Source organism: Rhodococcus sp. WS3 (assembly GCF_003797085.1).
Taxonomy (GTDB): Bacteria; Actinomycetota; Actinomycetes; order Mycobacteriales; family Mycobacteriaceae; genus Rhodococcus_F; species Rhodococcus_F globerula.
In genome coordinates this window covers 1382684-1440354 of record NZ_RKMA01000002.1, presented here as the reverse complement: position 1 = coordinate 1440354, position 57671 = coordinate 1382684, and the positions used below count along the sequence as shown (strand labels likewise).

The following is a 57671-nucleotide window of genomic DNA, read 5'->3' as shown; positions in this document are numbered from 1 at the left end:
TGGTTGAACCACTCCTTCGCACTCGTGTTCTTTCGACATTACTGGTGAGAGAAGGTGGTTCGGGAGTATGTGGGAAGGATTGGTGGGGGATGATTGTTGCCATGGCGGGGTACGCAATTTTTCGTTCCCGCTAGGATCGTGACCGATAGGGAGTTGTTTACGTGAGTGCAGTCGAGAACAAGAGTGCCGACCGAGCTGATTTCTGGTTCGATCCTCTGTGCCCGTGGTGCTGGATCACCTCGCGATGGATCCTCGAAGCGCAGCAGGTGCGCAACATCGACGCGAAATTCCACGTCATGAGCCTGGCCGTCCTCAACGAAGGACGTGACCTGCCCGAGGAGTACCGCGAGATGATGACCAAGGCATGGGGACCGGTGCGCGTCGCAATCGCCGCTGCGAAGCTGAAGGGCGACGACATCCTGCTGCCGCTGTACACGGCCATGGGAACCAAGATCCACAACGAAGGCAACAAGGACTTTGCCGACGTCATCAAGCGTTCACTCGACGAGGTCGGACTCCCGGCTGAACTTGCCGACGCAGCCGAGTCGACCGAGTACGACGAAGCCCTGCGTGAGAGCCATCATCACGGCATGGACGCGGTTGGCCCCGACGTCGGAACTCCCACCATCCACGTCAACGGCGTTGCCTTCTTCGGCCCGGTTCTCTCGCGCATCCCGCGCGGCGAGGACGCAGGACGAGTGTGGGACGGCGCAGTTGCGCTGGCGAGCTACCCGCACTTCTTCGAACTCAAGCGCACGCGCAACGAAGACCCCCAGTTCGACTGAGTCCAGCAGTGTGAGGGCCGGGTGCGCGCCGGGGGATGAGCCTGAGAGAATTGTCCCCATGCGCGTATACCTGGGTGCCGACCATGCCGGATTCGAACGTAAGAACGAGATCATCGAACATCTCACAGCCAATGGCCACGAGGCCATCGACTGTGGTGCTCACGAGTACGACGCCGTGGACGACTACCCTGCATTCTGCATCGAGGCAGCCAAGCGGGTAGTCGCCGACGAGGGAAGCCTGGGCATCGTCCTCGGCGGAAGCGGCAACGGCGAGCAGATCGCCGCGAACAAGGTTCCCGGCGCCAGGTGCGCTCTGGCGTGGAGCGTCGAAACCGCCAAGCTGGCCCGCGAGCACAACAAGGCACAGCTCATCGGCATCGGTGGACGCATGCATTCCCTCGAGGAATCGCTTGCCATCGTCGACGCCTTCCTTGCCACCGAGTGGTCAGGCGAAGAGCGTCACCAGCGCCGCATCGACATCCTCTCGGAGTACGAGAAGACCGGCGTCGCACCGGCATTGCCGCAGGCCTGATCGAGAAGTAGTCCCGTGCCAGAAGGTCATACCCTGCATCGACTGGCACGGTTGCATGCAAAGAAGTTTGTCGGTTCACCAGTGCGCGTACTCAGCCCGCAGGGGCGATTTGCCACGGACGCGGCTCTGGTGGACGGGCATGTACTCACGTCGTCGGATGCCTGGGGCAAACACCTGTGGCACACGTACGACAACGGTCTGATCGTCCACGTACACCTCGGTTTGTACGGAAAGTTCACCGACAGTGCCCTCCCGATGGAAGAACCGGTGGGGCAGGTCCGGATGCGAATGGTCGGTGCCGGCTTCGGCACCGACCTTCGTGGTCCCACCGCCTGTGAAGTCTTGCTGCCGCCGCAAGTAGCCGCTGTCGAAGCCAGGCTCGGCCCCGATCCACTGCGCCGCGACGCGGACCCGCAGCAGGCGTGGGCGCGAATCTCGAAGTCCAAGAAGGCAATCGGCGCACTGCTCATGGACCAGGCAGTGCTGGCCGGGGTCGGCAACGTCTACCGCGCCGAATTGCTGTTTCGTCACGGCATCAACCCCGAACGCCCCGGCAACCTCGTCAGCTACGACGAATGGACTGCCATGTGGGCGGACCTCGTCGAACTCATGAAGGTCGGCGTGCGACGCGGAAAAATGCACGTCGTGCGGGCCGAACACGACAACGGCGATCCGGCCTACGCCAAGGATCGTCCGCGCACCTACGTCTACCGGCGCGCGGGATCACCCTGCCGGGTCTGCGGGTCACCGGTCCTTCATTCCGTCATGAAGGCACGAAACCTGTTCTGGTGCCCGGTGTGTCAGGCTGTGTAGACGACCCTGCGGTCTAGAAGTCCATGCCGCCGAAGTCCATCCCGCCGCCGTCGCCGAATCCACTGTCGCCGAATCCGCTGTCACCTGAGTCGTAGCCCTGGTCGCCTTGGTCGTAGCTCTGATCGCCGGCGTCGCCTTGGCTTTGATCACCTGCATCTGCGCCTTGATCTGCGTTAGGATCACCGCCCGCTGCGAAAGCCTCTGCGCCGTAAGGAACTCCGGCCATCCCGGAGAACATGGTCGAGAACAGCATCATCGAACCCAGGCCCCAGGCGCCTGCGACGAGGGCGGGCTTCCACCACGGCTCGGAGTACCAACCGGCCGGAACGGGCCGGCCGGCGACGCGACCGCCGGGGTAGTAGTTGGGGGTACGCGACGACGGGGTAGGCGATGCCGCGACCTTGCGGCCCTCGAACTCGACCTCGCGGGACTCGGTCACCGCGCCGGCGGCTTTCTGGCCGTCGATGGTGGGAACGTCAGGACCTGGATCCATTCCCATGGCGACTCGTGCCGCGCGAATGTAGTAAAGCCCTTCCAGCGCAGTCTGTTTCGCGAGACGCGCTTGAACCGGGGTAGCTGCCTGATCGATCTGCGAGCCCGCCGCTGTGTAGCGCTCGGCTGCGTCGGCGAGTGCTTGCCGTGACGGTTCGTCGGTGCCGGTGAGGTTGTACACCTGGCCACCGAGACGCTCGATTGCCTGCCTGGCATCAGCTTTGGCGTCGTCGAGTTGTGTCGCGCTGTGGGTGGAACCGCGTTGCTGGCTCTTCATGACCAGGAACACGACAACAGCCAGAACGACGAGAATGAGAAGAATCGTGGTCACGGGTGGCCTCCGAGCAGTATCGATCCGGACAACTCCAGGATACGGATCGCTGCAACAAAAAATCCGCACCGGCGAGGCCGATGCGGATCTTTGTGGAAGTTTCCCTCCGATGGAGGGGATGACGGGAATCGAACCCGCGTGATCAGTTTGGAAGACTGAGGCTCTACCATTGAGCTACATCCCCGTGCACACGCGAACTCGGGATCGCCGTGTTCGTCGTCTGCGATTCGAAACTGTACCCAATGCGGGCGCGGATTTCATAATCGGGGGGTCGAAAGCGTTCTCACCAGGGGAATCTCCGGCGAGGGTGTGTGGTCGAGGCTCGGTGGCGCCGGTGCGGCCGGAGTTTCGAGCCGGATGCAGGCTGCACGTGCTTACGGCTATCCGTGTACAAATGGTGGGCGGGTTCGTGAGAGAGTAGTGAGCGCGATAAGGTTTGGCGCAGTCGGCAAGTACGCGGCTGTTTTCGCGAGCGTGTTCGTAAGAAGCATGTTTGTGAGTAACGGGATGTAGCGCAGCTTGGTAGCGCATCCGCTTTGGGAGCGGAGGGTCGCAGGTTCAAATCCTGTCATCCCGACAAGTACGTATACGAGACTCCACTACTGCACACGCAGGAGTGGAGTGTCGTGCAAGACCACACGAGCAAGACCGAAAACCTGCAGTAAGCCAGTTATGAGCAAGACCAGACGAAGGAGCGAAGTTTCGTGAAGAGCACCGTCGAGCAGCTCAGCCCGACGCGAGTCCGTATCAACGTTGAGGTGCCCTTCGCGGAACTCAAGCCTGATTTCGACAAGGCCTACAAGGCCCTCGCGCAGCAGATTCGTCTCCCAGGCTTCCGTCCGGGCAAGGCCCCGGCCCGCCTCCTCGAGGCACGCGTCGGTCGCGCCGCTGTGCTCGAGCAGGTCATCAACGACGCTCTGCCGTCGCGTTACTCCGAGGCTGTCACCAGCGCCGGCGTCAAGGCACTCGGCCAGCCCGAGATCGAGGTCACGAAGCTCGAAGACGGCGACGTCCTCGAATTCGCTGCCGAGGTCGACGTGCGCCCCGAGATCGAACTCCCCGATTTCAGCTCCATCAACGTCACGGTCGATCCGATCGAGATCACCGATGAGGCCATCGAAGAGCAGCTGCTCTCGCTGCGTCAGCGTTTCGGCACCCTCACGGGCGTCGACCGCGCAGTCGAGGACGGCGACTTCGTCTCCATCGACCTGTCGGCCACCGTCGACGGCGAGAACGTTGCCGAGGCTACCGCCAGCGGACTGTCACACGAGGTCGGTTCGGGCCAGCTCATCGAGGGCCTCGACGAAGCCATCATCGGCCTGAAGGCGGGGGAGTCCAAGGACTTCACGTCGACTCTGGTCGCCGGTGAATTCGCAGGCAAGGAAGCCGTTGTCACCGTGACCGTTCAGACGGTCAAGGAGCGCGAGCTTCCGGACGAGGACGACGAGTTCGCTCAGCTCGCCAGCGAGTTCGACACCCTCGACGAACTGAAGGCAGACCTCCGCGAGCGCGTCGGACGCGTCCGCAAGGTCGAGCAGGCCGGCCAGATCCGCGACAAGGTTCTCGAGCAGCTGCTCGAGACGGTCGAGGTTCCGTTGCCCGAGGCCATCGTCAAGGCTGAGGTCGACGCTGCGCTGCACGACGCCGTTCACGGTCTCGATCACGACGAAGAGGCTCTGAACAAGGCTCTCGAAGAGCAGGGCAGCAGCCGCGAAGAGTTCGACAAGGACACGTTGGAGGCCGCTGAGCGCTCCGTCAAGACGCAGCTCCTGCTCGACTCCATCGCGGACGCCAACGACGTCACGGTCGGCCAGGACGAGCTCACCGAGCGCATCCTGTTCCAGGCGCAGCGTTACGGCATGGCTCCTGAGCAGTTCATCCAGCAGATCCAGCAGGCCAACCAGCTTGGTGCGATGTTCGCCGATGTCCGTCGCGGCAAGGCTCTCGCAGCCGTCGTCGAGGCTGCCGGCGTCACCGACAGCAGCGGCGCTGCTGTCGACACCGCTGAGCTTTTCGGTAACGGCAAGGCTGACGAGGACGCAGAGGCGTCTGATTCTGCCGAGAGCGAAGACAAGTAAAAAAGCAGGTTATCGGGTGTTTTCACCGCGATCGGCTGCAATGAGTTTTCCGCTTTGAGCGAAGTAGGGCGGCACCGGGACTCCGGTGCCGCCCTACTTGGTTAGTGTCTGTGTCAGCAATTCGTATTTGGCAAAGAAGATCCACATAGAAGGCAGGTACCGTGACTTCCAATCACCTGGAGACTTTGCAGAGTCCCGCCATGACTTCAGCCACCGCTGGGTTGAACCTCAGCGACTCGGTATACGAGCGCTTGCTCCGTGAGCGCATTATTTTCCTCGGTACCCAGGTCGACGACGACATCGCAAACAAGCTGTGCGCGCAGATCCTGCTTCTCTCGGCCGAGGACCCGACGCGAGACATCTCGCTCTACATCAACTCGCCTGGTGGATCCGTCACCGCCGGTATGGCGATTTTCGACACCATGCAGTTCGCGGAGTGCGACATCGCGACGTTCGGCATGGGTCTCGCCGCGTCGATGGGGCAGTTCCTGCTCTCCGCAGGCACCAAGGGCAAGCGTTACGCCCTACCGCACGCCCGCATCATGATGCACCAGCCGTCCGCCGGTATCGGTGGTAGCGCCAGCGACATCGCCATCATGGCCGAGCAGTTCAAGCACACCAAGCGTGAAATGGCCGAGCTGATCGCTCAGCACACCGGTCAGACGGTCGAGCAGATCACCGCTGACTCGGACCGTGACCGTTGGTTCACGGCGAAGGAAGCCCTCGAGTACGGCTTCGTCGACCATGTCGTCTCTCGTGCGAATCAGGCCGGCGGCACCGGCAACTGAGTCGGTTGATCCGTCCTATTGCTGCCCAATTCATACTTTGGAGAACTGATGACAAACCTTTTCGGAGCTAACTCGCTGGGCGGCCAGGCGCCGTCGGGCCCGCAGTCGCGCTACATCCTGCCCCAGTTCACGGAGCAGACCAGCTACGGCGTCAAGACGTCCGACCCGTACAACAAGCTTTTCGAGGAGCGCATCATCTTCCTCGGCTCGCAGGTCGACGACGTGTCCGCGAACGACCTCATGGCACAGCTGTTGGTTCTGGAATCGCAGGATCCGGACCGCGACATCACGATGTACATCAATTCGCCCGGTGGTTCGTTCACCGCGCTGATGGCGATCTACGACACGATGCAGTACGTGCGTGCAGACATCTCCACCGTCTGCCTCGGCCAGGCCGCGTCGGCTGCTGCTGTTCTGCTCGCCGGCGGTACGCCGGGTAAGCGTTTTGCGCTCCCCAACTCGCGCATCCTGATTCACCAGCCGGCCACCGGCGGTATCCAGGGCCAGGTTTCCGATCTGGAGATCCAGGCAGCCGAGATCGAGCGTATGCGTCGTCTCATGGAGAACACGTTGGCTCTGCACACCGGCAAGGATCCGCAGACGATCCGCGTCGACACCGATCGTGACAAGATCCTCACGGCCGAGCAGGCCAAGGAATACGGCATCATCGACGACGTTCTGGCGTACCGGAAGCTCAGCGCACAGAAGTAGTCGTTTTCCGCCTCGTGTCGACCACCGAAATTCGGTGCGCGATGCGAGGCGGATCGGTCGGGAAGTACCAGGTGGAAGACATGCCTGAACTATTTCCCCGACAATATTCTTGATAATCCGTCGACGAATCGCCGACAACAGGTCGACCGTGGTTCGGAACAACGGGTACCGTCACATCACGGGCTGGTTCTGGATCTGCGTTCTGGCGAGTGCACGTACACGAAGGAAGTAGGGACCTCACGAGATGGCACGCATCGGCGACGGCGGGGATCTGCTCAAGTGTTCTTTCTGCGGTAAGAGCCAGAAGCAGGTCAAGAAACTCATTGCAGGACCCGGGGTGTACATCTGCGACGAGTGCATCGACCTCTGCAACGAGATCATCGAGGAAGAACTGGCCGAGTCGAGTGAGGTCAAACTCGACGAGCTGCCGAAGCCCGCGGAGATCCGCGATTTCCTCGAGAACTACGTCATCGGTCAGGACTCCGCCAAGCGGACGCTCGCAGTGGCTGTGTACAACCACTACAAGCGTATTCAAGCCGGCGACAAGGGCCGCGATGCCCGCGGCGAAACCGTCGAACTCGCAAAATCCAACATCTTGATGCTCGGTCCCACCGGCTGCGGTAAGACGTATCTCGCGCAGACCTTGGCGAAGATGCTCAACGTTCCGTTCGCGATTGCGGACGCAACGGCCCTGACCGAGGCGGGTTACGTCGGTGAAGACGTCGAGAACATTCTGCTCAAGCTGATTCAGGCTGCGGATTACGACGTCAAGCGCGCCGAGACCGGCATCATCTACATCGACGAGGTCGACAAGATCGCTCGCAAGAGCGAGAACCCCTCGATCACCCGGGACGTCTCCGGTGAGGGTGTTCAGCAGGCTCTGCTCAAGATTCTCGAAGGCACGCAGGCCAGCGTTCCGCCGCAGGGTGGACGTAAGCATCCGCATCAGGAATTCATCCAGATCGACACCACGAACGTGCTGTTCATCGTCGCCGGTGCGTTTGCCGGCCTCGAGCGCATCGTGTCCGATCGGGTGGGCAAGCGTGGTATCGGCTTTGGTGCCGAGGTTCGCTCCAAGGCAGAACTCGACACAGTCGATCGTTTTGCCGAGGTCATGCCCGAGGATCTGATCAAGTTCGGTCTGATTCCCGAGTTCATCGGCCGTTTGCCGATGATCGCGTCGGTCACCAATCTCGACAAGGCGTCGCTCGTCCAGATTCTGTCCGAGCCCAAGAATGCTCTGGTGAAGCAGTACCGTCGACTGTTCGACATGGACGGCGTGGAACTCGAGTTCACCGAGGAAGCCCTCGACGCGATTGCCGATCAGGCCATCCTCCGTGGCACCGGTGCCCGTGGACTGCGCGCCATCATGGAAGAAGTTCTTCTCCCCGTGATGTACGACATCCCCAGTCGCGACGACGTCGAGAAGGTTGTGGTGACCGCCGAGACCGTCATCGACAACGTTCTGCCGACTATCGTCCCGCGTAAGCCGGAGCGCGGCGAACGCCGCGATAAGACGGCTTAACGTCAAAACAGGCTTAACGTCAAAACAACTGTGGCCCGGCATCTCTCGCGAGATGCCGGGCCACAGTTGTTTGTGGGGTGTTCGACTAGATCGGGTTGCCGAGTTCCTTGAGTGGGGTACGGAAGGTTTCCTTGGCGGTGAAGGCTGAGATCGCACAGATGACGCAGGCGACCGAGGTAAGAATTGCGACGGGCATCCAGTGTGTCTTGTCGCCGCCCATCAGAGCGTTGCCGATGGCGGGTGCAAAGCCGGCGAGCGCAAATCCGACCTGGGTTCCGATTGCGATACCCGAGTAGCGGACCTTGGTGTTGAACATCTCGGAGTAGAACGACGGCCAGATGGCGTTGGGTGCCGCGTAGAAGACGGACATCAAGCCGATTGCCGCAAGGAAGATGAGCGGAACGTTTCCACTGGCGATCGCACCGAAGTAGACGTAGATGAAGACCGCGCTGCCCAGTGCGCCACCGACGAAGAGCGGTCGACGGCCGATTCGGTCGGACAATATCGCCCAGGCAGGCTGGCTGATCAGTGCGACAGCGTTTGCGGCAATGGCAACCCACAGCATCGTGGACTTGGGGATTCCCACTTCTTCAGTGGTAGCGAAGGCAAGACCGAACACGGAGAAGATGGTCGACACGACGGCGATGAAGGCGCAGCAGATGACGCGGACCAGATTTGCGCTGTGTGTGCGAAGCAGGTCGGCGACGGGGAGCTTCGCAACGGCCTTGGATTCTTGCTGCTCGATGAACTCTTCGGGCTCTTCGAGCTTGAGTCGCATGATGTAGGCGGCAATGAGAACGATCAGGCTGCCCCAGAACGGGATTCGCCAACCCCAGGTGTAGAGAATGTCGTCGGGCAGCGCCGCGATGGGGAGGAATACCAGGCTGGCGAGGATGAATCCGGCTTGAGTGCCGTTGAGCGTCCAGCTGCAGAAGAAGGCGCGTCGGCCTTCCGGTGCGTGTTCGAGAGTGAGTGAGCTCGCGCCACTCTGCTCGCCGGCCGCGGAGATGCCCTGGGCGATGCGCATCAGGACGAGCAGTATCGGCGCGAACACTCCGATCGAGTCGGCGCTCGGGATGCATCCGATGAAGAAGGTGGCCGCGCCCATCATGATGAGTGTCAGCAGCATGATCTTCTTGCGGCCGACGCGGTCGCCGAAGTGTCCGAGAACCACGGCGCCGACGGGACGCGCGATATAGGCAACTCCGAATGTCGCGAGGGAGAGCAGTGCCGCGTGCCCGCTGTCGGGGAAGAACACCGTCGGGAAGATGAGCGCGGCGGCTGATGCGTAGATGTAGAAGTCGTAGTACTCGAGCATGCTGCCGAGGAACGACGACGTAGCGGCGCGTTTGACCTTGGTGGTGTCTGTTGTGGGCAAGTGCCCTGCCTCAGGTCCCGACGGTGTGACCGTGCTAGCTGACATGCTCATCTCCTGGTGGAAGCGAAAGTGGAGGGCTCTACATCCGCGACGTGGTGTTCGGCGTACTTGTTCGTACTTTGAACGTTTGTGCGGAGAGCGATACACAGAATGTAACTGACACCACACCGACTACACAAGATTATTAACCAAATAGTTCATAAAAATCTAGCTACGTTTCGGTTGGTTATCGAAACCCCAGTTCAGAGAGCTATGGCTGAGGCCGCTGTGTGGCCGCAACCAGTTCGGCTACCTGCTCCTGCGTGATGCCGAGGCCGAAGGCCGCGAGTTTGCCGAGCGGCATGGAACCGGCCATGGCCATCAGTTCGGGCGCTATCGGCGGGGAATCTTCGGTGGCGGCAGCGGCCATCGCGGCGCCGAGAACTGGGCCTCCGACCGGATGTGCGAACCACTCGGCGATGGTCGACATGGCGTTCAGCGGGCGAGGTCCGATGTTTCCCGGCAGGGTGATCCTGTCCGTGGTTGCAATGTCGCGCGAGGAGAAGCCGACGCGAACGTCGTAGTCACCGGCTTCGACGGCCCAGTCCTGGTCCTTGGCGGACCAGTAGGAAAATGCGCGCGGGTCGAGTGTGATCGTCGTGGTTGTCGATTGCCCGGCTTCGAGGTGGACTTTGGCAAAGCCCTTCAGCTCTTGGGTAGGGCGGTCGACGGCAGAGCCCGCGTCGTGGACGTATACCTGGACAACCGTGCTGCCGGCTCGATCACCTGTGTTGAGCACGGTCACCGTGATCTCGGCAGAATTTTCTCCAGTGGTGATTGCGGTGTCGGTGACGGCAAAGGTGGTGTAGCTTCGCCCGAAGCCGAAGGGGTAGGCAACGTCGTGGTCGACGGAGTCGTAGTAGCGGTATCCCACATACAAACCTTCCCCGTATCGGACGTGTTGCGCAGATCCCGGGAAATGAAGGTATGACGGGTTGTCTTGCAGCCGAAGGGGAATCGTCTCGGTGAGGTGGCCGGACGGGTTGACCAGACCGAACAGGATGGTGGCGATCGCCGACCCGCCTGCCTGGCCGAGAAGCCATCCTTCGAGGATGGCGGCGGCGTACATGCGCCACGGGTTGATCGAGACGACGCCACCGTTGGACAAGACCACGACGGTGTTCGGATTGGCGCTGTGCACTGCTTTCAGCAGGGCGATCTGGTCGGCGGGCAAGTCGATGTCCGAGCGGTCGAACCCCTCGGATTCGGTGGCTGACGGGAGGCCGAGGAAGAGGACGGCCACGTCGGACCTGCGGGCAGCGTCGACGGCTTCGGTGACTTTGTCGCTGTCCGGGGTGCCGTCGAAGGTGAATCCCGGAGCGAAGGTCACGCGGTCGGAACCCGCGATGGCCAGGATTGCGTCCAGCGCATTGTCGAGGGTGGTCGGTACTACCTGCGAACTGCCGGCGCCCTGGTACCGCGGACTGCAAGCGAACTCGCCGATGACTGCGACGGTCTGCCCTCCCGGGGTCAGGGGGAGGATCTCACCGTCGTTTTCGAGGAGGACCGCGGATTCGGCGGCAGCGGTCCGGGCGAGTTCATGGTGATTCGCAGCGTCGTAGGTGTGGCCCTCGATCCGAGCGCCTGCGGTACGGTCGACCAGCGTCGCCACCCGCTCGGCAGCTGTGGTCACGACGGATTCGTCGAGGTCGCCGCTGTGTACGGCGTCGACGATCTGTCCGTCGGTGCCCGAGGGCGGCATCTCCAAATCCAGGCCGGCGGCAATCGCCGCAACCCGGTCGTTCACGGCTCCCCAATCGGAGACGACAAGGCCGTCGAATCCCCACTGTTGGCGCAGAACTTCGGTGAGCAGCCACTGGTTCTGGCTCGCGTAGACGCCGTTGATCTTGTTGTACGAGCACATCACCGTGGTGGGCGCTGCCGTGGTGACCGCGTACTCGAATCCAGCGAGGTAGATCTCCCGCAGGGTTCGCTCGTCGATATCGGCGCTGACTCGCATGCGGTCGTGTTCTTGGTTGTTGGCGGCAAAATGCTTGAGCGACGTACCGACGCCGCGGGACTGAATACCGATGATCAGTGCGGCAGCCACGCGGCCGGATACGAAGGGATCCTCGGAGACGTACTCGAAGTTCCGCCCGCACAAGGGGGATCGTTTGATGTTGATACCGGGGCCGAGAAGGACCGAGACCTGCTCGGCTTTGGCTTCGTCGCCCAGCGCTTCGCCGACGCGGCGGATGAGGTCGAGATTCCAGGACGAACCGAGTCCGACGGCCGGCGGGAAACACGTGGCCGGGATGCTCTGACCGAGCCCGAGTGCGTCACCGCCCTCCGGTTGTTTGCGAACGCCGTGCGGGCCGTCGGTCAGCAGTATCGACGGAATTCCGGCGACAGCCTGGCTGTGCCAGAAATCCGATCCCGAGGTCAAGGAAGCCTTGTCCTCGAGTGAAAGTCCGTGCGCGCTGTTCTCGGTCACGTGTGTCCTCCCGGTTGCGAGTGCTCCGAAGTCAATTAGTTGGTAGTCGGTCAGGCGGGGGTAGGCGCCGTCAGGAAAGCGACGACCATGTCGCCGAGCATGGTTCGCAGGTGCTCGCGATGCGTCGGGGCGATGAGGTCGCGGTCGAAGAGTGCTTTGAATGTGTAGCGGTTGGCGATGCGGAAGACGCAGAAACTGCTGATCAGCATGTGCACGTCGAGAGCGTCGACGTCGTCTCGGAACGTGCCGGCCTTCTGGCCGTCGAGGAGGATCTGTGACACCAGGTCCGCGGCGGGAGCGCCGAGTCCGCTGAGCACTTCGGACTTCTCGATGTACTCGCCGCGCAGCATGTTCTCGTTGGCCACCAGGCGAATGAAGTTCGGGTGCTGCTCGTGGTGATCGAAGGTGAGTTCTGCAAGTGCGCGAACAGCTGCCGTCGGATCAAGGCCCTCGAGATCGAGTTCACGCTCCTGCGCCCGGATTACGCTGTACGCGTGTTCCAGAACCGACTTGTATAGCCCTTCCTTGTCGGTGAAGTAGTAGTAGATCATGCGCTTTGTGGTGTGAGTCTTGGTGGCGATCTCGTCCACGCGGGCTCCGGCGAAACCCTTGTCGGCAAACTCCTCGGTCGCGACGGCGATGATGTTCACTCGGGTGAGATCGCTGTTTCGACGTCGTTTCTCGGGCTTGGATGCCAGTGCATTCGCGGAGTGCTCGGAGACCATGGACCTCACTCTATCTGCGACGGAGTTGGGTGAGTTCCTTGTCGAGTGCGCGTCGGAGGAGTAGTGTCCGATAAATTAACTCACTAGTTCGTACATTAGCTTCGAGGTGACCCGATGGCAGTATCAAGACCGATCCTGGTTCTCAACGGACCCAATCTCAATCTGTTGGGGCAGCGCCAACCGGAGTTCTACGGTCGGGACACCCTTGATGACGTAGTTGCCCGCTGTGAGGTCGCGGCCGCAAACTTCGGTGCCGTCGTCGAGGCAAAGCAATCGAATCACGAGGGTCAGCTCATCGACTGGATCCACGAAGCACGCGGACGAGTTACCGGCATCGTGATCAACCCCGGCGGCTATTCGCACACGTCGGTCGCCTTGCGGGATGCGCTGGTCACGCTGGAAGCTCCTGTTGTCGAGGTCCATATCAGTAACATTCACAGTCGTGAAGACTTCCGTCAGCACTCGTACGTGTCCGGAATTGCAGACGCCGTCATCTGCGGACTGGGGATCGACGGATACAGCGCCGCAGTCGAGTTCGTGTGCGTCCGAGGAGAAGAGAACTGATGAGCGAGACAATTCTCTGTGGTCTTATCGGCACAGGAATCGGTGCGTCCCTGACGCCGATCATGCACGAGGAGGAGGGACGGGCGCAGTCTTTGCCGTACGTCTACCGCATCCTCGATCTCGACGTGATGGGGCTGGCACCGTCGGATATCGGTGAACTGCTCACCTACGCCAAGCGTTTCGGCTTCCGCGGCCTCAACATCACCCACCCGTGCAAGCAGTTGGTGATCGAGCATCTCGACGAATTGTCCCCTGACGCAGCAAAACTCGGAGCCGTCAATACGGTCCTCTTCGAGGGCGGCAAAGCGATCGGTCATAACACCGACTGGTCCGGCTTCGGACGTAACTTCGACACGGGACTCCCCGGCGCGAAGCTGGACCGGGTGGTCCAGCTCGGTGCCGGCGGCGCGGGTGCTGCCGTTGCGTATGCGGCGCTGACGCGCGGAGCTCGCGTGCTGACATTGGTGGATTCGAGTCTTGCTCGGGCGCAGGAACTTGCGCGGACGTTGGCAGTGCAGTTTCCCACTCAGAGCGTGGTAGCGAAGCACACCGACGACCTGGCCGATGCACTTGCCGACGCCGACGGGTTGATTCATGCCACCCCGATGGGAATGGCCGCGCACCCCGGTATGGCCTTCTCCCCGGATCTTCTGCGCCCGGACCTGTGGGTTGCGGAGATCGTGTACCGCCCCCTCGAAACAGAGCTCCTTCGCCAGGCGCGCTTGATCGGTGCCCCGACGCTCAGTGGCGGCGGGATGACCGTTTTCCAAGCCGTCGACGCCTTCCGGATCTTCACCGGTATCGAGCCGGACAGTGATCGGATGCTCGCCCACATGACCGCCCTTGTTCAGGGTGAGCAGGCGGCGGTAGCACGATGAGCACTCCGGTTCGAACGTCGATAGCAACCGTGTCACTCAGTGGCACCCTCGAAGAAAAGCTGGTTGCGATTGCCGCGGCGGGCTTCGACGGTTTTGAGGTGTTCGAGCCGGATTTTGTCGCCTCGCCGTGGTCGCCGAAGGAACTGCGCACGCGGGCCGCGGATCTGGGGCTGACCCTGGATCTGTATCAACCGTTTCGTGATTTCGATTCCCGGAGCGAAGATCAATTCGCCCGGAATCTTGTTCGGGCGCAGCGCAAGTTCGAGCTCATGGAAGAGCTGGGCTGCGAAACACTGCTTGTGTGTTCCTCGCCGTTGCCGACGGCAAGCCATGACGACGGTCAGTTGGTCGAACAATTCTCGGCGCTGGCAGAGCTGGCGTCCGAGCACGGCAAGAAGGTGGCATACGAGGCGCTGGCCTGGGGCGGACACGTCAATACTTACCGGCATGCGTGGAAGATCGTCGAGGAAGTCGATCACCCGTCACTCGGAACCTGCTTGGACAGCTTCCACATCCTGTCCCGCGGTGACGATCCCGCTGGAATCCGGGATATCCCCGGTGAGAAGATATTCTTCCTGCAGTTGGCGGACGCACCGTTCATGGCGATGGACATCCTTCAGTGGAGCAGGCATCACCGAAACTTCCCGGGGCAGGGCAGCTTCGACCTGAGCACTTTTGCCGGGCACGTCCACGCCGCCGGCTATACGGGACCGTGGTCACTCGAAATCTTCAACGACGTGTTTCGTCGGGCCGACACACAGCGAACGGCAGTCGACGCCCACCGGTCGCTGCTCCACTTGGAGGAGCAGGTGTCCGCCGCCGTGTCGGTCGGGGATGGACCCGAGTTGTTCACGGCACCGGAGCGGACTCCGCTCGAAGGTATCGTCTCGCTGCGCGTCGCGGCCGGACCGGCCAAGCAGGATCAGCTTCACACGATGCTGTCTTCGGTGGGCTTTCACCTGGTCGGACGCCATCGTGATCACGATCTGCAGTTGTGGCGCCACGGCCTTCTGACCATCGCCGTCGACGCGACGGCTGGGACGGTGTGGAGCGCGCCCGGTCTCCCGGCCGACCTGCCGGTTCTCACTCAGATCGGTATCCGCGCAACTGAACCCGAGGTGTGGGGCCGGCGAGCACTCGCGTTGGAGGTGCCGGTCGAACAGGTGCGGTTGCCAGGTTCGGCGGACGAGAATGCCGAAGTTCCGGACGTCGTCCGCCTGAAGGTCACCGACGCGACGTCGATCGACCTACGCGGCCCAGGCAGTGCGGCGGCGTGGGAATCGGCGTTCGATATCTACCCGCTCTCGGCCGCCCGCAACCGCGCGGAGGCGTCGGTGCTCACGGGCATCGACCATGTTGCCCTTGCCGTCCCGGCCGAGAGTTGGGACTCCGTCATGCTGCTCCTGCGTTCTGTCTTCGAGATGCATCCGCACGAGGGGCTGGATGTCACCGATTCTGTGGGACTCATGCGGAGCCAGGCGCTCACCCTCGTTCAGGACGGTTCGGGAAACACTCTGCGCATCTCGCTGAACATGGTGGACGGCAGCCGAAGTGGGTTGCCCACCGTACGCCGCGGCGGCGTCAGCCACGTTGCCTTCTCGTGTGAGAATATTTTTGCCGCGGCAGCCACCATGGCGGACTGGGGCTATGCGCCGCTTCCCATATCGCCGAATTACTACGAAGATCTCGAAGCGCGCTTCGGTCTCAATGCCGAACTGCTCGACCGTATGCGCGGCGCGGGAATCCTCTACGACGCGGATGCTCACGGCGAGTTCTTCCACCTTTTCACCCCGACCGTCGGCGCCGACCTGTTCTTCGAGGTGGTTCAACGCGTGGGTGGGTACGAGGGTTACGGCGAGGTCAACTCCGCTGTGCGACTGTCGGCTCAGCTGCGCGCGGAGTAGCGACGACCTCGATTCGGTGCGGGTGGGAGTAGACGTTCATCGAATCGCCGCGGATGAAACCGGCAAGCGTCAGTCCCGACTCCTTTGCCAGTTCCACGGCCAGTGACGATGGAGCCGAAACGGCACCGAGGATCGGAATGCCGGCCATGACGGCCTTCTGGACGAGTTCGAACGACGCCCTGCCGCTGACGATCAAGATCGTGTCGTACAGGGGTACTCGGCCGTCGGTGATGGCCCAGCCGATCACCTTGTCTACCGCATTGTGACGGCCGACGTCCTCGCGGAGAGCAAGCAGTTCGCCTGTGGTGGTGAACAATCCGGCTGCGTGCAGGCCGCCGGTGGTCTCGAAGATGCGCTGTCGTCGTCGAAGCGTGAGCGGCATTGACGACAGCGTGGTCGAGCGGACGGTGGTGGTGTCGCCGACCAACGGGTGCTTGGTGGTTGTCCGGACGGCGTCGAGTGAGGTCTTGCCACAGACACCGCACGCAGAACTCATGACGGTGTTGCGGTCGGTGGTGTGATCCGGCAACGGCACTCCGGGAGCCAGGGCGATGTCGAGGACGTTGTACGTGTTTGCGCCGGTCTCGTCGACGCCGTCGCAGTAGCGAACGATGCTGACATCGTCACGGGTGGCGATGACGCCCTCGCTGAGAAGAAATCCGTGCACGAGGTCGACGTCGTTGCCCGGTGTTCGCATCGTCACCGCCAGCACCAGGCCGCCGACCCTCATTTCGAGTGGTTCCTCGACGGCCAGCGTGTCGGGGCGCGTGACGACCCGGTCACCCGAGATTCGAACGACCGGTGTTCGTGCGGTGACTCGTCCCATCTCAGGCGCCTGATGCTTCGAGTCGAACCGTGACGGCCTTCGAGACCGGCGTGTTCGATTTGGCTGCAACATGTTCGAGAGGGACGAGGGGATTGGTCTCCGGGTAGTAGGCCGCAGCGTTGCCGCGCGGCGTGTCGTAGGAGACTATGCGGAATTCCGAGACCCGACGCTCTTCCAGTGTGCCGTCAGGTGTTGTCCACTCGGACACGATGTCGACGAGATCGCCGTCGCGGAATCCGAGTGCGGTGATGTCGTCGGCGTTGACGAGAATGACCTTGCGGCCGCCCTTTATCCCGCGGTAACGATCGTCGAGGCCGTAGATCGTGGTGTTGTACTGGTCGTGGCTTCGCATGGTCTGCAGAATCAATCGGCCGCTAGGGGTGGGCAGCCACTTCAGTTCGTTGACGCCGAAGTTGGCTTTGCCGGTGTGCGTGTGGAATTCGCGCGAATCGCGCGGCGGGTGTGGCAATTGGAATCCGTCGGGTTGGCGGACGCGGGTGTTGTAGTTCTCGCAGCCTGGCACGACGCGTGAGATGGAGTCGCGGATCAGGTCGTAGTTTCCCTCGAAGGCGGACCAGCGTACGGAGTGATCACTGCCGAGGAGTTCGCGGGCGAGTTGGCAGATGATGGCGACTTCACTGCGCAGGTACGGGCTGACCGGGTTCAGTCGCCCGCGCGAGAGGTGCACCATCGACATGGAATCCTCCACGGATACCAGCTGTTTGCCGCCGGCTTGGACGTCGAGGTCGGTGCGGCCCAAGGTGGGGAGGATGATCGCGGTTTGCCCGTGGACAACGTGGCTGCGGTTCAGTTTGGTAGAGACCTGAACGGTGAGTTCGCATTGGCGCAGCGCGGTTTCGGTGGCGGCGGTATCGGGACTGGCCTGGATGAAGTTGCCGCCCATCGCCATGAAGAAGCTTGCCTTGCCTGCGTTCATGGCCCGGATCGCGTCGACGGTGTCCCAGCCGTGCTTTCGCGGCGCCGTGATCTTGAACTCGGTGTCGAGAGCGGCCAGGAATTCTTCCGGCATCTTTTCCCAGATGCCCATCGTGCGATCGCCCTGGACATTGGAGTGCCCGCGAACGGGGCAGACACCGGCGCCTGGCTTGCCCATCATTCCGCGCATCAGCAGGAGATTGACGGCTTCCTCGATGGTCGCGACTCCGTGTGCCTGCTGAGTCAGACCCATCGCCCAGCAGATGACGGTGCGTTCGGAACGAGCGAGGGCCGACGCTGTTTCGGTCAGTTGCGCCATCGTCAGCCCGGTTGCTTCGAGAACGGTGTCGAGATCAACAGCGCGAACGTTCTTTTCGTAGTCGTCCCAGCCCGCGCAGTACGTGTCGACAAATGCGCGGTCGACGACCGCGCCCGGGTTGCGGTCCTCTTCCTCGAGGAGAAGTCTGCCGAGTCCCTGGAACAACGCCATGTCGCCACCGAGACGAATCTGCAGGAACTCGTCCGCGATGTCGACACCGTGACCCACCACGCCGGAGACCTTCTGCGGATCCTTGAAGCGTCGCAGTCCGGCCTCGGGAAGCGGGTTGACTGCGATGATCTTGGCGCCGTTGCCTTTTGCCTTCTCGAGTGTCGAGAGCATTCGAGGGTGATTGGTGCCCGGGTTTTGCCCGGCGATGAGTATGAGGTCGGCGTTCTCGAGGTCGGGAACCGTCACGGAGCCCTTGCCGATGCCGATCGACGCGGTGAGGGCGCTGCCCGACGATTCGTGACACATATTCGAGCAGTCCGGCATGTTGTTCGTGCCGTAGCTGCGAATCATCAACTGGTACAGGAACGCGGCCTCGTTGGAGGTGCGACCGGACGTGTAGAAGACGGCTTCGTCAGGGGAGGCCAGACCCGTCAGGTGATCGGCGATCAGGGCGTAGGCGCCTTCCCAATCGATGGGTTGGTAGTGCGTCGCCCCGGGAGTGAGCACCATCGGGTGCGTCAGGCGTCCTTGCTGACCGAGCCAGAAGTCGGTCTTGCCGTCGAGTTCCGCGATCGAGTGCTCGGCGAAGAACTCCGGTGTGACGGTGCGCAAAGTCGCTTCCTCGGCAACGGCCTTTGCGCCGTTCTCGCAGAACTCGGCGGGCTTGCGGTGACCTGGAGTTTCGGGCCACGCGCAACCGGGGCAGTCGAAACCGTGGCGTTGATTGAGCCTGGCCAAGGTGCGCGCGGTCCGGAGAGCGCCCATCTGTTCGACACCACGTTGCAACGAGACGAGGACGGCGGGAACGCCCGCGGCGTAATCCTTCGGGTGCGTGACCTCGAGGTCGGATTCGTCGATGTCCTTGATGGGGCCCTTGCGCGTCATGACTCCATACTCTCCCGAATGCGACGGGTATGCCATGAAAGCGGAAATGTGTGTCGCGTCGCCTTGCCGGTACGCTCGCACGATGGGTGTGAACGTGCGGCCGGCTGAAACCGCAGATATTCCAGCACTTGCAGAAGTCCTCGCAGACGCGTTCGAGGATGACCCGCTGATGGTGTGGATACTGCCCGACGAGGAATCTCGCCGCGCGCGGTTGGCACGTTTGTTTGCCGCCGAAGTTCGCTATCACCACCTGGCCGGAGGTGGGTCGGAAGTAGCGGTCGACGAGAACGGCGTGATCGGGGGAGCGGCACTCTGGGATCCGCCGGGGCGATGGAAGCAGTCGACGTGGGAGTCCGTGATCAGTTTTCCGGCGGTGGTGCGCGCATTGGGAACCCGCATGATGGTGGGTGCCGAAGTGGGTGGGGTCCTCGAGAAGGCTCACCCACAGGCGCCGCACTGGTATCTCGCCACCATTGGTACCGGAGCGCAGGCGCGCGGCGGCGGGTACGGCAAGGCGCTGCTGAACTCGAGACTCGATCGGTGCGATCGCGATCGGATACCGGCTTATCTCGAATCCAGTAAGAAGGAGAACATCCCGTACTACAACCGTTTCGGGTTCGTAGTGACCGACGAAATCGTGATACCTGATGGAGGACCTACCGTTTATCCGATGTTGCGGGAGCAGAAGTGATGTTGCCTGAACTGCACGGCGGTACGCCGTTCGACGAGTTGGACGATTACATCGCCTTGCCGAGACTGTCGGGTCTGGCACTCTCGGTGGACGGATCGAGGCTGATCTGTGGGCGCGCGGTTCTCGACGACACCGGTACCGAATACGTATCGTCGCTGTGGGAATTCGATCCGCAAGGCCGTCGGCAGGCCAGGCGATTGACCTGGGGCACAACCAGCGAGTCCGGTGCCACGTTTGCTTTCGACGGCGACATCCTCTTCACCGCAACACGTTCCGTGCCGGGGGAGGACTCGCCGCAACCGGCACTGTGGCGGTTACCTGCCGACGGTGGTGAGGCGAGCGTGGTGTGCCGTCGCGGCAGCGGCGTTTCGTCGGTGACGGCCGCGCGGTCGGCCCCGACCTTTGTTGCGCACACCCCGGTGATGGCGTCGGCGCGTGGGCTGGAGCACGACGACGAGATCCGCGCGGCCCGCAAGGACGGCAAGGTCACGGCGATGCTCCACACCGGATATCCGGTGCGGCACTGGGATCACGATCTGGGGCCGGATCAACCGCATCTTGTTGTCGGGGAATCCGATTCGGAGGGTGCTGTTGTTCTGCGCGACGTGACACCGAGCGCCGGTGCGGCACTGCGCGAGGGTTCGATGTCGATCAGCGCTGACGGTTTGTTTGTCGTGTCCACGTGGGCCGTGGGAGATTCCGGCGCTGCCCGTCGCTCGACCATCGTGCGGATCGACACGGTGAGTGGGGATCGAGCCACACTGGTGGACGATGCCGAGGCCGACGTGCACAGTCCGTCCGTGTCTCCGGACGGCACTCGCGTCGCGTTCATTCGCGAAACTCTCACAACTCCGGATCATGCGCCACGAGTGTCCTTGGGGCTCTACGATTTCCGGACGGGCGCCGTAACCGCTGTTGCCGACGGCTGGGATCGCTGGCCGACGTCGCTCGCGTGGCTCTCGGACGGATCGGGCTTGGTCGTCACTGCCGACGATGGCGGTCGCGGACCCGTCTTCACCATCGATCTGTGGGGTCAGCCTGTGCGGCTGACCAAGGATGCTGCCGCCTACACCGACATTCGAGTGTCTGCGGAGGGTGAGTTCCTCTACGCGCTGCGCGCATCGTACGAGGCTCCGCCGCACGTGGTGCGTATTGCTCTTCGCTCGGGTGAGGTATTGCCGTTGCGCGGGCCTGACGCGTTGCCGGAACTGCCCGGCACCCTGACGGAGATCAGCGCCAGGGCGCAGGACGGGACACAGGTTCGGAGTTGGTTGGCGTTGCCGACCGGTGCTGCTGCTCATGCGCCGGTGCCGTTGTTGTTGTGGGTGCACGGTGGTCCGTTGAATTCGTGGAACACGTGGTCGTGGCGGTGGAACCCCTGGCTGTTGGTGGCAAAGGGGTACGCGGTGCTGTTGCCGGACCCGGCCTTGTCCACGGGATACGGCCAGGACTTCGTGCAGCGGGGGTGGGGCCAGTGGGGCAAAGCTCCCTTCACCGACTTGATGGCTGTGACCGACGCCGCCGTGGCGCTTCCCGAGATCGATCCGAACCGCACCGGCGCAATGGGCGGTTCATTCGGTGGCTACATGGCGAATTGGATTGCCGGCCATACCGACAGGTTCGACGCGATTGTCACCCACGCGAGCCTGTGGGCGCTGGATCAATTCGGTCCGACGACGGATTCGGCGTGGTATTGGCAACGGGAAATGTCACCGGAAATGGCCGTCGACAACTCACCGCACCTCTACGTGGCGGATATCAACACCCCGATGTTGGTGATTCACGGCGACAAGGACTACCGCGTTCCGATCGGTGAGGGGCTGCGCCTCTGGTACGAACTTCTTGCGGAGTCCGGATTGCCTGCCGACGCTGACGGAAAGACCGATCACCGGTTCCTCTACTTCCCGGACGAGAACCACTGGGTCCTCAAACCGACTCACACCAAGATTTGGTACGAGGTGGTGATCGCTTTCCTGTCCGAGCACATCCTGGGTGAGGACGTCTCCCTGCCGGAGATACTCGGCTGATCAGGACTGTCGGCGCCTCACATCGCGGCAAACGTCGCCGTGAGGAAAGAGTGATTGACCCGCAACGTCGGACACGAAGGCCCGAAACATCGGCATCCGATGATCGATATCGACCTTGATTCTCGGTCGAAGGGATGCAAGGAACGATGGGCGCTCAACTCGGTACTACTCAGCTCGGAACCACTAGTGTCGACACACTCTGCGCATACTGCGGAGTGGGTTGCGGTCTGGTGCTCGACATCATCACCGATCCGGAAACGGGACGTAGGAAAGCGGCAAAATCGTCGGGTCTGAAGACTCACCCCACGAATTTCGGGCGGTTGTGCACCAAGGGCAGCACAACTGCGGACATGTTGGCCGGACCTGGGCGCATGGAGTCCGCATACCTACGGCACAGTCGCGGCGGTGCGATCGAGGCAGCGGACATCGATGCTGTGATCACCGAGACGGCGAACCGTCTGCGCGCGATGGTCGACGAGCACGGCCCGGATGCTGTTGCGTTGTACGTGTCGGGGCAGATGTCCCTCGAAGCCCAGTACCTGTCGAACAAACTGGCCAAGGGATTCATCGGAACCAATCAGATCGAATCCAATTCTCGGCTGTGCATGGCCAGTGCCGGCACCGGTTACAAGCAGTCCCTGGGCGCCGACGGACCGCCCGGTTCCTACCAGGACTTCGAACACGCAGATGTGTTCTTCGTGATCGGCGCGAACATGGCGGACTGCCATCCGATCCTGTTCCTGCGGATGATGGAACGCGTCAAGGCGGGCGCGACGCTGATCGTCGTCGACCCTCGACGCAACGCCACTGCCGACAAGGCAGACCTGTTTCTTCAGATTGCACCCGGGACGGATCTTGCGCTGCTCAACGGACTGCTGCACCTCCTGGTCGAGGACGGTCACACCGATCCCGAGTTCATCGCCGAGTTCACCGAAGGCTGGGAGGTCATGCCCAGCTTCCTCGCGGAGTACACGCCGGACAAGGTCGCTGAGATCACCGGTATTCCCGAGGCGGACATCCGCGCCGCCGCCCGGTTCATCGGTGAGGCCGGCAACTGGATGAGCTGCTGGACAATGGGTTTGAATCAGAGTACCCATGGAACGTGGAACACCAACGCCATCTGCAACCTGCATCTCGCCACCGGCGCGATCTGCAAAACCGGTAGTGGCCCGTTCTCGCTGACCGGTCAGCCGAACGCCATGGGTGGCCGCGAAATGGGATACATGGGGCCAGGTTTGCCTGGTCAGCGTGCGGTGATGTTCGACGGCGACCGTGAATTCGTCGAGGACCGGTGGGGCATCCCGCACGGGTCGCTGCGCACGGACGTCGGCGGTGGGACCATCGACATGTTCACCCGGATGGCGGCCGGAGAGATCAAGGCGTGCTGGATCATCTGCACCAATCCCGTTGCAACGGTGGCCAATCGAAAGACGGTGCTCGCCGGCCTGGAGCAAGCTGAGCTTGTCATCGCACAGGACGCATTCCTCGGCACCGAAACGAACGAATACGCCGACGTTCTGCTCCCGGCGTCGTTGTGGACCGAGTCCGACGGAGTGATGATCAACTCCGAACGCAACCTGACGCTCTTCCAGCAGGCGTTGGACCCGGTCGGCCAAGCATTACCGGATTGGCAGATCATCGCCCGGATCGCGTGCGAGATGGGTTATGCCGACGCATTCACCTATACGTGTGCAGAGGACGTGTTCGAGGAGATCAAGCAGTTCTGGAATCCGAAGACCGGTTACGACCTGCGGGGCGTGACGTACGAGCGCCTCCGCAAGAACTCGATCCAGTGGCCCTGCCCACCTAACAGTGATCAGGACCGCCACCCCATTCGATACCTCAATGACGGTGTCAGTCAGCAATTGCTTGTCCGGGACGACGGCAGTACTCCGCGCCTCGCGTTCCCTACCGCCAGTGGCCGCGCGTCGTTCTTCGCCCGGCCACACATGCTGCCCGCCGAAATGCCCGACGACGACTACCCGTTCCTGCTCAACACCGGACGTCTGGCACATCAGTGGCACACCATGACCAAAACCGGCAAGGTCGCCAAACTCAACAAACTCAACCCCGGCCCATTTGTCGAAATGCATCCCGACGACGCCGCTCGGTTCGGTATCGCCGACAAGGACGCGATCGAGGTTGCCTCACGCCGCGGCCGCGCGGTGCTGCCCGCTCTGGTCACCGACCGGGTGCGCCCGGGGAACTGCTTTGCGCCATTTCACTGGAACGACGCATTCGGTGAATACCTGACCATCAACGCCGTCACCAACGATGCAATCGATCCGGCGTCGCAGCAACCGGAGTTCAAGGCCTGCGCTGTCACCTTGACCAAGGTCGCCGTCAGAGCGCCGGAAGCTACTCCCGTCGAGAGGACAACGCACGTGTCGAGGGTCGACGTTCTCGCTGATGTCTTCGGTCAAACCGATGCGCCTGCACCAGCATTCGATCCACTCGAACAGCAGTATCTCGCCGGACTTCTCGCCGCGCTGCGATCGGATGCCGACCGTACGCCTGGGGTTCCGACCTTGCCACCGACTGCGCCCTTCGATTCGGGCAAGCGGATGTGGGTCGACGGTGTCCTGGCCGGCTTGTACTCACGATCTCTCGTTTCGGGTGGCCCCCCGAAGCCCGACGCGCAGCGGGAACAGATCGTTGTGCTCTGGGCGTCGCAAACCGGCAACGCCGAGGAATTTGCCGCAGCCTGTGCGACTCGGTTGGGGGGAGTCGGCTTGCCGGTGCGGGTATACGGGATGGATGAGTTCTCGGTCGCCGATCTTGCGGACACTCATGAACTGCTGCTGATCACCAGCACGACCGGCGACGGAGATCCGCCGGACAATGGCAGCGGATTGTGGGACGCGTTGACCGGGGACGAAGCGCCTTCGCTAGCGGGGACCCGCTATTCCGTCATCGCTTTCGGTGACTCCAACTACGACGACTTCTGTGGTCACGGGCGCAAACTCGACGCTCGGCTGGCTGAACTCGGCGCAACCCGCATCGTCGATCGTGTCGATTGTGAACCGGACTACGAGGACGATGCTGCCGGTTGGTTGGACGCAGTCGCGGCTGCAGTGGGGGACGCGACTGCAGTAGGAGATCAGCCCAGCCCCGTTGTGGTCGGAACGTCTCGTGTGAGTTCACCGCCGGACAGTTCGCGCCAGTACAGCAAGAAATCTCCACTGATCACCAGCCTGACCCGAAATGTTGTTCTCAATCGCCCGGGTTCGACAAAAGATGTGCGCCAGTTGGGCTTTCATCTGCCGGAGGGCACCGTCAGCTACGAGGCCGGCGACGCCCTGGGTGTCTGGCCCCGCAACAGCACTCCGATCGTGGACGAATGGCTCTCGGTTGCCGGTCTCGACGGCGAGAGCACAGTCGAACTGGGGGAGTACGGCGCGATGACGCTGCGTACCGCGCTCTCCGAACGCCTCGAGATCACGCGCGTCAACAGTGATCTGCTGCGATTCGTGCATCAGCGGACCCGGGACACTGATCTGGCGGAACTGCTGAAGCCGGAGAACAAGGCTGTGCTCAAGGATTGGTCGTGGGGCAGGCAATCCGTCGACGTGTTGGCCCAGTCTCCGGTTCGGGCTTCCGTCGACGACTGGCTAGGTGTGCTCAAACCTCTTCAACCGCGGCTGTATTCGATTTCGTCGAGCCCGAAGGAGAATCCCAACGAGGTGCAGCTGACCGTCTCCGCCGTCCGGTACAACGTTGTGGGCGTCCCGCGGCGCGGGGTGTGCTCGACGTACCTGGCCGATTACGCCGGTAGTGACGACATCGGCATCTACGTGCAAAAATCCAGTCATTTCCGGCCGCCGTCGGATCCTGCGGCGCCCATGATCATGGTGGGGCCGGGCACTGGCATCGCGCCCTTCCGAGCGTTCCTGCACGAACGACGAGCATTGGGGCATACCGGACCGAACTGGCTGTTCTTCGGGGAACAGCACGCCGCTACCGACTTCTACTACCGCGAAGAAATCGAAGAGCTCCGCAGAGACGGATTCCTCACAGAACTCGACGTCGCGTTCTCCCGGGACCAATCGGAGAAGATCTACGTCCAGGACCGAATGCGTGAGCGGGGTGCGCAGCTGTGGGAGTGGCTGCAGAACGGCGCACACTTCTACGTGTGTGGTGACGCCGAGCGGATGGCCAAGGATGTCGACGGCGCCTTGAGCGGTGTGGTCGCACAATACGGAAAGCTTGCACCCCGTAGCGCCGAGGCATACGTCAAGGCACTGGCAGCGGAGAAACGCTACGTGCGTGACGTCTACTGATTTGCGAAGCCTCAGTTGCGGCGGTGAGAGGTGCAAATTCACGCTGGACGGGGGAGTCATTAGGATCAAGGCGTGACCAGTGCAGCTCCAGAGAACCCGCAGACCCCCGCCGACGCCCTCCCCAAAAGCTGGGACCCCAGTGCTGTAGAGGCTGATTTGTATCAGGGCTGGGTGGACGCGGGTTACTTCCGCGCCGACGCCACCAGCGACAAGCCCGGATACTCGATCGTGCTTCCGCCGCCGAACGTGACCGGCAGCCTGCACATGGGCCATGCGCTCGATCACACCCTCATGGATGTTCTGAGCCGCCGCAAGCGGATGCAGGGCTTCGAAGTTCTGTGGCTGCCGGGCATGGACCACGCCGGTATCGCGACGCAGTCCGTCGTCGAGAAGCAGCTGGCAGCAGAGGGCACCAAGAAGGAAGACCTGGGCCGCGAAGCCTTCATCGAAAAGGTCTGGGAGTGGAAGCGCGAATCCGGTGGCACCATCGGCGGCCAGATGCGCCGCATCGGTGACGGTGTCGACTGGAGCCGTGAGCGCTTCACGATGGACGAGAACCTCTCGCGTGCGGTGCAGACCGTGTTCAAGCGCATGTTCGACGAGGGCCTGATCTACCGCGCCGAGCGTCTGGTCAACTGGTCGCCCGTGCTGCAGACCGCGATCTCCGACATCGAGGTCAAGTTCGAGGATGTCGAAGGTGAGCTCGTTTCCCTTCGCTACGGTTCACTCGACGACAGCGAGCCGCACGTGATCGTCGCCACTACCCGTGTGGAGACGATGCTCGGTGATACCGCGGTGGCGGTTCATCCCGACGACGAGCGCTACAAGCACCTGCTCGGAACCACGCTCGAGCACCCGTTCACGGGCCGTCAGATCCCGATCATCGCGGACGACTACGTCGACCCCGAGTTCGGAACCGGCGCAGTCAAGATCACGCCGGCTCACGACCCCAACGACTTCGAGATGGGTGTCCGGCACAACCTGCCCATGCCCACCATCATGGACAAGACCGGCAAGATCGCCGACACCGGAACGCAATTCGACGGCATGGACCGCTTCGAAGCGCGCGTCAAGGTTCGCGAAGCTCTGGCCGAGCAGGGTCGCGTCGTCGCCGAGAAGCGCCCGTACCTGCACAGCGTCGGACACTCCGAGCGCAGTGGTGAAGCCATCGAGCCGCGCCTGTCGCTGCAGTGGTGGGTCAAGGTCGAAAGCCTGGCCAAGGCTGCCGGTGACGCAGTCCGTAACGGCGACACCGTTATTCATCCGGCCAGCCAGGAGCCACGTTGGTTCGACTGGGTCGACAACATGCACGACTGGTGCATCTCGCGTCAGCTGTGGTGGGGTCACCGCATCCCCGTCTGGTACGGCCCCGAGGGTGAAGTTGCCAGCTTCGGTCCTGACGAGACGGCACCAGAAGGCTGGGTCCAGGACCCTGACGTTCTCGACACGTGGTTCTCGTCCGGTCTGTGGCCCTTCTCGACCATGGGATGGCCGGAGAGCACCGCAGAACTCGAAAAGTTCTACCCCACCAGCGTTTTGGTGACGGGTTACGACATCCTGTTCTTCTGGGTTGCTCGCATGATGATGTTCGGCACGTATGTCTCCGAAGACGAGTCGATCACTGCCGGAGCCGGCAAAACGGGTCCGCAAGTTCCGTTCAAGGACGTGTTCCTGCACGGGTTGGTCCGTGACCAGTTCGGCAAGAAGATGTCGAAGTCGCGTGGCAACGGTATCGACCCGCTGGATTGGGTCGAGCGTTTCGGTGCCGACGCCCTGCGGTTCACGCTCGCCCGCGGTGCAAACCCCGGCAGTGACCTCTCCGTCGGTGAGGATTCCGCACAGTCCTCGCGCAACTTCGCTACAAAGTTGTTCAACGCCACCAAGTTTGCACTCATGAACGGCGCTGCACCGGCACCGCTGCCGGCGCGCAGTGAGCTCACCGACGCCGATCGGTGGATTCTCGATCGCCTGGATACCGTTGCAGCCGAGGCCGATTCGGCGTTCGATCGCTACGAGTTCAGCAAGGCTTGCGAAGGCCTGTTCCACTTCGCGTGGGACGAGGTCTGTGACTGGTACCTCGAATTGGCGAAGGTTCAGTTTGCCGCCGACGAAACCGTCGCCGCCAACACCCGCGCGGTGCTCGGCAACGTGCTCGACGCATTGCTGCGCCTGCTGCACCCGGTTATCCCGTTTGTGACGGAGACCCTGTGGAAGGTGCTCACGGGCGGTGAATCCGTTGTTGTTGCCGAGTGGCCGACGCAATCCGGCAATGCTGTCGACGCTGATGCTGCTACTCGCATCGAGGACACCCAGCGTTTGATCACCGAGGTTCGCCGCTTCCGAAATGATCAGGGCCTCAAGCCTTCCCAGAAGGTTCCGGCGCGCGCCTCCGGTCTCTCCGAAGCTGGTCTCGACGGCCAGTTTGCGTATGTGCAGGCTCTCGCCAAGCTCACCGAACCCGAAGAAGGCTTCACCGCCTCCATTTCGGTGGAGGTGCGCCTGAGCAAGGGCACAGTCACGGTCGACATCGACACCTCAGGCACCATCGACCTGGGCGCCGAGAAGAAGCGGCTCGAGAAGGACCTGACGGCAGCACAGAAGGAACTGGTCACCGCAGACAACAAGCTCGCCAACGAAGCCTTCCTCGCGAAGGCTCCCGACGCCGTCGTCGACAAGATCAAGACGCGCCGTCAGATCGCCGTCGAAGAGATCGAGCGCATCACCAACCGTTTGAAGGAGCTGGGCGACAAGTGAGCTCGGTAGAACCTCCGGAATTCGGGGAGTCCGGTTTCCCGCCGATCAGTTCGGTGCCGACTCCGGTCGACATCGCCGAGTTGGCGCTGGTCGAGGCAGAACTCGACAAGCGGTGGCCGGAAACCAAGATGGAGCCGTCACTCACGCGCATCGAGGCCCTCATGGATGTGCTCGGCTCGCCGCAGCACAACTATCCGTCCGTGCACGTCACCGGAACCAACGGCAAGACCTCGGTGACCCGGATGATCGACTCGCTCATGACCGCTCTGCATCGCCGCACTGGCCGGACCACCAGTCCGCACCTGCAGATCGCGACCGAGCGGATCAGCATCGACGGAGCGCCGATCTCGCCGCGTCTGTACGTGGACACGTTCCGCGAGATCGAACCGTACGTGCAGATGATCGATCAGCAGTCCGAAGCCGCCGGGGGACCGGCCATGAGCAAGTTCGAGGTGCTTACCGCGATGGCGTACGCCGCGTTTGCGGAAGCACCCGTCGATGTGGCTGTTGTCGAGGTCGGATTGGGTGGACGATGGGATGCCACCAACGTCATCGACGGCCAGGTTGCGGTCATCACCCCGATCAGCCTCGATCACGCCGAGTACCTGGGCAACGACCTCGCGGGAATCGCGGAGGAAAAGGCCGGGATCATCAAGAAGGGCCGCGAGAGCCTGGTGCCGGTCGACACTGTCGCGATCATTGCCGAGCAGACCCCCGAGGTCATGGAGGTGCTGCTGCGCCGCGCCGTCGAGGTCGACGCTGCGGTGGCCCGCGAAGGTTCCGAGTTCAAGGTGCTTGGCCGCCAGATCGCCGTCGGCGGACAACAGCTCGAACTTCAAGGACTCAGCGGCGTCTACACCGAGATCTTCCTGCCGCTCCACGGTGAGCACCAAGCGCGAAATGCGGCACTAGCCCTGGCAGCCGTCGAAGCCTTCTTCGGGGCGGGGCCCGATCGGCAACTCGATCAGGACGCCATTCGCGCCGGTTTTTCCTCCGTCGTCAATCCTGGTCGCCTCGAACGAGTTCGGAGTGCGCCGACGGTTTTCCTCGACGCGGCACACAATCCGGACGGAGCGCGCGCACTCGCGGCGGCGCTGGCGGCCGAGTTCGACTTCCGCAAGCTCGTCGGAGTTGTCAGCGTCATGAAGGACAAGGACGTCGACGCGATCATGACCGCGTTCGAGTCCGTCTTCGACGAGATCGTGGTGACGCATAACGGTTCCCCGCGCGCGATGGACGTCGAGGAACTCGCGAACATCGCCGTCGCCAAGTTCGGCGACGAGCGGGTGGTCGTCGCTCCGCAGTTGGTGGACGCCTTGGAGACGGCCATCGAAATTGCGGAACAAGTAGCCGAACCAGGCGAAGCAGTATCCGGGGCAGGTGTTGTGGTCACCGGATCCGTCGTGACAGCCGGCGCGGCCCGCACATTGTTCGGAAAGGACCCAGCGTGAGTACCCCGTCAGAATCGAACCCGGAGTCCGGGCGATCTCAGTTCGGCGCGCCGACCAAGGATCCGTGGAAGGGTTTCCGCGGAATTGCGTCGGGAACCCTGATTCTCGAGGTGATCGTTGTCCTGCTGACGATCCCCGTCGTGCAGGTTGTCGGCGACGGACTGAACTGGTTCTCCGGTACGTACATTCTGGGCTTGGCAGTGTTGATGATCCTGGGCTGCGGTATCCAGGGACGTCCGTGGGCGATGAAGTACAACATTGCTCTGCAGGTCCTGCTGATCCTCGGGTTCTTCGTTCACTACTCCATCGGCATCATGGGAATCGTCTTTGCCTTGGTGTGGGCGTACCTGGTCTACCTGCGTAAGGACATCGCGCGACGGATGGATGAGGGCCTGCTTCCGGGCCAGCGCGACTGACCATTTAGGCTGGCCGACGTGACTGAGCGCACCCTCGTACTGATCAAGCCCGACGCCGTTGCCCGTGGATACGTGGGAGAAATCCTGAGTCGTATCGAGCGCAAAGGCCTGACCATCGCAGCACTCGACCTTCGCACCGCTTCCGAAGACGTGGCTGGTAGCCACTATGCGGAGCACGCCGAGCGTCCGTTCTACCCGAGCTTGTTGGAGTTCATCACGTCCGGTCCGTTGGTTGCCGTAGTGCTCGAAGGCCCTCGCGCCATCGCCGCATTCCGTCAGCTCGCCGGCGGTACCGACCCCGTCGAGAAGGCGCTACCGGGCACGATTCGTGGCGACTTCGGTCTCGAATCGCAGCAGAACCTGGTGCACGGAAGCGATTCCGTCGAATCTGCCGAGCGTGAGATCGCGCTGTGGTTCCCGGCTCTGTCGTCCATCTGACTCTTCGACGCGTTTCCCCGAGCAGTACTTGTCCCACATTGGTGCGCCCTTGCAAGTAACGGGCGCATCGGTGTGGGATACTGCTATTGGTTGAAGCGCAATTTTTGTTCTACGTGTGTTCAACCGGATGACACCCAAGTTTCGATGTGACACCAGGTTCGACGTGACATTGCGCTCGATGCCCTTTCATCGCTGCTATCGGTCAACAGGAAATCCCTGGACCTTTGCACGCTGGATGATCAGGCGCTCGGGCCACGAACCTCACGGACAACAGCCATCCAGCCAGGCACTTCATGTGTACGCAGTGAATAACGGGCACTACGGACCATGCGGAGCGAGACCTTACAATCTCGCACTCACTTCTGAGTGCGAGTACACACAGCGCGCCCCTGCGTGGCCGCGTGACAACTCGATTGCAGAGTTGGACGCGCCCGGGGGCTGAGGAGACTTACGTGGCCGATCAAGCCCCAACAGATTCAGAATCGAACGAAACTCCGGTCTTTCCGGACAAGATGCGCGTACATGCGCTGGCTAAGTTGCTGGGAATCACCAGCAAGCAGGTCCTCGCGGAGGCTGCTGCGCTCGGAACCGAGATTCGCAGCGCTCAGTCGAGCGTGCACCGTGATGTCGCCGAGCGCATCCATGCGTCTCTGCATGCTGTTGCCGATGCCATCGAGCCGGTAGCTGCAGAACTCGACGCTCTGATCGACCCCGTTGTCGAGAAGCCTGTCGAGACGCCTGTCGAGACGCCTGAGGCTCCGTCCGTTGCGGAAAAGCCGGCCCGTGCGCGTCGTTCACGCAAGAAGGTTGTCGCAGAAGAGCCGGCAGTGGTTGAGCCCGCTGTGGTTGAGCCCGCTGTGGTTGACCCCGCGGTTGCCGAGATCGCCGCAGATCTTGATGCGGCCGCAGCGTTGCAGGTTAGCGAGCCCGAGCAGTCGGATCTCTTCACGTCCTTCGAAGCAGCGCAGACTCACGCACCCGAAGCGGAGCAGGCACCGGCTCAGGTCCCGCTCTTCCTGCAGCCTGACATGGAAGCGGTCGAGGTTGCGCCGCGTCGTCGCCGGGCTCGTCGTGAACCGGCAGCACCGGTGGTCGAGGAGAAGTCGAGCGCACCGGTCGAGACCGAGAGCGCACCGGCCGAAACAGCTGTCGTCGAGGCGCCGGCAGTCGAAGCGGCAGTCGAAGCAGCTGGAGTCGAAACCAGGCAGACCCCGGAGACCGTCACCGCACCGCAGGCTGAGGGCGAGAACGCCGAGGCTGAATCCGACGAGGAAGACGACGACCAGCCGCGTCGTCGTCGCCGTGGACGCCGTGGCCGTGGCCGTGGGCGCGGTGAGCAGGCAGGCGAACAGAATGAGGACGAGTCCGAATCGGACGAATCGACCTCCGAGTCGGCTCCTGATACCGCCAAGAGCACGTCGACGGACGTCGCGGTCAAGTCCGAAGAAGCCGAGAGCGACGCAGAGTCCGAGAGCAGCGAAGATTCCGACCTCGACGCGGATGGCAACAACCGTCGTCGCCGTCGTCGCCGTCGTCGTAAGACCGGCTCCGACAGCGGAGCCGATGCCACAACGACGTCCGAGGACGACCCGCCCAACACGGTCGTTCACGAGCGCGAGCCGCGCAGCAAGACGCGTGTCGTGCGCGACGAGGTTCAGGGAATCAGTGGCTCCACGCGACTCGAAGCCAAGCGTCAGCGTCGCCGCGACGGGCGTGATGCGGGGCGTCGTCGTCCGCCGATCCTGACCGAGTCCGAGTTCCTGGCCCGCCGCGAGGCCGTTGATCGCGTGATGGTTGTACGCGATCGCGCCGACAGCGGTCAGCCGCACGCAACGACGCAGGTAGCAGTCCTCGAAGACGGCGTCCTCGTCGAGCACTTCGTCACCAACTCGGCCGCCGCGTCGATGGTGGGCAACGTGTACCTGGGCCGCGTCCAGAACGTGCTGCCCAGCATGGAAGCTGCGTTCATCGACATCGGACGTGGACGCAACGGTGTGCTGTACGCCGGTGAGGTCAACTGGGAAGCTGCCGGTCTCGGCGGCAATTCCCGCAAGATCGAGCAGGCTCTCAAGCCGGGCGATCAGGTTCTGGTGCAGGTCAGCAAGGATCCGGTCGGACACAAGGGTGCCCGTCTGACCACGCAGATCTCTCTGGCCGGACGTTTCCTCGTCTACGTGCCCGGTGGTTCGTCCACCGGTATCAGCCGCAAGCTGCCAGACACCGAGCGCAAGCGTCTCAAGGAAATTCTGCGCGACATCGTTCCGGCCGACGCCGGCGTGATCATCCGCACGGCGTCCGAAGGTGTCAGCGAAGAGGAGTTGGCGCGCGACGTCACTCGTCTGCAGGCTCAGTGGGCGGGAATCGAAGAGCAGGCCGCCGCGGCGGACTCCGGAAAGTCGGGCAGCCCGCAGGCGCTGTACGAAGAGCCGGACATGCTGGTCAAGGTTATTCGTGACCTGTTCAACGAGGATTTCTCCAAGCTGGTCATCGAGGGCGACAAGGCTCACGGCACGGTGGAGAACTACATCAACTCCGTCGCTCCGGATCTCCTGCCGCGCCTCGAGAAGTACACGCCGAACAACGGCATCGACATTTTCCAGGCCCGTCGCATCGACGAGCAGTTGGCCAAGGCTCTCGATCGTAAGGTGTGGTTGCCGTCCGGCGGCACGCTGGTGATCGACCGCACCGAGGCCATGACTGTCGTCGACGTCAATACCGGCAAGTTCACCGGCGCCGGCGGCAACCTCGAAGAGACCGTGACGCGCAACAACCTCGAAGCTGCCGAGGAGATCGTTCGTCAGATGCGCTTGCGCGACATCGGCGGAATGATCGTCGTCGACTTCATCGACATGGTGCTCGAATCGAATCGCGATCTTGTCCTGCGTCGACTGACCGAATGCCTGGGCCGTGATCGCACGCGTCACCAGGTATCCGAGGTCACGTCGCTCGGTTTGGTCCAGATGACCCGTAAGAAGCTGGGCACCGGGCTGGTCGAGGCCTTCTCGACAACCTGTGAGCACTGCCACGGTCGCGGCATCATCGTCCATTCCGAACCGGTCGAGATGAAGACCGCTGACGACGGCGGTGCACGGTCATCGCAGCAGCGCAGCGAATCCGGAAGCTCACGCAAGAACAAGCGTGGCCGCTCGGACAAGCCGGCCGCCGCAGAGTCCAACGGACACGAAGCGCCGACGCCGGAGGTTCCGGCCGTCGACGCGACAGTCAAGCGGGCACATCCCGTGGCGTTGGCGATGGCTGCACATCACGACGAGCACAGTCACGACGAGCAGAGCGCTGTGCCGGCGGAGGTAGATGCATCCAAAAGTGCCGAGCCGACGCCGGTGGCCGCGGATTCGTCCGCTGCCGATTCTGGCCGGGCTACTGATGTTGCTGTGGATGGTGTTGCGGCGCAGGCAGATAGCGCTGGTGATGCCGCAGCAGTTGAGACCGCTCCGCGGAGTCGTCGTCGCAGTCGCAGGGCGTCTCGGGCTGCGGCAGCGCCCAGTGTCGAGGCACCGGAGGTCGGCACGGTCTTTGTCCTGCCGACGCCCGAACCTGTGGCGGAAGCCGTAGCGGAGCCTGTTGCTGCCGGCGCAGCGGCGCCGGTCGAAGACGACGTCGTTGTGGTCAAGAGGCCGCGTCGACGCCGAGCAGCAGCACGTCCGGCCGGTCCGCCGGTTGACGGCGAGTAAGAACTACCTCCTTTCGGAAATTGGCTTCGGTGCCCGACCCGCTGTGGCGGGCGCCGAAGCCATGACCCGAAGTTTCTGCTGGTAGACGCAGTAAATGCAGGATCGTTTCACCCCTCGGCGGGGCGGTTTGACCATGACGGTTGCTTTCCCGTAACCTTGCATAGTCGCCACCCGGCGGTAGAGATTCCGTGTGCCTAGAGTGCGGGAATGTCCCGATGCATCAGCATCGAGCCGAGGTGACATAAACCAGACCAGTCGCGATGCATTTGACGCCTCAGGCAGCAGCGCGAGCAAGTTCGAAGAAGCAAGGGGTAGCCCTCCGATGGCAACGTACGCGATCGTCAAGACCGGCGGAAAGCAGTACAAGGTCGCTGTTGGTGACCTCGTCAAGGTCGAGAAGATCGAGGGTGAGCCCGGCACTGCTGTCTCGCTTGCTCCCGTTCTCGTGGTTGACGGATCTGACCTGACCACCGACACGGCCAAGCTGGCCAAGGTCGCAGTCACCAGTGAGATCGTCGAGCACACCAAGGGCCCGAAGATCCGCATCCACAAGTTCAAGAACAAGACCGGTTACCACAAGCGTCAGGGCCACAGGCAGCCGCTTACGGTGCTCAAGGTCACGGGCATCAAGTAACCAGTTCTTTCTAGCTAATTTCACCCGAGGAGGGTCAATAGCATGGCACATAAGAAGGGTGCATCCAGCTCCCGTAACGGTCGCGATTCAAACGCCCAGCGCCTCGGCGTGAAGCGCTTCGGCGGCCAGTCCGTCAGCGCAGGCGAAATCCTGGTTCGCCAGCGCGGCACGCACTTCCACCCCGGCGTCAACGTCGGCCGTGGCGGCGACGACACCCTGTTCGCTCTCGCTGCCGGTGCAGTCGAGTTCGGCCAGAAGCGTGGACGCAAGACCGTGAACATCGTTCCGGCCGTCGTTGCGGCTGAGGTCTAGTCTCTCTCGCTAGTTGTGTGTCACAGGTGCTGCTGTTTTCAGTGAGGCCGTGACGCGTTCCAAGCTCCCAATAGGGGCGGACCAGGGTTGAAATAACCCGGTCCGCCCCTATTGTTTGTTTAAGCAGTACCTATTACCCCCCCGAGCAACCCTGCTCACCAGAAGTTCAGCTCATCGCGTGAGACCCGCAATTGACTGAGGAAGGATCCGGCAGTCATGTCCCGATTCATTGACCGTGTTGTGCTGCACGTCAGCGCTGGAAAAGGCGGCAATGGTTGCGCCTCCGTACACCGCGAGAAGTTCAAACCGCTCGGCGGCCCGGACGGCGCGAACGGCGGACGCGGCGGCGACGTCGTTCTCGTCGTCGACGAGAACATCCACACTCTCCTCGACTTCCACTTCCATCCCAATGCGAAGGCCACCAACGGCAAGCAGGGTGCCGGCAGCAACCGTGAAGGTGCCAACGGCGAAGATCTCATCCTGAAGGTTCCGGACGGCACCGTCGTGCTCGACACAGACGGCAATGTCCTGGCTGACCTCGTCGGCGTTGGTAGCCGCTACGACGCCGCTCAAGGCGGACGTGGTGGACTCGGCAACGCGGCATTGGCCTCGAAGGCCCGCAAGGCCCCCGGCTTCGCGTTGCTCGGTGAAGACGGCGTCGAGCGTGATCTGGTTCTCGAGCTCAAGTCGGTTGCCGACGTGGGTCTGCTCGGATTCCCCTCCGCCGGTAAGTCTTCACTGGTTTCCGTCCTCTCGGCAGCCAAGCCGAAGATCGCGGACTACCCGTTCACGACGCTGGTTCCCAATCTCGGTGTCGTCTCCAGTGGTGAGACCACGTTCACCGTCGCAGACGTTCCCGGACTGATCCCCGGTGCCAGCGAAGGCCGCGGTCTGGGTCTGGACTTCCTGCGCCACATCGAGCGCTGCGCCGTACTCGCGCACGTGATCGACTGCGCAACTCTGGATCCGGGACGCGATCCGATGTCCGACATCGACGCCCTCGAAGCGGAACTGGCTGCATACACGCCCGCGCTGTCCGGCGACTCGGGACTCGGTGACCTCGACAAGCGCCCGCGCGTTGTCATCCTCAACAAGGCGGACGTGCCTGAGGCTGCGGAGTTGGCCGAGATGGTCACACCGGAGATCGAAGCCCGCGGATGGCCGGTATTCACGATTTCGGCCGTGAGCCGTGAAGGTTTGCGCCCGTTGACATTCGCGTTGGCGAAGATGGTGCGCGACTACCAGGAGGCTAACCCCAAGCCGGAGCCGAAGCGTCAGGTCATCAGGCCGATCAAGGTCAAGGATTCCAGCTTCACCATCGAGAAGGACCCCGATATTCCCGGTGGATTTGTCGTCCGCGGTACGCGTCCGGAGCGGTGGATCCGTCAGACGGCCTTCGACAACGACGAAGCCGTTGGCTACCTTGCCGACCGTCTCGCACGGTTGGGCGTCGAAGATGCACTGGTCAAGAAGGGCGCACAGCCCGGGGCATCGGTCACGATCGGTGACGTCAGCTTCGAGTGGGAGCCGATGACTCCGGCCGGCATCGACTTGACCCGTACGGGCCGCGGTACCGATCCGCGACTCGATCAGGTCGAGCGCATCGGCGCCGACGAGCGTAAGCACGCTCGACGCGTTCGCCGCGGTTTGCTCGACGAAGACAGCTAACACACGCGAAACCAGAAGCGAGGGAACGGGACTGTGCTCGGTTCCACCAGGGAGTCGATTGCGTCGGCTCACAGTATTGTCGTGAAGATCGGGTCGTCCGCACTGACCAGTTTGGTTGCGGGCCTCGATACCCATCGGCTGGATCTGCTGGCCGACGCCATCGAAGCTCGCATGCGTGCGGGTTCGGACGTCGTTGTGGTGTCCTCCGGTGCCGTGGGTGCCGGATTGGCTCCACTGGGGCTCACCAAACGACCTCGCGACCTCGCAACAAAGCAGGCGGCAGCCAGCGTCGGGCAGTTGGCGCTGGCTCATGCCTGGGGTACGTCCTTTGCGCGCTACGGGCGAACCGTGGGGCAGGTTCTGCTCACCGCTGACGACATCGCTCGGCGGACACAACACCGCAACGCTCAGCGCACCCTCGATCGACTTCGGGCATTGCACGCGGTGGCGATCGTCAACGAAAACGACACTGTCGCAACAACAGAACTCCGTTTCGGTGACAACGATCGACTGGCCGCATTGGTGGCTCACCTCGTCGGAGCAGACGCGTTGATTCTCCTGTCGGATGTCGACGGTCTGTACGACGGTGATCCCCGGAAGGGTAGTGCCACACTGATTCCCGAGGTCAACAGCCCCGAGGATCTTGACGGCGTCGTGGCCGGTTCGGGTGGCGCGCTGGGTACGGGCGGCATGGCGTCCAAGCTCTCAGCTGCCCGTTTGGCCGCCGATTCCGGTGTGCCCGTTCTGCTTGCGGCTGCGTCCGACGCGGCTGCAGCCTTGAGCGGCGCCGATGTGGGAACCGCGTTTGCCGCGCGGCCCACCAGGCTCTCGGCCCGCAGGTTCTGGGTGCGTCATGCCGCAGATACACAGGGCGACGTGCATCTCGATGAAGGCGCAGTTCGGGCGGTCGTCACAAAGCGCCGTAGCTTGCTGTCTGCCGGAATCGTCGGTGTCTCAGGCGATTTCCATGCCGGCGACGTGGTGTCGTTGATGGGGCCGGGGGAGAAGCCCGTTGCCCGTGGTGTTGTCGCGTTCGATGCCTCGGAGATCGAGGAAATCCTCGGACGCTCCACCGCGGATCTGCCGGCGGATATGCAGCGTCCGGTTGTTCACGCCGATGACTTGGTAGCGCTGTAGCTTTCGCTCGCCGCGAGAGCGGAAAGTGCTTCGGTGCAACCGATGTCGAGTTTGAGGGCGGCTAATTCGTCACCGCGGGTGAGTCCTCGATTGACTATCGCAACGGGCTTTCCCGCTTTCGCGGCGTAGCGGACGAACCGTAGTCCCGACATGACTGTCAATGACGAACCGGCAACGAGTACGGCGTCGGCTTCGTCGACCAGGTTGTACGCGCGGGCAACTCGTTCCTTGGGGACGGACTCACCGAAGTACACGATGTCGGGCTTGAGAATTCCGCCGCACGCGCCGCAGTCGACAACGCGGAAATGCGCGGTCGACTCGATGACCGCATCTGCGTCCGGTGCTATCTCGACTCCCTTTGCCGCAGCAACAGTTTCGGCGAATCCTGGGTTGGCTTCCTCGAGTTGTTCGGCCAGTGTTGTCCGCGAGATCAAACGCTGACAGTTCAGGCAGCGAACCTGTGCGTACGTGCCGTGTAGGTCGATGACATTGCGGGCTCCGGCCTTGGTGTGCAGGAGGTCGACGTTCTGGGTGATGACTCCGACGGCTCGGCCACTGCGCTCCAGCGTCGCCACCGCCCGGTGGCCCTGGTTTGGCCGGGAGCTGTCCATGTACCGCCAGCCGATGTGGTTGCGCGCCCAGTAGTGGCGCCGGAACGCGGAATCGCCGATGAACTGCTGGAAAGTCATCGGATTGCGCGGCGGGGAATCGGGCCCGCGGTAGTCAGGGATTCCGGAGTCGGTGGAGATGCCCGCGCCGGTCAAAATTGCGAGTCGGCGCCCGGACAGGAGCTCGGTAAGGGCGTCGAGGCGACTGTCACTGGTTGGCACCATTCCAGGATAGGCCGTCGGCGTCAGTAGGCGCGCGCTTCCACTTTCAATATATAGCCGACTGGGGGGCTTGCGGCAAGGCCGGGGCAGTGCCGCAGAATGGCTCTTCCGATCCCAGGTGACTGAGGGATCGGAAGAGCCATGGAAGTGGAGGGGCACGTGCCAACCCAGGGGTACGAAGACGAATTGAGCGCCGAGCAGGCTTACGTGGAGGGGCTTTACGCGCGGCTCGATGCCGAGCGTGCGCGAGTGAAGGGGAGGTACACCACAGCATTGCGGGGAGACGGCGGAAACCTCTTGCAACGCGACGACGAGGTGCGCGCCCTTGCCACCGAGGCAAAGCGGCTCGATGTGGCAGACAACGGGCTGTGTTTCGGACGGCTGGACAGTCTCGATGGTGAGCACAGTTACATCGGTCGCATCGGCCTTCTGGACGCGGACAACGAGTACGAACCGGTGCTGCTCGATTGGCGGGCGCCGGCGTCACGGCCGTTCTACGTCGCCACCGCTGCTCACCCGGAAAACATGCGTCGACGCCGCCAGTTCCACACGCGCGGGCGTCGTGTGGTCGATTTCACCGACGAGGTGCTCGGCCGGCCGGGTGGTACCGAGCGGGGCGACGCGGCGTTGCTCGCGGCGGTCAATGCACCGCGTGGCGACGGAATGCGCGACATCGTGGCAACGATCCAGGCGGAGCAGGACGACATCGTCCGACTCGATCACCCCGGGGTACTGGTGATCGAGGGTGGACCAGGAACCGGGAAGACTGTGGTGGCGCTGCACCGCGTCGCGTATCTCCTGTACACCCAGCGGGCGCGGATGGAACGCCACGGCGTACTGGTGGTCGGGCCCAACCCGGCATTCCTCACCCACATCGGCCGGGTACTACCGTCGCTGGGCGAATCCGACGTGGTGTTCATGACGACGGGTGATCTGGTGCCCGGTCGCAGTGTCACGGCTGAGGACCTTCCGGAGGCTGCCCGAATCAAGGGTTCCCTGAAGTTCCTGGACGTGCTCGCGGCTGCTGTTGCCGACCGGCAACAACTGCCCACGGAACCGGTGGTGATCGAACTCGCGGACGCTACGGTGCGGATCGACGCCGAGACTGCGCAGTGGGCCAGAGAAGAGGCACGCGCCAGTGGTCACGCGCACAACGACGCCCGGGCGGTGTTCACCGAGGTACTCACGTGGGCGCTCACCGAGCGCGCGATATCCCGGATCGGCCGGGGCTGGCTGAGCCGGTCGGATCGCGACGCGTGGGAACAATTGCGGGAGGACCTGATCGAGGAGCTCACGGAACATGCCGGGTTCATCGCCGCGCTTGACGATCTGTGGCCGATCCTGACGCCGGAAACGCTTCTTGCAGAGCTGTATACGTCTACCGCGCGACTGCAGGCGGCGGGCGGTGACGACGTGCTGCTGCGCGCGCAGGGTGACGCGTGGACGGTTTCGGATGTGCCGTTGCTCGACGAATTGGTCGACCTGTTGGGCCGGGACAAACCCGTCGATCAGGCCGCCGAACACGAACGCAAGGAGGAAGCCGCCTATGCCGCCGGCGTGCTGGACATGATGATCAGCCGCGAGGACCTCATGGACGACGAGGACCATCTGCTGGCTCAGGACATGCTGTACGCCGAGGATCTGGCCGATCGCTTTGTTGAGCTCGATACCCGCGACCTCGCCGAACGTGCTGCCGCTGACCGGGATTGGACGTACCGGCACGTCGTGGTGGACGAGGCCCAGGAACTATCCGAAATGGACTGGCGGGTGTTGATGCGTCGCTGCCCCGACCGATCCTTCACCGTGGTGGGCGATCTTGCTCAACGACGGTCGGCAGCCGGCGCGATCACGTGGAGCGCGATGATGGAACCGTACGTGCCTGGCCGTTGGGTCTACCGATCACTGTCGGTGAACTACCGCACTCCCGCCGAGATCATGAGCGTCGCTGCGGCCCTGCTCGCGGAGTTTGCGCCGTCGGTCTTGCCGCCGGAGTCGGTCAGGGCGTGTGGCGTCGCCCCGTGGTCGAAGCGAGTCGACCACGGTGAACTCGACTCCGCCATAGCGGAATTCGTACGCGATGAAGCCGGTCGCGAGGGCACCAGCGTTGTCATCGGTCCACACGGTGTGCCGGGCACGGTGCCGGCGTCGGAGACGAAGGGCTTGGAGTTCGACGCCGTTCTGGTGGTGGAACCGGAACGGATCCTGGCCGAGGGTTCCCGAGGTGCAGCCGAACTGTATGTAGCCCTCACCCGTGCCACCCAACGCCTCGGCGTCCTGCATCATGGCCCGTTGCCGGTAGCCCTGGCCGGACTTGACGAAGCCTGAGGATCAGTAGCCCGCGATTGGATCGACCAGTGCTGCGAGGGTCTCTCCGTTCGCAAACCGCGTCACGTTCTTGGACACGTGATCGGCGAACGCGGCCGGCCGCACTCCGGGGGGATTGGAATCGTGGGGAGTGATGATGGCGTTGGTCAGATCCCACAGCGGGTGGCCGTCGGGTAGCGGTTCGGGATCGGTGACGTCGAGTCCGGCGCCGCCGATCCGTTCCGTCGCGATCGCGTCCACCAGCGCATCGGTGTCCACGAGGGAACCGCGGGCGACGTTGATCACCCAGGAGTGTGGCTTCATCGCGGCGAGTTGCGTCGCTCCGATGAGATGGCGGGTTTCGGGCGTTGCCGGGGCCGCGATGACGAAGTGATCTGCGCGAGAAAAGATTTCGTTCATACGCATTGCCGGGTAGGTCGACACGGCGCCGGGCACGGGGCTGCCGCTGCGATTGACTGCGATGCTGTCCGCCCCCTGTGCGGCCAGCATCGGGATCAACGCACGGCCGATCCCACCGGCGCCGATAATGGCCACGGTGGAACCCCGCAGTGTGCCGACCTTCGGGAAGAACTCGAACTGACGCCACGTCTTTGCCTCGATGTGGGCCGGCAGATGTTTGACTCCGGCCAGCAGCAACATCAGGGCGTGCTCTGCCACCGACGACGAGAACGCGCCCGCAGCAGACGTCCACGTGATGTAGGTGTCCTTCGGAATCACCCCGGCCTCGAACCAGTCCTCGATCCCGGCCGAGGGGAGCTGCACCCACCGGATCGACGGCGGCAAATCCCTCGGAAACGAATCCGGTGATCCGGCCCAGATCAGGGCGTCGGCCGACTCGAGCGGACTGATCAAACCGCCACCCCGAAGCACAGCACTGTCGAGCAGTGCATCGGGGGACGGGCCGATCGCTACACGTGGTGAGGTGTCAGTCGTCATGGTTTGACGCTACGCGGGCACCTCGACGAGTGGGTAGATTCCGTTCTCGTCATGTACCTCACGCCCGGTGACCGGCGGATTGAACACACACAGCATCCGCATTTCCGTGTCAGGTTCGACGCGGTGACGCTCGTGCCCGTTGAGCAGGTACATCGATCCGGGAGCGAGGTCGTACTCGGTGTTGTTGTCGAGGTCGATCAGCTTTCCGGTGCCTTCGACGAGCCAGACGGCCTCGACGTGGTTGGCGTAGTGGAAGGTGTTGACCGATCCTGCCTTGATGGTGGTCTCGTGGAACGAGAATCCGACGCGGTCGCCACCCAGGACGATGCGCTTGCTGCGCCAGTTGCCGTCCTCGCTGGTGATGTCGCGATCGGTGTCGGTGATCTCGGTGGTGGTGCGCACGATCATGGGGGAGTTCCTTTCTCTAGCTGCATACCTTGACGGTCGCTTCGGCCAGAATGGACAGGCCGTGTTCGATCTCGTCGTCGGTAATCGTCAGCGCGGGAAGCAATTTCACTACCTGGTCGGACGGGCCGGAGGTTTCCGCCAGCAATCCCTCGTCGAATGCCAGTTGGCAGACCTTGCCGGCCCGCTCGGGCTGCTCGAAGACGAGGCCCTGAACCAGGCCCCGGCCGCGGGTCGAGACCTCACCGGGGAACTGATCGGCGAGATTGGCGAAGCACTCGCTGATACGCGCGCCCTTCTTCAGGGTGCTCTTGGTGAGTGCGTCGTCCGACCAGTAGTGATCGAGTGCAACCTTCGACGTCACGAATGCCGGGTTGTTGCCGCGGAACGTTCCGTTGTGCTCGCCCGGGCCCCACACGTCGAGTTCGCGTTTGAACAGGGTGAGTGCCATCGGCATGCCGTAGCCGCCGATCGACTTCGAGAGTGTGACGATATCCGGAACGATGCCGGCCTCTTCGAAGGAGAAGAACGGACCTGTACGGCCACAACCCATTTGGACATCGTCGACGATCAGGAGGATTTCGCGATCGGAGCACAGTGTTGCGAGTGCCCGAAGCCACTCGGGGCGAGCGACATTCACGCCACCCTCGCCCTGGACCGTCTCGACGATGACTGCGGCGGGACGGTTGATTCCGCTACCCGAATCGTCGAGGACGCGGGAGAACCACTGGAAGTCCTCGGTGACGCCGTCGAAGTAGTTGTCGAACGGCATCGGTGTCGAGTGCACGAGTGGTATGCCCGCGCCGGCGCGCTTCATCGAGTTGCCGGTGACGGACAACGCACCAAGAGTCATGCCGTGGAAAGCGTTGGTGAAGTTGATGATTGCTTCGCGGCCGGTCACCTTACGAGCCAGTTTCAGCGCGGATTCGACGGCATTGGTGCCGGTCGGGCCGGGGAACTGGACTTTGTAGTCCAGGCCGCGGGGTTCCAAGATGTTGCGCTGGAAAGTCTCGAGGAAGTCGCGTTTGGCAACGGTGGACATATCAAGTCCGTGGGTAATTCCGTCGCTGAGAATGTAGTCCACGAGTGCGGATTTCATGACCGGGTTGTTGTGCCCGTAGTTGAGTGCGCCGGCCCCGGCGAAGAAATCCAGGTAGTCGCGGCCGTTCTCGTCACGAATCCAGGATCCGGATGCGCTGGTAAATACTGCGGGCCAATCACGGCAATAGCTGCGAACCTCGGATTCGAGGGTTTCGAAAATGCTTGCTTCGACGGTATTCATATCTTCTTTGTTCCTCCGGGGCAGGTTGTTTACCAACGCGGAAACGCGCTAGTTGCCGATTCGGTACAGATCTTCGGCTTCGTGTCCATCGGGAAAGTTGTTGGGCGAGAACAGGCTCTGCCTACTGATCGGCACATCGCGCCGTCGGGCAAGCGCAGTGAAGAGTGCGATCGAAGCCTCGTTGTCGGGGCTGATCGTCGTCTCCATAGTTGTAACGCCGAGTGGTGCAGTGCGATCCATCAATGCGCCGAGCATGCGGCCGGCAATCGCCTTGCCGCGCTGGTCTTCGTCGACAGCCACCTGCCACACGAACAGGGTTTCCTGCTCGCTGGGGCGGGTGTAGCCGGAAACAAATCCGACCACACGTCCGTCTACTTCCGCAACGATGGACGTTGCACTGAAATCCCTGCACCACAACAGGTATGCATAACTCGAATTGAGGTCGAGCACTCGTGAATCACGTGCGATCTGCCAGAGCCGGACTCCGTCATCGATCTGTGGGCTTCGTAACAACACCGCGTCCGGCGCGGTGGTCGGGATAGCTCTCGTATCAACTGGCTTCATCGGTCATCTGAACGTAACAAGCATCGACACAGAAGTCATGCAGATGTCCGTTTAGGGCCGTGTGGAAGCGGGTACGGCCCAGGTGAGGCCATGTATGTGACGGTCCTCACATTGTGTAACTTTTGGTGTTGTCCGAGCGACTATTTGGGGCTCGCGAGCGCCAGTGGGAGTACCGAATGTGCGCCCGCTTGACGCAATGCGCGGGCTGCCATCGTGAAAGTCCAACCGGTGTCGGCCGTGGCGTCGACCAGGAGCACTGGCCCGCTGTGGGCACTCATATCCGGGACATCCCAGGCGTCAACCAATCCGGCTACGCGATAGGCGGAGTTTGCCGCTGAGACGGGCGGGTGTTCTGGGCGTAGCGACAGCACACCCAGATCTGTGAGTCGACCCACCTGAGCCAACTTTGCTGCGAGGCTGCTGACAAGCAGTGGGTGAGTGTGGGATTCGAGCGCCATCACACCGGTGGGTCGCTCGGCCCAATCCCAGGCCGCCAGCACGCTGATGCAGGCGCTGACCACTGCGTCCGGCGCCTCGGCATCGGGGCCGTCGAGCAACGCGCGCAGACGCTGGCCCCAGCCCAGATCCGACAGGCGACCGAGGATGCGTCCGGATTCGGGCCCGTCCTTGATCTTTCCCGACAAGTTGACGCCCAGCTTGCTCAGCCCGGTCGGCCACATCTTGCGAGGTTCGAGGTCGAAACCGGGCCGCTGCAGGCGCGCCCGAGTCTCGTCGAGCGCTGCGCTGTCGACGGAAGTGTCGTACCGCTGACCGGTGCAGTTGTCGCAGCGTCCACACTGCGAGTTGTCCGGCGTGAGTCCGGGATCGTCGAGTTGTTCACGGAGAAAAGTCATTCGACAGGTGGTGATGCTCTGGTACTCGACCATGGCGGCCTGCTCGCTCAGGCGAGCTTCGTCGAGACGGCCGTAGCGTTCGGCGTCGTAGACCCACGGTTCGCCGGTGCTGATCCAGCCGCCCTTGACACGTTTGACGGCTCCGTCGACGTCGAGCACTTTGAGCACCATCTCCAGGCGCGTGCGATTCAGTTCGACAAGGGGTTCCAATGCCGGTGTCGATGTTGCCTTTTCGGTGTCCAGGTGCTCGATCACACTGCGTACCAGGTGTTCGCGAGGGAAGGCAACCGACGCGAAGTAGCTCCAGATCTGCTTGTCTTCGGCGCCGGGAAGCAGGATGACGTCGGCGCGATCGGTCGAACGACCGGCGCGGCCGACCTGCTGGTAGTACGAGATCGGCGACGACGGAGCGCCGAGATGGATCACGAAACCGAGATCCGGCTTGTCGAAACCCATTCCGAGTGCAGACGTTGCAACCAGAGCTTTGACGCGGTTGCCCAGCAAGTCCTGTTCCAGGGATTCGCGCTCGGTGGGGTCGGTCTGTCCGGTGTAGGCGGCGACGGTATGCCCACGCTCGGACAGCAGACTTGCCAGATCTCGGGCAGCTGAGACGGTGAGGGTGTAGATGATGCCGGAACCCGGCAAGGTGTCGAGCATCTGCGCAAGCCAGGCTGCGCGCGCTGTTGCCTCGGGAATGTGCACGACGGACAGGTGCAGCGATTCTCGCTCGAGTCCGCCGCGCAGGATCAGTGTTTCCTCGCCGCCCACACCCAGTTGTGCCGAGACGTCGGCCACTACCCGGTCATTGGCCGTAGCCGTTGTCGCGAGGACGGGAATGCCGTCGCCGAGTTCGGCGATCAAGGTGCGGATGCGCCGGTAGTCCGGACGGAAGTCGTGACCCCAGTCGGACACACAGTGCGCCTCGTCCACCACAACGAGGCCCGCATCAGCTGCCAATGACGGCAGCACCTGATCGCGGAAGTCGGGGTTGTTGAGACGCTCGGGGCTGACCAGGAGAACGTCGAGATCGTTGGCAGCTACCCGCGCGTGGATGTCGTCCCACTCGGTGACGTTGCCGGAGTTGATGGTGGCGGCTCGAACACCCGCTCGCTCGGCCGAGGCAACCTGGTTGCGCATCAGGGCCAACAGTGGCGAGACGATGACAGTCGGGCCGTGACCGGACGCACGTAGCAACTTCGCGGAGATGAAGTAGACCGCGGACTTACCCCAGCCCGTGCGCTGCACCACCAGCGCGCGCTTGCGCTGCACCACCAGAGCCTCGATAGCCGTCCACTGGTCCTCGCGCAGGCGGGCGTCTGGCCCGGCGAGTTCACGGAGCAGACGCTCGGCTTCATCGCGCAGTACGGGTGCAGTGGTGGCGGTCATGGCTTCCATGGTGCAGGACGGCACCGACAGGTGGGCGTTTCAGACCTTCTCGATCGGCTGCTGAAGTTCGGTTACCCAGCCGTCGGCGTCACCCGTGAACGCCAAGGTCACCTCGCGGCTCGGCCCGGCCGCGCGGTATCCGCCCTGCTCGATCCAGTGGCCAAGTGCCTGGTAGGCGGGTAGGCAGTTGTCCATCGACCCGGTGTGCAGGAGCGTCGCCATCTGGGGTTCGGCAGGCAGATCGGTCACGGTGAAGTCATATTCGTCACTGAGGTCCGTTTCTACTGGCAAAGCGGCGTGGACGACGGTCTTCGCCCCGTCATCGGCATCTTCGTAGTACGCGATCGCGGGGCCGGTCGGAACCAGACCGGCGCGTCCTAATCCGGCGCTGAGCTGGTCGTAGAGTCCTTGGACAACCGGGCCGATCGACGACGGGTCCATGGCTTCGGCGGTGCCGGTCAACTCCGCCACCCGGACGGTGGGCACGGACTTCACGGAAACTTCGTAGTCGGTCATCTTTCAGCCTCGTTTCGGTAAGTGACGCTCGATGGAGGATCGGGTCGGCGATGACACCGCTGCGCCGTTCACAGTAGTTGCGAGAGCGCCTGCGATGGCGGCAAAGTGCAGAGCGCGATCGCTGTCGAGTACCCATTCCACCGCGAAGGCACCGGTGAAGGCGTCACCCGCGCCGGTGGTGTCTACGGGCGTCACCGTCGGGGAATCCGCGTGAACGGTCGTGTCGCGCTCGCGCAGATCGGCACCGCCCGCGCCCAGTGTTGTGACGAGGTACGGAACTCGATCGGTGACCGAGCCGAGCTGGGTCGATTCGGTGTGATTCACGATCAGGATGTCCACCGAGCCGATCAGCTCTTCCGGAAGGTCCTGCACCGGTGAGGGATTGAGGATGACGACGGTGCCGTTTCGCCGGGCGTGTCGTGCCGCGGCGGTAACAGTGGCAAGGGGAATTTCGAGCTGGCACAGCAGGATATCCGCGCCAGCGATGGCACCGAGGTCGTGTTCGGTCAACTCGGTGACGGAAGCATTTGCGCCGGCAACCACGATGATGCTGTTTTCGGCGTCAGCGTCGACGGTAATTGCGGCAACTCCACTGGCACCGTTCACGCTACGCAGCAGTGAGGTCTCCACCCCGGCGTCGGCGAGAGTGCTGCGCAATTGGGTAGCAAAACCGTCGTCGCCGACTGCGCCGACGAACGTGACGTCACCGCCTGCCTTTGCTGCCGCGATCGCTTGATTACTGCCTTTGCCACCTGGCGTAGTGGCAAAGGCAGTGCCGAGCAGGGTTTCACCGGGGGCAGGAAATCGGGGGACCGAGGTGGTCAGGTCCATGTTGATGCTGCCGACGACAACAATGCGGGGCTTGCTCATACCTCCAGGTTATCGGCGGCAGCAGTTTTCTTCCGTCGAACCCTGCGGATGATCCGCCTGGCCTCTTCGTCGGTGGACACCGCCGGTGGTGAGCCTTCGAGTGGCTTGCGCGCTGTTTCCGGAATCATCAGCACCGCGATGCCGCCGATGACTGCGGCGATCATCATGTACATCGGCGCGACAAGATTGCTACCGGTCGAACTCTCGAGTGCCGTCAAGACCAGGGGAGTGGTGCCGCCGAAGATCGACACGGCAAGGTTGTATCCGATTGCCAAGCCGCCGTATCGGATTCCGGTCGGGAACAGTGCGGGAAGGACCGAGGGGAACACTCCGACAAACAGGAGAAGCAGTCCGCCGAGAATGGCGAGTCCGAGGAAAACGGTGACGTAGTTGCCCACTCCGATCAGCAGGTACGCAGGCAGCGACAACACGAAGAATCCGATGAAACCGCTGAGCAGCAACGGCTTACGTCCCACCCGATCGGATAATTTGCCGACGTAGCTGATGCCGACCATCATGACGAGCATGACCACGATCATGAGAACCAGTCCGTGGGATTCGTCGTAGCCGAGGGTATTTGTCAGATAGGTCGGCATGTAGCTGAGCAGGCCGTAGTGAGCGATGTTGTAGGTCGCGACCAGCACGATGCACAGAACAAGTGGTCGCCAGTTCTCGACCAGCGTTTCGCGCAGTTTCTTCCCCGTGGATTCGTCGGCGAGAGAACGTTCTTCGGCCTGTTCCATCTGCTGAAACGCGGGCGTCTCCTCGAGTCGAAGGCGCAGGTAGAGGCCGATCAGGCCGAGAGGCCCGGCAAGGAGAAACGGTATGCGCCAGCCCCACTGGAGGAGCTCTTCCGGGCTGACCACTGTTTGGATGATCGTCACAAGGCTCGCCGCGGCGACATAGCCGGCCAGGGTGCCGAATTCCAGGAAGCTGGAGAAGAAGCCGCGACGCTTGTCCGGGGCGTATTCGGCGACAAACGTACTGGCACCACCGTATTCGCCGCCCGTGGAAAACCCCTGCAGTAGGCGAAGGAGCACGAGCAGTATCGGTGCCGCCATGCCGATGGACTCGTAACTCGGTACGAGACCGATGGCAAAGGTGCTGCCGGCCATCAGAATTATGGTGGCGGCCAGGACTTTCTTGCGGCCGATGCGGTCACCCAGTGGTCCGAAGAACAGGCCACCCAATGGCCGGACGATGAAGGCAGCAGCGAAGATCGCGAAGGTCGACAGCAATTGCGCACTGCCACTGGCCTCTGGGAAGAATACTTTGCCGATAGTGGTGGCCAGATAGGCGTAGACGCCGAAATCGAACCACTCCATGGCATTTCCGAGCATGGTCGCTTTGACTGCCCGTTTCACCGATGCGTCGTCGGTGACGGTGACATCAGGTGATTCGGCCACTTCGAGAGCGCTGATCGAGTTCTCTGGTGTTGTCATGACATGCGCTCCCCAGCGCAATCATCGAACCGAGCGGGGCACGTACCTGATGCACGCATCTTTGTCTTGCCCACTCGCCGATGAGCCGGTTGGGAACATGATGTCCGCGGGCCCTGTGGCTCGATGCGACCCCCGTCGCTCGGCTCTGGCTCGCGGCAGTGTCCGAAGCCCTGGTGGGCTCCGGACGTCCGGCAAGTAAGACATTCACGGTATCAGCCTCACCCCCGCATGGCGGCGAGGGACTCGGCTTCGAGGAGCGGACCGACGACGGAAACTTCGACATCTGCGGCGGCGATGATCTCCGCGCATCCCAGCTTGAATCGCGGACCGCCGTCGAGGATTTTCGAGAACTCTGATTCCGTCGCCGCAAAAACTATGTGGGTGATGCCCGCCCACACCATTGCGGCGCTGCACATCGGGCATGGTTCACCGCTCGCGAACATCGTCGCATTTGTAGTGGAACCGTCTGCGGCGCCGCGGATCGCGACCAATTCTGCATGCGCCGTCGGGTCACCGGAAGACGTCACTTCGTTGCGGCCTTCGGCAATGACGGTTCCGTTCTCACCGACGAGTACGGCGCCGAACGGCCGATTGCCGCCACCTGCGGCTTCGGCCGCGAGTGCGATTGCCCGGCGGAGGTGGACGTTGTTCATGCCGTCAAATCCAATTCTGTTCCCACGCCGGCGGCGCGGGCACGGGAGAGCAGTATTCGCGCGGTGACCAGATCCTGAAGGCCGATTCCGACCGAATTGAACAACGTGATCTGGTCGCTCGATGTGCGCCCAGGCTTCTGTCCGGTGATGACGTGTCCGATTTCGGTGTGAAGGTCTTCAGCGGTGATGGCGCCTTCGGCAATAGCGAGCAGGGCATCTCCGGATTTGGCAAGAGTCGTCGACGTGGCGTCGACGAACAGTGATGCCACTCGCATTCCGGCAGAATCGATTTCGCGCCAATCTCCTCTCGGAGGAGCGCCGACGGCATTGACGTGAAGGCCCGGGTGGAACCAATCACCCGATACGATCGGAAAGTGTGACGGCGTCAGCGTGCACAGAATATCGACTGCCGAGGTGACGGCTCGGGGGGATTCCGATCGCTCGACGGCCAGGTTCAGATCAGCGATGCGTTCCTCGAACGTCCGGATCGTGGTCGCGGAGCGCGACCAGACGAGAACCTTCTCGATTCCTCGAACGCGTGCAATCGCGCGCGTGTGTTCCACAGCCAAGGTTCCGGCCCCGACAACGCCGAGAACAGTGCTTGATTTCCTGGAAAGATATTCCGTGGCAACAGCACTGGCTGCGGCCGTACGGATTGCGGTAATTGCTCGCCCGTCGAGTACCGCTTCGCATTCGCCGGTTTCCGCACACGAGAGAATGATCGTAGAGCGCTGAGTCGGCAGGCCGCGAGCGGCATTGGCAGGCATGTCCGAAAGAAGTTTGACCGAACTCGACTGCGCTGTTGCCGCAGTCATCGGAATCGAGTTTCCGCCGTTCGGCAACGGCATCGCGGATGGTTGTGGGTTGAATGCGTCGCCCCGAGCCAGGTCGGCATGGGCGCGCTCGACAGCGTCGTAGATCTCGCTGCGGTCGATCAACGTCGTGATGTCGGAGTGGTTGAGAATCAAAGTCATGAATGGGTCCTTATCGGCTGTTGCCGGTGTAGGGAATGGTCAAGCAGGACGGTGCGCTACGGCCCCCGATGAATCCGCTGATCGCGACGATCGCGATGACATACGGCAGCATGACGAGCAGTGCGTATGGAATGTCGATGCCGAGAGCGGGCAATGCAAACTGCAGTGCTTGTGCGATTCCGAAGAACACGCAGGCATAGACGATGCCGAGTATTCGCCATCCGCCGGCGATGACGGCAACAACTGCGAGGTAGCCGAGGCCACCGGTCATGTTGTCGCTGAACGAATGAACTTCCGAGAGTGCAAGTTGCGAGCCGGCAAGGCCGCCCGCGGCAGCAGCAAGAAGGACACACAGATATCGAACGCGTCGTACCGGTAGTCCGGTCCAATCGGCCGAGAGTGCGTCCTCGCCGATAGCGTCGATGGTCAGACCGGGCACAGTCCGTTTGGAGAACAGAACGGCCATGGCAACGACGAGTGCGATGCAGAGATATCCGAGCAGGGTCTGGCCGAACAACGTGGGCCCGACAAAAGGTATGTCACTGAGTACGGGGATATCGACGCTGTGGAATCCGTCGATCGATTGACCTTTTCCGTCGGACAGGAGTACTCGGGATCCGAAGGTTGTCAGACCCAAGGCGAGAGCATTTCCGGCGACTCCGATGACGATCTGATCTGCGCGTAGGTGAACGCTCAGATGAGCCTGTGCGATGCCGAAAACGGTGGCCGCGATGACTCCGGCCACCACACCGAGGACGGGGGAGCCGGTGGTAACAGTCGCAAGAACGCTCGCGAAGGCGCCGGTCAGCATCATTCCCTCCATGCTGAGGTTGAGCACACCGGCACGTTCACTGATCGATTCGCCGCTTGCCGCAACCAACAAGGGAACGGCGAAGCTGACTCCGCTGGTGACGATTCCGGTGATCACTGCAGTACTCATACCGATACAACTTCCTGGCTCGGTGCGGGCTTTCTCGTGCGCACGGCGGACGTCGTGGTCCACAGTGCGCTGCCTGCGATGAGAATGATGAGAACGGATTCGACGACTGACACGGTTGCCGCGGGAACACCCACTGCCAGTTGGAGATTGATGCCACCCGAGACCAGGAATCCGAGAAGAAGGGAAACAGCCGCGACTGCCGTCATGGACCCGCGGGCGAGCAAGCCGACAACAAGTCCGGTGAACCCCAATCCGGACGAGAAACCTTCGGCTAAAACGAAAGGTGCGGTGGCGACAATCATGCCCCCGGCGACTCCGGAAAAGGCCCCAGCGGCAGTCAGACTCAGGAATCGGGTTCGATCGACGGGGATTCCGAGACGGTGAGAAGCTTTCTGTGACAAGCCGACCGATTGCAGCTTCAGTCCGATAGCGCTGCGCTGGAGCAGGACTCCCACTGCGACGACTGCGACGAGTGCGATGAGCAGTGCGATGGTTGCGGGTGACTTGTGCAAGCCGAGTAGTGCAAGCTGGCCGGATTCTTTCAGCGGCTCGGACTGTGGAAGGGTCTCGGACGAAGTCACGGGCTGGCGCAGTAGCGCAGGTTCGTGAACAACGAGTACGACGGCCGCGAGACCCACGAAGTTGAGGAGGAGGGTCGTGATGATTTCGCTGGTACCGCGCCGAACCTTCAGGTACGCAGCGATCGACGCCCAGAATGCCCCACCGGCGGCAGCGGACGCCAGTACCAGGACGATGCCCAGTCCGGCCGGAACTCCCTCCGGAAGCGACACACCGACGGCTGTCGCGCAGATGCCTCCCAAGGCCATCTGGCCTTCGCCGCCAACATTGACCAAACCCGCCCGGTAGGCGATGGTGAAGCCCGCTGCGATGAGCATGAGCAGTGCTGCGTTGTTCAAGGACGTGCCGATGGCGAAGGGTGTCCCGAACATGCCGTCGAAAAGCGCTTCAGTGGTCTCGGCCGGGCCGGCACCGGCGGCCGCGGCGAGAAGGAGGCCGATCAGTGCGGCAATCGCGAGGGCGGCCGATCCGATGACCAGTGGGTGTCGTCTCACGCTGCCACTCCCATCATCAGTTCGGTGATCTTGTTCTGTGCAGCAGCAGAATTCGCATCAATCGGTCCCAGCAACTGCCCGCGGTAGGCCACGAAGATCCGGTCGCACACAGCCATCAGTTCGTCCAATTCGCTGGAGATGACAAGCACGGCAGTCCCGGCGTCGGCGACCCGGCGGAGTCTGTCGAGCACAAAGCTGACTGCGCCGATGTCGAGACCACGGGTCGGTTGCGCTGCGACCACCGCTGCGAGCCCGTCGATCGAGAGTTCGCGGGCGAGTACAACTTTCTGCTGATTACCCCCGGACAACGAGTGCATCGGGGCGCCAGGGCCATCGGCGCGGATGGAGTATTCGTCGATCGCACTTGCCGTTCGGGCAGCCATCTTGGCGCGGTCGAGCAGTCCGAACCGCGTGTAATCCTTCAACCGGCCGAGAAGCAGGTTGTCGGTGACTGTCAACTCCGAGACGATCCCCTCAGCGTGTCGATCTTCGGGGACCACCCCGAGGCCGATCCTGGTTCGTGCTGCGGGGTCGAGACCCGTGAGGTCCACCGCGTCGAGAAGGATTTTCCCGGTGTCTGCCGTTATTGCGCCGGAGAGGATCGAAGCCAACTCGCTCTGGCCGTTACCCTCGACGCCCGCGATACCGACGATCTCACCTCGATACACGGTCAGGTCGACACCGGTGAGTGCTTCGCTTCGATCCGGGCGCGTGAACGAGATGTTGGCGAGTGTCAGTCCGGGCTCGCGCGAAGCGGGGCGCCTGACCACCCGGGCGTGGGAGAGGGGCGCAGCAGAACCCACCATGTCGGTGAGAAGGTCGGAAATCGATGTATCCGTGAGAAGCCCACCGCCACTGACTTTTCCGCCGCGCAGTACCGTTGCCGCGTCGGCTGCGCAGGCGACCTCACCGAGTTTGTGCGTGATGAGTACGACTGATGTGCCGGCCGCGGCCAGTGCATGGCATGTTCCGATCAGTGAATCGATTTCACCGGGGTCGAGGACAGCAGTCGGTTCGTCGAGTAGCACCAGCTCGGGATCTCGTAGCAGAGCTTTGACAATTTCCACTTTCTGGCGAGATCCGACGGGCAGGTCGGACGTCAACGCGTCGAGGTCGACGGTCAAGCCGTACTGCTGTGAGATGACGTCGAGCTTGGCGGTCAGCGCATCGACCGGAAGGCGAAAACCTTTGGTGCCGAGCAGGAGATTCTCACGGACGGTCATGGTCGGAATCAGGGAAAAGTGTTGATGGACCATCGCAATTCCCGCAGCTATGGCGTCGGCGGGGGACTGCGGCGTATAAGTACGGCCGTTGAGTGTCATCGTGCCTGATGACGGTGTCGTGGAGCCGAAGACGATGTTGCACAGCGTCGACTTTCCCGCGCCGTTCTCGCCGAGGATGCAGTGCACCGAGCCCGGGGCGACGGTCATCGTGACATCGGTCAACGCGGATACCGATCCGAAACGCTTGCCAACGCCGTTCAGTGTCAGTGTGGCCATTGGTCAGTACAACTTCACGGTGCCATCGGCCACGGTTGCCTTGGCCTTCGTCAACGCGGCCGCGGCTGCGGGGTCGCTGCTGCACAGCACGTAGTCGGTGCCGCCCTTGTCGGAAGTGAGTCCGAAGGGAACCTGTTCGGCGGCCCACGTGCCGTCGAGTGTCGAGGACACCGCGTATTCGATTTCGGTTCCGATGTCGGTGCGGACGTAGCCGAGATAGGTGGGATCGCTGCAGTCGCCGGGGATGGGTCCACCGCTCATGGTGCCGCCGGCTTCGCGGGCAGCCTGCTGCAATCCCTGCTTACCGAGGTTGACGATCTGTCCGAGAACGTCAGCGCCACCGGAAAATTCGGCGCTGGCAGCTTGCTTGGCCTTGGCTGGGTCGTTGAAGTCGCCGACATATTGTGGGCTGAGGATTCGAATATCCGGGCGCGTCAGTGTGGCTCCGGATTGGAATGCCGATGCTGCGTTGACAATTGCGGGGAGTTCCACGCCACCGACAAATCCGACGGTGCCGGTCTTGGACACGCTCGCAGCAACTGCGCCGGAAAGGAATTCGGCTTCGGCCTGCTGGGGGTCGTAGTAGGCCAGATTGTCGAGCGGAACTGCATCGGCCGGGCCGCCGATTTCGACGAACTTGACGTCGGGGAACTGTGCGGCGATTTTTCGGACGTCGGCGTCGGTTTGGCCGCCGACGGAGATGACCAGGTCGTTTGTCGACGCGAATCGCTGGAGGGCTTGCTGGTAGTCCGCTGCGGCGACCTGCTCGACGTAGCTGGCGTCGATCCGGTCGCCGTACGTCTCGACCATTCGCTGGTAGCCGAGGTAGCCGGACTCCATGAAGCCTGTATCCGAGATCGAACCGGGAAAGAAGACGCCGACGGAGAGGGCGTCACTCGACGGTTCGGAGTCGGCTGAACTGCAGGAAGTCAAGGTCAATGCGGTGGCTGCGACTGCTGCGAGTGCGAGAGGAAGTTTCATCGGGTTCTCCTGAGTTCGTTCGAGCACTTAGCGGTATACCGTTAAGTAGAAGAATGGAGGACCCGTATTTCGTCGGTGTTACCGATACGTAAGGGACTGCACACCGCGTCCCGGGGGATCGTGCACCGCTACGCTCAACTCGAGTGCAGAAGAAGATCGAAGGAGTGCCCGTGTCGACAGAAGTTCCGGTGGATACTCGAAAATCATTGCGAGACATCGCCTATGACGAGATTCGTGGCCGCATCGTCAATTTGGTGCTGGCTCCGGGCGCTCGACTGATCGAACGCGATCTGGCTGCTGAATTGAATGTCTCCCGCATCCCGCTGCGCGAGGCGCTCTCACTGCTGCAACAGGATGGACTTGTTGTCCTGGTGCCGAGGCAGGGAGCGATTGTCTCTCCGTTTACCGTCGACGACGTGCGGGACCTCTTCGATGTTCGCGAGAGTCTCGAAGTGCTGGCAGCGAGGCTGGCCGCTGAACGCGCGGACGCCGACTCGCTGAATGCGCTTTCTGCCCAGCTCGAAACAGCGCGGGCGGCAACCGCATTGAACGACAAGCCGGCGATTGCCGCGGCAAACGCACGGTTCCACTCGATGATTGTCGAGATGTCGGCGAACCCGCTGCTCGAGTCGTTGCTCAGGCCACTCGAGGCGCGCGTCCAGTGGCTGTTTCATCTCACCAAAGACCGTGATCCCGGACAACAGTGCGCCGAACACGAACACCTCTATGCGGCGATAGCCGAGCGCGATCCGGATCGCGCTGCTGCATCTGCATTTTCACACGTCCATTCCGGTCGGGAAATGAGCTTGCACCTCGCGTCGATCTGGGCCGAGCGCAGCATCGATCCCGTCGAAGCGACAAAGACTCGACGCCGCGGCCGCCTTCGAAGCTGAGGTGCCTGCGCCTGCCTTCAGAATGCGCGGGCGTACTGCGACGGAACTCGCGGTCCTACTTCGGCATTCAGCTCACGTGCGGCGCGCCGTGCCCAGTAGGGATCACGCAGGAGTTCGCGTCCCAACAGCACGGCCACCGCACTGCCGTCCTCGACGATCTTCTCTGCCTGCTCGGGTTCGGTGATCAGTCCGACTGCAGCTGCGGGAACCAGGGATTCGTTCTGGATCCGGCGGGCGAAGGGAACCTGGTAGCCGGGCTCGACCGGGATCTGTACACCCGGCGAATTACCGCCAGTGGACACGTCGACGAGGTCGACGCCGTAGTCGGTGAGGATGTTGGCAAGTGACACAGTCTGATCCGCAGTCCAACTGCCGACCTCTAGCCCACGCTCCTCGCTGACCCAGTCCGTGGCTGACACACGGACGAACAGGGGCAACTCGGCGGGCCACACTTCTCGAACCGCCGTGAGGATTTCGAGGAGGAAGCGGATGCGGTTCTCGAAACTGCCGCCGTAGTGATCCGTTCGCTTGTTACTGAGCGGGGAGAGGAACTGGTGGATCAGGTATCCGTGCGCCGCGTGAATTTCGACGACCTTGAACTCCGCCTGAAGCGCGCGGGTGGCTGCCGCCGCGA

47 protein-coding genes and 2 tRNA genes (2 of these 49 running past the window's edge) are annotated in these 57671 nt (G+C 62.6%); 25 read left to right on the top strand and 24 right to left on the bottom strand.

Annotated elements, in window-relative coordinates; genetic code table 11:
- Window position 1: a 1-nt sliver of an NAD(P)/FAD-dependent oxidoreductase gene (locus EEB13_RS20705; RefSeq protein WP_141486145.1), read on the bottom strand. It extends 1244 nt beyond the left edge of the window; only 1 of the gene's 1245 nt is visible here; its start codon straddles the left edge of the window (only 1 of its three bases is visible, at window position 1); its stop codon lies off the left edge, out of view.
- Window positions 2–161: 160 nt separating this feature from the next.
- On the opposite strand from EEB13_RS20705, the gene EEB13_RS20700 reads away from it, so the two are divergent.
- From EEB13_RS20700 to EEB13_RS20690, 3 genes are read left to right on the top strand one after another with little or no spacing between them, the layout of a single operon-like run.
- Window positions 162–785: a DsbA family protein gene (locus tag EEB13_RS20700; protein WP_033232846.1), complete on the top strand. Its 624-nt coding sequence runs from the start codon at window positions 162–164 to the stop codon at window positions 783–785.
- Between the two features lie 58 nt (window positions 786–843).
- Window positions 844–1317, top strand: coding sequence for a ribose-5-phosphate isomerase (locus EEB13_RS20695; protein WP_033232848.1), 474 nt, complete (start codon window positions 844–846; stop codon window positions 1315–1317).
- A 15-nt stretch (window positions 1318–1332) separates the two neighbouring features.
- Window positions 1333–2130, top strand: a complete 798-nt coding sequence (locus tag EEB13_RS20690) for an Fpg/Nei family DNA glycosylase (RefSeq protein ID WP_141486144.1) — start codon at window positions 1333–1335, stop codon at window positions 2128–2130.
- 13 nt (window positions 2131–2143) lie between these two features.
- Here EEB13_RS20690 and EEB13_RS20685 read toward each other — a convergent pair whose 3' ends face one another.
- Window positions 2144–2899: a DUF1542 domain-containing protein gene (locus EEB13_RS20685; RefSeq protein WP_141486214.1), complete on the bottom strand. Its 756-nt coding sequence runs from the start codon at window positions 2897–2899 to the stop codon at window positions 2144–2146.
- A gap of 164 nt (window positions 2900–3063) precedes the next feature.
- Window positions 3064–3137: transfer RNA gene (locus EEB13_RS20680), tRNA-Gly, on the bottom strand.
- Between the two features lie 319 nt (window positions 3138–3456).
- Here EEB13_RS20680 and EEB13_RS20675 point away from each other — a divergent pair.
- The 5 genes from EEB13_RS20675 to clpX all read left to right on the top strand — a co-directional run bounded on the left by EEB13_RS20675 (window position 3457) and on the right by clpX (window position 8055).
- Window positions 3457–3530 (top strand) — tRNA-Pro (locus EEB13_RS20675).
- A 127-nt stretch (window positions 3531–3657) separates the two neighbouring features.
- Window positions 3658–5031, top strand: coding sequence for a trigger factor (tig, locus tag EEB13_RS20670; protein WP_033232854.1), 1374 nt, complete (start codon window positions 3658–3660; stop codon window positions 5029–5031).
- A gap of 200 nt (window positions 5032–5231) precedes the next feature.
- Window positions 5232–5819: an ATP-dependent Clp protease proteolytic subunit gene (locus EEB13_RS20665; RefSeq protein ID WP_007730960.1), complete on the top strand. Its 588-nt coding sequence runs from the start codon at window positions 5232–5234 to the stop codon at window positions 5817–5819.
- A 48-nt stretch (window positions 5820–5867) separates the two neighbouring features.
- Window positions 5868–6530: an ATP-dependent Clp protease proteolytic subunit gene (locus EEB13_RS20660; RefSeq protein WP_033232858.1), complete on the top strand. Its 663-nt coding sequence runs from the start codon at window positions 5868–5870 to the stop codon at window positions 6528–6530.
- Window positions 6531–6774: 244 nt separating this feature from the next.
- Window positions 6775–8055 carry an ATP-dependent Clp protease ATP-binding subunit ClpX gene (clpX, locus tag EEB13_RS20655; protein WP_033232860.1) on the top strand — a complete coding sequence of 427 codons (1281 nt, stop codon included), beginning with the start codon at window positions 6775–6777 and terminating at the stop codon, window positions 8053–8055.
- An 85-nt stretch (window positions 8056–8140) separates the two neighbouring features.
- Here the strand turns inward: clpX and EEB13_RS20650 are convergent, their stop codons facing one another.
- From EEB13_RS20650 to EEB13_RS20640, 3 genes are all read right to left on the bottom strand, one after another.
- Window positions 8141–9478, bottom strand: coding sequence for an MFS transporter (locus EEB13_RS20650; protein WP_033232862.1), 1338 nt, complete (start codon window positions 9476–9478; stop codon window positions 8141–8143).
- 205 nt (window positions 9479–9683) lie between these two features.
- Entirely contained in the window at window positions 9684–11906 is a 2223-nt protein-coding gene (locus EEB13_RS20645; protein WP_141486143.1) for a glycoside hydrolase family 3 C-terminal domain-containing protein, read from the bottom strand.
- A 50-nt stretch (window positions 11907–11956) separates the two neighbouring features.
- Window positions 11957–12631 carry a TetR family transcriptional regulator gene (locus tag EEB13_RS20640; protein WP_051730375.1) on the bottom strand — a complete coding sequence of 225 codons (675 nt, stop codon included), beginning with the start codon at window positions 12629–12631 and terminating at the stop codon, window positions 11957–11959.
- Window positions 12632–12745: 114 nt separating this feature from the next.
- Here EEB13_RS20640 and aroQ point away from each other — a divergent pair, with 114 nt between their 5' ends.
- From aroQ to EEB13_RS20625, 3 genes are read left to right on the top strand one after another with little or no spacing between them, the layout of a single operon-like run.
- Complete coding sequence (aroQ, locus tag EEB13_RS20635) at window positions 12746–13195, top strand: type II 3-dehydroquinate dehydratase (RefSeq protein WP_141486142.1); 450 nt, start codon at window positions 12746–12748, stop codon at window positions 13193–13195.
- Complete coding sequence (locus tag EEB13_RS20630; RefSeq protein ID WP_045066932.1) at window positions 13195–14073, top strand: shikimate dehydrogenase; 879 nt, start codon at window positions 13195–13197, stop codon at window positions 14071–14073. The genes aroQ and EEB13_RS20630 overlap by 1 nt, the downstream gene beginning before the upstream one ends.
- Window positions 14070–15977 (top strand): sugar phosphate isomerase/epimerase and 4-hydroxyphenylpyruvate domain-containing protein, encoded by a 1908-nt coding sequence (locus EEB13_RS20625; protein ID WP_045066933.1) that lies wholly within the window; start codon window positions 14070–14072, stop codon window positions 15975–15977. The genes EEB13_RS20630 and EEB13_RS20625 overlap by 4 nt, the downstream gene beginning before the upstream one ends.
- On the opposite strand, the gene fdhD is transcribed toward EEB13_RS20625, so the two are convergent.
- Both fdhD and EEB13_RS20615 read right to left on the bottom strand, forming a co-directional pair.
- Entirely contained in the window at window positions 15934–16803 is an 870-nt protein-coding gene (fdhD, locus tag EEB13_RS20620) for a formate dehydrogenase accessory sulfurtransferase FdhD (protein WP_141486141.1), read from the bottom strand. The two genes, EEB13_RS20625 and fdhD, sit on opposite strands and share 44 nt — an antisense overlap.
- 1 nt (window position 16804) lies before the next feature.
- Window positions 16805–19114 carry an FdhF/YdeP family oxidoreductase gene (locus tag EEB13_RS20615; RefSeq protein ID WP_187328591.1) on the bottom strand — a complete coding sequence of 770 codons (2310 nt, stop codon included), beginning with the start codon at window positions 19112–19114 and terminating at the stop codon, window positions 16805–16807.
- 82 nt (window positions 19115–19196) lie between these two features.
- On the opposite strand from EEB13_RS20615, the gene EEB13_RS20610 reads away from it, so the two are divergent.
- The 12 genes from EEB13_RS20610 to proB all read left to right on the top strand — a co-directional run bounded on the left by EEB13_RS20610 (window position 19197) and on the right by proB (window position 38614).
- Complete coding sequence (locus EEB13_RS20610) at window positions 19197–19805, top strand: GNAT family N-acetyltransferase (protein ID WP_141486139.1); 609 nt, start codon at window positions 19197–19199, stop codon at window positions 19803–19805.
- The gene (locus tag EEB13_RS20605; RefSeq protein WP_033232878.1) at window positions 19805–21832 is read left to right on the top strand and encodes an alpha/beta hydrolase family protein; all 2028 of its coding nucleotides are present in this window, start codon (window positions 19805–19807) and stop codon (window positions 21830–21832) included. The genes EEB13_RS20610 and EEB13_RS20605 overlap by 1 nt, the downstream gene beginning before the upstream one ends.
- A gap of 146 nt (window positions 21833–21978) precedes the next feature.
- Complete coding sequence (locus EEB13_RS20600) at window positions 21979–26112, top strand: bifunctional nitrate reductase/sulfite reductase flavoprotein subunit alpha (protein ID WP_141486138.1); 4134 nt, start codon at window positions 21979–21981, stop codon at window positions 26110–26112.
- Between the two features lie 72 nt (window positions 26113–26184).
- Window positions 26185–28866: a valine--tRNA ligase gene (locus tag EEB13_RS20595; RefSeq protein ID WP_116102844.1), complete on the top strand. Its 2682-nt coding sequence runs from the start codon at window positions 26185–26187 to the stop codon at window positions 28864–28866.
- Between the two features lie 44 nt (window positions 28867–28910).
- The gene (gene folC, locus EEB13_RS20590) at window positions 28911–30317 is read left to right on the top strand and encodes a bifunctional tetrahydrofolate synthase/dihydrofolate synthase (protein WP_033233167.1); all 1407 of its coding nucleotides are present in this window, start codon (window positions 28911–28913) and stop codon (window positions 30315–30317) included.
- Window positions 30314–30733 carry a DUF4233 domain-containing protein gene (locus EEB13_RS20585; RefSeq protein ID WP_033232883.1) on the top strand — a complete coding sequence of 140 codons (420 nt, stop codon included), beginning with the start codon at window positions 30314–30316 and terminating at the stop codon, window positions 30731–30733. Before folC ends, EEB13_RS20585 begins: the two co-directional genes overlap by 4 nt.
- 18 nt (window positions 30734–30751) lie before the next feature.
- A complete protein-coding gene (gene ndk, locus EEB13_RS20580; protein WP_045066939.1) occupies window positions 30752–31171 on the top strand; it encodes a nucleoside-diphosphate kinase in 420 nt (139 codons plus the stop codon).
- 452 nt (window positions 31172–31623) lie between these two features.
- A complete protein-coding gene (locus EEB13_RS20575; RefSeq protein ID WP_141486137.1) occupies window positions 31624–34863 on the top strand; it encodes a translation initiation factor IF-2 N-terminal domain-containing protein in 3240 nt (1079 codons plus the stop codon).
- A 322-nt stretch (window positions 34864–35185) separates the two neighbouring features.
- The gene (rplU, locus tag EEB13_RS20570; protein ID WP_033232889.1) at window positions 35186–35497 is read left to right on the top strand and encodes a 50S ribosomal protein L21; all 312 of its coding nucleotides are present in this window, start codon (window positions 35186–35188) and stop codon (window positions 35495–35497) included.
- Between the two features lie 42 nt (window positions 35498–35539).
- The gene (gene rpmA / locus EEB13_RS20565; protein WP_003944532.1) at window positions 35540–35809 is read left to right on the top strand and encodes a 50S ribosomal protein L27; all 270 of its coding nucleotides are present in this window, start codon (window positions 35540–35542) and stop codon (window positions 35807–35809) included.
- Between the two features lie 216 nt (window positions 35810–36025).
- Window positions 36026–37477, top strand: coding sequence for a GTPase ObgE (gene obgE, locus EEB13_RS20560; protein WP_033232892.1), 1452 nt, complete (start codon window positions 36026–36028; stop codon window positions 37475–37477).
- 33 nt (window positions 37478–37510) lie between these two features.
- Window positions 37511–38614, top strand: a complete 1104-nt coding sequence (gene proB, locus EEB13_RS20555) for a glutamate 5-kinase (RefSeq protein WP_033232894.1) — start codon at window positions 37511–37513, stop codon at window positions 38612–38614.
- On the opposite strand, the gene EEB13_RS20550 is transcribed toward proB, so the two are convergent.
- On the bottom strand, window positions 38587–39447 hold the full coding sequence (locus EEB13_RS20550) for an NAD-dependent protein deacetylase (protein WP_045066941.1): 861 nt from the start codon (window positions 39445–39447) through the stop codon (window positions 38587–38589). The genes proB and EEB13_RS20550 overlap by 28 nt on opposite strands.
- A 138-nt stretch (window positions 39448–39585) precedes the next feature.
- Here EEB13_RS20550 and helR point away from each other — a divergent pair, with 138 nt between their 5' ends.
- Window positions 39586–41769 carry an RNA polymerase recycling motor ATPase HelR gene (gene helR, locus EEB13_RS20545; RefSeq protein ID WP_222839811.1) on the top strand — a complete coding sequence of 728 codons (2184 nt, stop codon included), beginning with the start codon at window positions 39586–39588 and terminating at the stop codon, window positions 41767–41769.
- A 3-nt stretch (window positions 41770–41772) separates the two neighbouring features.
- Here helR and EEB13_RS20540 read toward each other — a convergent pair whose 3' ends face one another.
- From EEB13_RS20540 to EEB13_RS20475, 14 genes are all read right to left on the bottom strand, one after another.
- Window positions 41773–42705 carry a D-isomer specific 2-hydroxyacid dehydrogenase family protein gene (locus EEB13_RS20540; RefSeq protein ID WP_045066942.1) on the bottom strand — a complete coding sequence of 311 codons (933 nt, stop codon included), beginning with the start codon at window positions 42703–42705 and terminating at the stop codon, window positions 41773–41775.
- A 9-nt stretch (window positions 42706–42714) separates the two neighbouring features.
- Window positions 42715–43113, bottom strand: coding sequence for an ectoine synthase (locus tag EEB13_RS20535; protein ID WP_033232898.1), 399 nt, complete (start codon window positions 43111–43113; stop codon window positions 42715–42717).
- Between the two features lie 16 nt (window positions 43114–43129).
- Window positions 43130–44392: a diaminobutyrate--2-oxoglutarate transaminase gene (gene ectB, locus EEB13_RS20530; RefSeq protein ID WP_045066943.1), complete on the bottom strand. Its 1263-nt coding sequence runs from the start codon at window positions 44390–44392 to the stop codon at window positions 43130–43132.
- Between the two features lie 48 nt (window positions 44393–44440).
- A complete protein-coding gene (ectA, locus tag EEB13_RS20525) occupies window positions 44441–44956 on the bottom strand; it encodes a diaminobutyrate acetyltransferase (protein WP_033232901.1) in 516 nt (171 codons plus the stop codon).
- 140 nt (window positions 44957–45096) lie between these two features.
- The gene (locus EEB13_RS20520) at window positions 45097–47196 is read right to left on the bottom strand and encodes a RecQ family ATP-dependent DNA helicase (protein WP_095887773.1); all 2100 of its coding nucleotides are present in this window, start codon (window positions 47194–47196) and stop codon (window positions 45097–45099) included.
- A gap of 39 nt (window positions 47197–47235) precedes the next feature.
- Entirely contained in the window at window positions 47236–47712 is a 477-nt protein-coding gene (locus EEB13_RS20515; RefSeq protein WP_141486136.1) for a GyrI-like domain-containing protein, read from the bottom strand.
- Window positions 47713–47715: 3 nt separating this feature from the next.
- Window positions 47716–48582, bottom strand: coding sequence for a ribokinase (locus tag EEB13_RS20510; protein ID WP_141486135.1), 867 nt, complete (start codon window positions 48580–48582; stop codon window positions 47716–47718).
- A complete protein-coding gene (locus EEB13_RS20505; RefSeq protein WP_141486134.1) occupies window positions 48579–50024 on the bottom strand; it encodes an MFS transporter in 1446 nt (481 codons plus the stop codon). The genes EEB13_RS20510 and EEB13_RS20505 overlap by 4 nt, the downstream gene beginning before the upstream one ends.
- Window positions 50025–50242: 218 nt before the next feature.
- Window positions 50243–50677: a nucleoside deaminase gene (locus EEB13_RS20500; RefSeq protein WP_033232905.1), complete on the bottom strand. Its 435-nt coding sequence runs from the start codon at window positions 50675–50677 to the stop codon at window positions 50243–50245.
- Window positions 50674–51651 carry an ornithine cyclodeaminase family protein gene (locus tag EEB13_RS20495; RefSeq protein ID WP_141486133.1) on the bottom strand — a complete coding sequence of 326 codons (978 nt, stop codon included), beginning with the start codon at window positions 51649–51651 and terminating at the stop codon, window positions 50674–50676. Before EEB13_RS20495 ends, EEB13_RS20500 begins: the two co-directional genes overlap by 4 nt.
- Window positions 51652–51661: 10 nt before the next feature.
- Window positions 51662–52591: an ABC transporter permease gene (locus EEB13_RS20490; protein WP_141486132.1), complete on the bottom strand. Its 930-nt coding sequence runs from the start codon at window positions 52589–52591 to the stop codon at window positions 51662–51664.
- A complete protein-coding gene (locus EEB13_RS20485; RefSeq protein WP_261984602.1) occupies window positions 52588–53664 on the bottom strand; it encodes an ABC transporter permease in 1077 nt (358 codons plus the stop codon). Before EEB13_RS20485 ends, EEB13_RS20490 begins: the two co-directional genes overlap by 4 nt.
- Window positions 53661–55163 carry an ABC transporter ATP-binding protein gene (locus tag EEB13_RS20480; RefSeq protein ID WP_141486131.1) on the bottom strand — a complete coding sequence of 501 codons (1503 nt, stop codon included), beginning with the start codon at window positions 55161–55163 and terminating at the stop codon, window positions 53661–53663. Before EEB13_RS20480 ends, EEB13_RS20485 begins: the two co-directional genes overlap by 4 nt.
- Window positions 55164–55166: 3 nt before the next feature.
- Window positions 55167–56144, bottom strand: a complete 978-nt coding sequence (locus tag EEB13_RS20475) for a BMP family protein (protein ID WP_141486130.1) — start codon at window positions 56142–56144, stop codon at window positions 55167–55169.
- Window positions 56145–56314: 170 nt separating this feature from the next.
- On the opposite strand from EEB13_RS20475, the gene EEB13_RS20470 reads away from it, so the two are divergent.
- Window positions 56315–57037 carry a GntR family transcriptional regulator gene (locus tag EEB13_RS20470; RefSeq protein ID WP_033233170.1) on the top strand — a complete coding sequence of 241 codons (723 nt, stop codon included), beginning with the start codon at window positions 56315–56317 and terminating at the stop codon, window positions 57035–57037.
- A 17-nt stretch (window positions 57038–57054) separates the two neighbouring features.
- Here EEB13_RS20470 and EEB13_RS20465 read toward each other — a convergent pair whose 3' ends face one another.
- Window positions 57055–57671, bottom strand: the 3' portion of a protein-coding gene (locus EEB13_RS20465) for an NADH:flavin oxidoreductase/NADH oxidase (RefSeq protein WP_033232921.1). Its footprint extends 487 nt past the window's final position; only the last 617 of its 1104 coding nucleotides appear in the window; the start codon falls outside the window, past its right edge — the gene reads right to left on this strand; it ends in the stop codon at window positions 57055–57057.

What these genes read in the sequence shown, in the direction of transcription:
- EEB13_RS20510 (WP_141486135.1), bottom strand. Translation starts at nt 48,582, where the DNA reads ATGAGCAAGCCCCGCATTGTTGTCGTCGGCAGCATCAACATGGACCTG.
- fdhD (WP_141486141.1), bottom strand. Translation starts at nt 16,803, where the DNA reads ATGGGACGAGTCACCGCACGAACACCGGTCGTTCGAATCTCGGGTGAC.
- obgE (WP_033232892.1), top strand. Translation starts at nt 36,026, where the DNA reads ATGTCCCGATTCATTGACCGTGTTGTGCTGCACGTCAGCGCTGGAAAA.
- EEB13_RS20610 (WP_141486139.1), top strand. Translation starts at nt 19,197, where the DNA reads ATGGGTGTGAACGTGCGGCCGGCTGAAACCGCAGATATTCCAGCACTT.
- EEB13_RS20605 (WP_033232878.1), top strand. Translation starts at nt 19,805, where the DNA reads ATGTTGCCTGAACTGCACGGCGGTACGCCGTTCGACGAGTTGGACGAT.
- EEB13_RS20495 (WP_141486133.1), bottom strand. Translation starts at nt 51,651, where the DNA reads ATGACTTTGATTCTCAACCACTCCGACATCACGACGTTGATCGACCGC.
- EEB13_RS20520 (WP_095887773.1), bottom strand. Translation starts at nt 47,196, where the DNA reads ATGACCGCCACCACTGCACCCGTACTGCGCGATGAAGCCGAGCGTCTG.
- EEB13_RS20625 (WP_045066933.1), top strand. Translation starts at nt 14,070, where the DNA reads ATGAGCACTCCGGTTCGAACGTCGATAGCAACCGTGTCACTCAGTGGC.
- EEB13_RS20660 (WP_033232858.1), top strand. Translation starts at nt 5,868, where the DNA reads ATGACAAACCTTTTCGGAGCTAACTCGCTGGGCGGCCAGGCGCCGTCG.
- clpX (WP_033232860.1), top strand. Translation starts at nt 6,775, where the DNA reads ATGGCACGCATCGGCGACGGCGGGGATCTGCTCAAGTGTTCTTTCTGC.
- EEB13_RS20695 (WP_033232848.1), top strand. Translation starts at nt 844, where the DNA reads ATGCGCGTATACCTGGGTGCCGACCATGCCGGATTCGAACGTAAGAAC.
- aroQ (WP_141486142.1), top strand. Translation starts at nt 12,746, where the DNA reads ATGGCAGTATCAAGACCGATCCTGGTTCTCAACGGACCCAATCTCAAT.
- EEB13_RS20650 (WP_033232862.1), bottom strand. Translation starts at nt 9,478, where the DNA reads ATGTCAGCTAGCACGGTCACACCGTCGGGACCTGAGGCAGGGCACTTG.
- EEB13_RS20475 (WP_141486130.1), bottom strand. Translation starts at nt 56,144, where the DNA reads ATGAAACTTCCTCTCGCACTCGCAGCAGTCGCAGCCACCGCATTGACC.
- EEB13_RS20665 (WP_007730960.1), top strand. Translation starts at nt 5,232, where the DNA reads ATGACTTCAGCCACCGCTGGGTTGAACCTCAGCGACTCGGTATACGAG.
- ectB (WP_045066943.1), bottom strand. Translation starts at nt 44,392, where the DNA reads ATGAATACCGTCGAAGCAAGCATTTTCGAAACCCTCGAATCCGAGGTT.
- EEB13_RS20500 (WP_033232905.1), bottom strand. Translation starts at nt 50,677, where the DNA reads ATGAACAACGTCCACCTCCGCCGGGCAATCGCACTCGCGGCCGAAGCC.
- EEB13_RS20505 (WP_141486134.1), bottom strand. Translation starts at nt 50,024, where the DNA reads ATGACAACACCAGAGAACTCGATCAGCGCTCTCGAAGTGGCCGAATCA.
- EEB13_RS20540 (WP_045066942.1), bottom strand. Translation starts at nt 42,705, where the DNA reads ATGACGACTGACACCTCACCACGTGTAGCGATCGGCCCGTCCCCCGAT.
- EEB13_RS20630 (WP_045066932.1), top strand. Translation starts at nt 13,195, where the DNA reads ATGAGCGAGACAATTCTCTGTGGTCTTATCGGCACAGGAATCGGTGCG.
- ectA (WP_033232901.1), bottom strand. Translation starts at nt 44,956, where the DNA reads ATGAAGCCAGTTGATACGAGAGCTATCCCGACCACCGCGCCGGACGCG.
- EEB13_RS20640 (WP_051730375.1), bottom strand. Translation starts at nt 12,631, where the DNA reads ATGGTCTCCGAGCACTCCGCGAATGCACTGGCATCCAAGCCCGAGAAA.
- rplU (WP_033232889.1), top strand. Translation starts at nt 35,186, where the DNA reads ATGGCAACGTACGCGATCGTCAAGACCGGCGGAAAGCAGTACAAGGTC.
- EEB13_RS20515 (WP_141486136.1), bottom strand. Translation starts at nt 47,712, where the DNA reads ATGACCGACTACGAAGTTTCCGTGAAGTCCGTGCCCACCGTCCGGGTG.
- EEB13_RS20685 (WP_141486214.1), bottom strand. Translation starts at nt 2,899, where the DNA reads ATGAAGAGCCAGCAACGCGGTTCCACCCACAGCGCGACACAACTCGAC.
- EEB13_RS20490 (WP_141486132.1), bottom strand. Translation starts at nt 52,591, where the DNA reads ATGAGTACTGCAGTGATCACCGGAATCGTCACCAGCGGAGTCAGCTTC.
- EEB13_RS20615 (WP_187328591.1), bottom strand. Translation starts at nt 19,114, where the DNA reads ATGACGCGCAAGGGCCCCATCAAGGACATCGACGAATCCGACCTCGAG.
- rpmA (WP_003944532.1), top strand. Translation starts at nt 35,540, where the DNA reads ATGGCACATAAGAAGGGTGCATCCAGCTCCCGTAACGGTCGCGATTCA.
- EEB13_RS20550 (WP_045066941.1), bottom strand. Translation starts at nt 39,447, where the DNA reads ATGGTGCCAACCAGTGACAGTCGCCTCGACGCCCTTACCGAGCTCCTG.
- helR (WP_222839811.1), top strand. Translation starts at nt 39,586, where the DNA reads ATGGAAGTGGAGGGGCACGTGCCAACCCAGGGGTACGAAGACGAATTG.
- EEB13_RS20535 (WP_033232898.1), bottom strand. Translation starts at nt 43,113, where the DNA reads ATGATCGTGCGCACCACCACCGAGATCACCGACACCGATCGCGACATC.
- EEB13_RS20600 (WP_141486138.1), top strand. Translation starts at nt 21,979, where the DNA reads ATGGGCGCTCAACTCGGTACTACTCAGCTCGGAACCACTAGTGTCGAC.
- EEB13_RS20480 (WP_141486131.1), bottom strand. Translation starts at nt 55,163, where the DNA reads ATGGCCACACTGACACTGAACGGCGTTGGCAAGCGTTTCGGATCGGTA.